The sequence below is a fragment of the Pedobacter insulae genome, from assembly GCF_900113525.1.
Classification (GTDB): Bacteria; Bacteroidota; Bacteroidia; order Sphingobacteriales; family Sphingobacteriaceae; genus Pedobacter; species Pedobacter insulae.
Map to the genome: position 1 here is coordinate 57,672 of NZ_FOPP01000012.1, position 57,671 is coordinate 115,342.

Below are 57,671 nucleotides of genomic sequence, written 5' to 3' on the forward strand. Positions count from 1 at the left end.
ATAGTCATCGACTTTTTGATCATTTGCGTAATCCCACCGTTGGCATTATCCTTTACATATAGCACCAATGTATAATCTGCTGGTAGGTCTACCACCTTGAATGAAAGGTTTTTAGTGGTACCTAAAACCTTATTTACGAAAGTACCTGTAGCTGGATTAGGTACAAAACTAACTTGAACAAGGCGCCATTCATAGCTTAACTTCTCGGCTGAAACGCCCGCTACAATCGTTGGATTGATATTTACTACATCATTTTGGCTCACTACAAATGTTGCGTTTATAGAGGTAGCGTCAACAAAATTAGTCGTTAAATGATCGTAGGTATAATTGCCTTCATCTTTGGCACAGCTAGTCAAAAAAAGCACCGTGGCGATTAAGGCTAGTAAAAATTTATTATATGTTCTCATCTCTGTTTAATTAAGTTTAAATAACAAACTACCCTGCACCACCAATTCCGGTGTACACAGGAAACCCTACAACTCCCATTTCGTCAGTTAGCTGGGTGTTCCCCGGGGTATTGTTATAATCGTTCAATGCTTTTCTAACTACGGCGTTGTAATAACCAAGCTGTACTAGGTTCATTGGGTCGGGTAGTTCAGTAATGTTACAAGCCTTAAGGATAAAAGCATATCGGGTTTCGGTGAACGTACCAAAGGCATTTCTGTAATTGGATGTATCCCAGATATCAGGCTTTAAGAACTTATCGCCCCAAATAAAAATTGCCTTATTATACCGGTTATATCCGATTTTGAAATCGTTGTTTTCCTGTACTTCTAACTGTAAACGAACTGATTTATCTTTTAACCCTGTTCTATAAACCACCACTGGTATCCGCACCTTAAATGCGTTAGCAGGCAATATTTTGCTTACTATTTTAAAGTTTACTCCCTCAATAGCGGTTGAGTTTTCGGTATTTACCTTAATTCCGACTATACGATCTACAGGAGCTGCATTTCCCATAATGCAAGCATTGAACCAAAGGGTATCTGTTGTTGTAACCTTTGGGTTAGCAGGAAAAGAGTAAATAACAGAATCACGTAAGGCTACGCTTCCAGTGCCTGGGATTTGGAAAAACAACCTAGGGTCGTTCTCGTAGATTTGGATATCTTTTTTAGAACAAGCGCTAAAAAGAAAGCCGAATGTAAGGGCTAATGCGCATACTTTAACTATTGCTTTCATGTGAATATTTTTTTTAAAAATTTAACTCCTAATTATCTTCCAAATTCAATTTCTACATCCGGTAAAGGAAGTATCAATTGTGTATCTGTTAAGTTTGTACTGTTATTTGGAAATCTAGCTGCTTTGGTCCTTTTGCAATAAGCAAATAATTGCCCCTCACCTTGGAACTCTTTCCTAAACTCGATTAAAATCTCTGCCTGAATTTGCACTTCCGTTAAGGTATTTGCTAAAGGAGTAACAATCCCTCTGTTAGTTCTTACTTCGTTCAGCAGATCAATTGCTGCTTGATTATTCACCCCAATATTGCATTCAGCTGCGATATAGTTCATTTCAGACCTACGCAATAATGGAATCATCGTAGCATATGCTGGGTTGTAATTATCAGGTTGATAAAATTTATTGACAATAAAGTTAGTTCCAAGCGCTTTTGTGGTATATAAGTAACGGATATCATTAGCACCTACACCAGCTACTGTTGTTTGAAACATGGTATTATAAGCAAAACTACTTTTCTGCAATTGATTTGCCGGAAGTGCGGCGAAAACCCATGTATTACCAATCGCTTTTAAATCAAATACATTTAGCGAAAAAAGATTTTCAGTAGAGAAAGTATAATCTCTATCCTTTTCTAAACTAGCAGCAATGTTCGAAGTTTGGATCCAAGGAAAAATCTGGTTCCCACTACTCATAACTTCCATCGCATTTGCCAAAGCATTTACTTTATCACCTTGCCATAAATAGGCTCTTGCAGCAAGACCTTTTACCGCAAAGTAGTTTAAACGTTGGTGACGATTGTTCATAAACTCACTTGTTGAGCGTTTCGTCCCATTTTTAATTGGATCGATACTAAGATTGGTCGCCGCATCTTGCAAATCCTGCAAGAGCAGTTTCATCACCTCATTTCCTGTTAAACGTGGGTTAACTTCGGTAGTTAACGATCTCATGTAAGGGATGGCAACTTTGGTTAAATCTGTTGATGCAAAAAGACGCATCAAGTCGAGATGGACATAAGCCCTGATAGCTAGTGCTTCGCCTTTAATAACCTGATAGTTGGTACCTGTAAAAAGTGCTTTATCCTGATCTATATGATCTAGAATATTATTCGCATTGGCAATTACATTATACATTGAGCTCCATATATTATCTACCTTAGGGCGTAATAATGTGGTTTTATAGGTAAAATTAAAGGTCGACAAATCTCGGTATGTCGCATTATTAAACAAGTCATATTGTGCGGCAGCCGCATCCATGAAGCCGAAAGTTAACTCGCGCCCATAAAGCTGTTCGGTTTTCATGATTGCATAACAACCCAATAGCGCATCTTTATAACCTTGTTCGGTTTCAAATAATACGTCTGATTTTATTTTTGTACTGGGTTGTACATCAAGCCATTTTTTACAAGAAGCACAAGAAACAATGACGATCAACGTCAATAAGCTTGCATATATTCTATTTCTCATTTCAAATTCTTTTAGGTTAGTAAAAATTGAATTATTAGAAGTTGGCATTTAACGTTAAGGTACTATAACGGGCAAATGGATAACTTGTACCACGTTCTACACGTACTGTACTAAACTGATAAACATCATTTAGGTTAAGCATTACATTCAAACTCTGTAAGCCTGCTTTTTTAATGAATGCAAAACGATAGAAATCGTATCCAACATTAACTGATGAAATGTTTAGTTCGCTTAAGTTTTGTACAAATCGAGAAGTTGCTAGGGTAATGGCGTTTGAGGTTCCAATGTTTTTAAACAGCACATTGTCGCCAGGCTTTTTCCAACTATCATAATAAGCGCGTTTATCAACGTTGTAGTTTAACAATGCGTTCTCTACTTTATCGACCAAGGTTTGATTATAAATTTGACCACCAATTCTGTAGCGACCAATGATGCCCACACTAAATCCTTTGTAATCGAAATTAGCACCAATGGTTCCTAATAATTTAGGCTGATTTACCCCTACTACTACTTTATCGGTAGCGTCCCAAGTATCAGTTACCGATCCATCTCTCTTCACGAAGATTTCTTTTCCAGTAGCCGGATCAATACCATTTGAACGAACTGCCCAAATAGCATCCAATGATTGACCTTCTTCGAATCTCACCAATGGTTTATTGCTAGTTCTAGAAAGTTGATCTTGTGCATTGGTTAAACTTTGTAGTGAATTAGAGATTTTAACAATCTTATTGGTATTAGCTGCTCCAGTAGCAAATAAATTTAGGGACTGTCTATGCTCACTATTCATCAACATTTTATAGTTCACTCTAAATTCAATCCCTTTATTTACGATCTGCCCTAAATTGGCTTTGTAAGTAGCGAATCCTAATGATGGAGGCGTTGTAATATCTGTTAATAAGTTATTAGTCGTGCCTTTGTAAACATCAACACGGAAACTTAAGCGCTTTAAAAGCTCCACATCCAATCCGATGTTGTAATCCATACGCTGTTGCCATTTTAAATCATTGTTAGCTAAGCCATTTAAAAAAGTACCTAACATGCCTTGATAGGAGTTGTCTACAAAGTAATTGTACAATAACATTGCTTGATAAGCATTGAAATTCTGGGAACCTGTATTTCCTACTGAACCTCTTAATTTTAAGAGGTTGATCACTTTATTGTCGCTCAAGAACTGTTCTTTATGGATATTCCATCCAGCACCTGCCGACCAAAAAGCTCCCCAGCGATTATTAGCACCAAACTGGGATGAAGTGCTGTAACGAAGAGAAAGATCTGCAAAATATCTTCCATCAAATGAGTAATTAACTGCAGCCAAAGTACCTAGCTCTCTAGTTAAGGCTTCGCTTCCGTTAGGTTTACCATTTACGGCAAATTGTTTTGCAAAAATGATGTTATCCATTCTGTCGTTAGGAAAACCAATTGCCGAGTACAAATAGCTATCTGTTTTATCCTCACGCATATTAGCCCCAATATTGGTATATAAAGCATGACGTCCCCATTCTTTGGAATAGTTCATGTTTAAATCGCCAGACAACATTGTGGCATGACCATTACCCTTATCGTAAGTTCCTTTTAAGAACAAGTTATCACCTGTAAAGCCCAAAAATTTAGTGTGGCTACCTGGGTAAAATAGTTCAGAACCATTTTCTGTGCTGCTTAAACCTACCCTTGCAATTACACGAATATTATCATTCGCTTTCCATTCTATATGGGTATTGTTGGTGAAGTTGGTATAGGTTGAAGTATTTTTGGTATTGATTGTCGCATTATACATTGGATTGTAAACACTTTCCGAAAAAATAGGACCAATACCCAGCAATTTGCGAATGCTACCATCTTCATTGTATGGCCTCCAATAAGAATTTAACTTAGCGTAATCGCCAAAACTACCATATGGTGAATTAACTGCATTTACTTTGTTTAATTGAAATTGGTTCCTGAATAGCACATTTTTCAAGCGATAAGTTAAAGAAAAAGCACCTCCAAAGTTCTTTCTTTCGCTTCCCTTCATTACCCCTTGGGTATTGTTGGTAAAGAACGAAAGTCCGGCTCTTAAGTTGTTATCACCAGCATCTAAGCTAATTGCATGTCTATTGCTGGTACCTAATTGAATAGGTTGTGCCAACCAATCGGTATTTACACCATTTTGAACCTCTTTTAGATTCGCGTAATATAAACTGTCGTATGTTAAACCAACAATAGGTTGAGGCCTGGTATAAGCGCCCAATTGCTTTTCTAAATCCAGCTTCTCGGCTGCATTCGCTAAATCATAACTACTTAAATCTGGACTTTCAATACCGAAAGTTCCGTTATAGCTAATTCTTAATTCTCCAGGTTTGGCTTTGATCAATTCGATTACGATTACCCCATTTGCCGCTCTAGAACCATAAAGAGCCTTTGCAGAAGCATCTTTCAAGATGGTAACAGATTCAATTCTAACCAAAGGTAAATCGGCTACTTTATCAATGGTCATTTCAAAACCATCAACAATAAAAAGAGGCTGATTAGGTTTAGTGGCATACTCACCTTTTAAGTCTGGAAAGGAAGATGAGCCCCTGATTTGCATATCGGGCAATTTGTTAGGATCAGAACCGTTCACAAAATCATCGATAATGTTTAAAGATGGTTCGATGTTCTTTAAGCTTTGAAAGATATTAAGTGATCCTGCGCTTTGCAATTCTTTAGCAGAAATTTTTGTAACTGCACCAGTAAAGCTATCTGCTTTACGGTTAAAGGGAATACCTGTTACAATGATTTCTTTAATCTCAGTATTGCTTGCCTTCATTTCAATTTTAAGTGAAGTCTTTCCGGCAACAGCAATACGCTGCGATTCCATACCAAGATAGGTCACTTCTAAAACCGCGTCTTCTGCCACATTTAACTCAAAGTGGCCTTTCTCGTTAGTAAGTGTTCCATTGTTGGTATTTAGCTCCTTTACGGCAGCTCTTTGCAAAGGTTCATTGCGCTCATCGGTAACATCGCCAACAATTAATCTTGTTTTTGAAGTGCTACCTTTTTCTTGCTTAGGGGCAACAACTATGGTATTACCACGCAAAACAAAAGATAAAGTTGAGTTAGCGAATAGCTGCTCAAGTACCTTATCTAACGGCTGATCTTTTACGTTTAAGGAAATTTTTGGCAATGAATTAACATACTCATTATTGTAAACGATATGTTGTTTTACTTGTTTTTGTAGGGCATCTAAAGCATCTGAAAGCTCAACATTTTTAACATTTAAGTTCACTTTCTGCATTGACTGCGCCATTACATTGATCGAAAAGGCGAAGAACAATAGGCTTAATCCTATCTTTCTGAAAACACCTTTTGTAATTTTTTTACTGGTAACTTCTTTGTAATTATTTTTCATTAATTTTGGTTTGGTTGGACATATTAAATCCGTGATGCTTGGTTGAAGCAATTGATTTATGAAAACTTACCTACGGGGGATGGTCTCAACATCGCCCGTTCTTTTTTACTTTTTAGTCGACTTTTCTACGATAATGCTCCTTTCTTTAATGGTAAACTTTAAATTTGATGTGATCTGGATCGCATCTAGTGTATTTTGTATAGGTTCTGATTGATCTGCCCTACCGGTGAAGTGCAAGTGTTTAAGCTTTTCGTCTTTAAAGACTATTTCATAGTCATACAGTCTTCCTAATTCTTCCATTAAGTTTGCCATTTCAGTATTCTGGAACACAACTAGTCCCTCTTTCCATGCTATGTAAGGAAAAACTTCAACATCCCTTTTTTCAAGGCTTTCTGTTGATTTATGAAAATCGGCCTGTTGGCCAGGCAACAAGGTCAATTGTTTACCTCCATCCACTAAACTTACATCCACTTTCCCCTCTACTAAGGTGGTTTGTACTATGTTTGAATAAGTGTTGACGTTAAAGGAAGTACCTAATACGGTAACATTTATGCCATTATAATGTACTATAAATGGTTTTTTGGGGTTTTTGGTTACCGTGAAATAAGCTTCGCCTTTTTCTAAATAAACCTCTCTTTTTGCTGTCGCATCAAAATTAACTTGAAACTTGATCCGAGAATCTGCATTAACCCAAACCTGAGTACCATCATCCAAAACCAATTTATAGGTTAATCCTCGTGGAATAATTAAGGTATTGAATATGGGCGACTCGGTTAAATTGTCAACATGGCTATAATCTAACTGGTTATCGCCTTTAATTACCTTTGCATTCAATTTAGTGCTGTTCAATGCCGCTAAATCAACCCGCTCCCCATTTTCTAAAATCAGCATGGGTTTTTTCGATCCTGAATTTATCTTTGAAACCTTCACTTGATTTAAATCAGTAGCTTTTTTATGAAGCAAGAGGTAAAAAGCAAATCCTATCATCATCAAAACTGCAGCATACTTCAATAAGCGGGCGCCAAAAGAAATTACCCGAACTTTATTCTCAATAGCCGGTTTCAAACGACTATCAATTAATTCCCTTGCCTCTATAGCGTTAAATACACCTTCATATTTTGCTCTTAGCTCAGGAGAAATCCCTTGATCGGTTTTATCCTCAAGAAGATCGTTCAAATTATGATCTAACGATTGATCATCTAACAAATCATGAATCCACTTTTTATCTTTCACGCGCTATATTTATTAGTCTACATCTTACCTTCAGATTGCTTTGCTTCATGCTTCGCAACTCCTCGCAATGACGATTTCCACGAACGACCCGTCACTGCGAGGAGTTGCGAAGCATGAAGCAAAGCAATCTCTTAGGTCCTCTAATAATAAGTAGCAAGAAAAACAAAAGAGGGTGACTGTTCTTAAAAAAAAAGTGAAATTATATCGCCCATGTTTGAACGCAGATAAGCATAAGCTTTTTTAATTTGCGTTTTAACCGTATTGATAGAAATATTATTCTTAGCAGCTATTTCTGCATAAGTTAGACCTAACACATTGCTCATTAAGAATAGCTTCTTCCGCTCAGGGGGTAACCCTTTAATGAGCTGCATCAATCTCGAAATTTTTGTGCTTTTAATCAATTCTTCTGAAAGCAAATATTCGGGGTCAAAATCAAGATCAGGCAACTCATCTTGATAAATTACATGATTTTTTTTCCTTTTAAGATAGGTAATGCTAACATTGGTTACCGCGCGAGTAGCATAGGCCTTGAAGGTGGATGTAACAACAATTGTTTCGCGTTTATTCCAGAAATACACAAAAAACTCTTGCACCAAGTCTTGTGCAAGAGCTGGATCTTTCACATATTTAACAGCCGTTAAACAGAGATCCTCATAGTTTTCATGAAAAAGTAGATCAAATTGAGCTGAGGATATATGACTATTCCGATCAATCGATTCGATTAAGTTCACGATCAATATATTTCTTAAATTTTTCTTTGTTCTCAGGAAGCGGACAACGTACCTCTGCCCAATTTCCCTTTTTATCAATAATCAAGAAGCGGGGAATAGCGACCATTTTATATTTCCTCCCAAAAGTTTTCCCAAAATCATCCAAGAGTTGAACTCCTTCAAGATGCTTCTCCTTGATCATATCAAGCCACTTTTGCTTATCTTTTTGCGCATCTAAAGAAATCCCTGCAAAAACAACATTGTCATTTCCTTTATACTGCTCCTCAATCTCTTTTAAGAAGGGCATCTGTGCCTTACATGGCCCGCACCAAGTAGCCCAAACATCAATTACCACTACCTTTCCCTTAAAATCATTCATGGATACCATTTTGTCATTTACATCTGGCAAAGTGAAATCATTTGCCGGCTTCCCAATAAAGGCAGTATCAGCAACGAATTGCTTTAATAGCAAATTATATTTTTGTTTAACAGATGGAAGTTTAACATATTGCTGGTAAGGCATAAAGGTGTCGCGAAACTCACTGTAATTTGCTATATCCAGCTCCAATTCCGCTAGTTGAGATTGTAACACAAAAGCCTTTAGGGTGTCATTACTGATTGCACTCATCATCAGTTTTACACGTTCCGCATTATCTAATTGTTTCCTTTTGGTTTCCTCCAAATTGCTTAAGTTAAACTTGGCAAATAAATTAAGGTAACTATGTCCTTCACCCAATTGAAGTATATTGGCCGACTTTACACGGTTTTCCTGTAAAAACTGTTTATAATAATCAGGAACACTCAAAAAATCCTTAGCAGGCATTAGGAATGCCCCCCTTTTCTCCATTGAAGACTTTAGCAAGATATTTAAAGCAAAGAGGTTATTATCAAGCTCAATAGCAGTTTTAAATAAGGAATTAAACTTTGCATTAGGTGTTTTAACTTGCTGAGAAAATAACGCTATTTTTGACTGTAAAGGTTGATAGGTGGCTGAAAATGCTGCTCGGTCTGGTTTTGTTGACATCGCCATTGAGGTTAAAGGACTAACCAATTGTTCCCATTGTGCAATCAATTCATTTTCGGCCGTTGATTTTGATGTACTTACCTCGATGCCGGTCTTCATGTCAAGCACCAATTTAAGCTGATCATTTGGTTTGAGGTACAAGCGCTTTTTAGACCTCAGCGTAGAAAGGTAGTAAAAACCTTCTTTTTCAATAGGCACTATAAAATTAAAATGCGCGCTGGTATCTCCTTTCGCAATAAAGCTAGTTTGGATATTTTGCAAATGCCCTTCCACAACCTTTTCGAAGGAAAGTTCGGCACCTAGTTTAGCGTCTTTTATATAACCAGAAACAGCAACTGTAGAGAATTTTGCAGGAACCTTCAAGATCGTTAAACCCTTTTGTGCTTGTTTAAATAACAGCGGATTAAGCGTTAAGTTCAAAGCCTGATTGGCAACCAATTTCAATGGAAAAGTCGCACCATAGTCAACCTCTAACCTCCTATGTCCCATTTTCATAACAGCCACTTGCATTTTATAACTCGTGTTTGCCAGTAGCGGCAAGGCAATAGCAAACTTTTTACTGGTAGTATCAATAACATATAGCGCTGCGCGGAATGACTTTTCGCCAGTTTTGCCAACTATCGTGATCTCATAGTTCTTTTGCTGCGTTACTGTTCCAGTAATTTTTGTCCACTGCTGCTGAGCGGAAACATTCACCATATTGATGAAGCAAAAAAACCCCAGTAATAATGTTTTTATATATGTTTTCATGTTATTAGTCATTCACTATAAACTTTATTTCCCAGCTAAAGCCGTCTCAATTAGCTTCTTAAATCCTGGGTTCGAAGGATAGGGTGCGTCAACAGTAATGATTTTACCTTCGCGATCAAAAATTAAGAACCTTGGGATAGTGGTTATTTTATAGAACTTGAAAAGTGATTCATCAAACTGCGTCAATAATTCAACGTGCTTAAAGCCATTCCTTTTAACAAAATCTTTCCAGTTTTTCTTTTGTACATGTCCGTCAACAGAGATTCCAATAAACTCAACCTCTTTACCTTTAAACTCTTCAGCAATTTTATCCATCACTGGCTTTTCATTCAGGCAGGGAGCACACCACATAGCCCAAACATCAATCACCACAATTTTACCTTTAAAGGAGGCTAAAGTATAGGTCCGATCATTTACATCTTTGAGCTCGAAATTATAACCTGGACTTCCTTTTGCAAACGGCCCTAAGGCGTTATAAAATTGCTCGTAGGCGATTTTCTGTTCTGCCGTAACAAAGACATTTTTATAAGGCTGTACATGCTTCACAAAAGTTTCAAACTCCTTAATACCTGGCATTTTATACAATAAGAAAGCAACTTTAACTAGGTTATTGTTAATCTTTGCTCCATTTTCAGGGGAGAATGTATTTTCTAGCACCTTTTGGGTGTTTTTTGCTTCATTATATTTCCAAAATCCAAAGATAAAATCAAGCAATTGCATGCCGTGTTCTGAGCGAAGGATGCGCACATCATTGATGATATTTTTGTCGAGCAACTGTTTGTAAAATGCCTCAGCACCGGTCTCTACATCGTAAATGGAATTCAACCTACCCAATCCAAAATAATTCCCTACCTTCAAGTACTTCAGATCTATCGCAACTTTGTCATTGAGCCAACCATTAAAATAAGGATTAGCGGTTTTGTTCTCCTCTAAAAATGAAGCGGCATACTTTTCAAATTCAGCATATTTACTGCGCCCTACACCGGGCTTATTTGCTACAGCATGCTTATAATCATTCATGGAATTTAACCAAGTCTGTAGGCGTTTAGTTTCTGCATTTGGCTTCGTTACAGTAAAACTGTCAAAATCAACTAAATTTTTGTCGTAGTAAAGATCTAATTGCTTTTGCTCTCCAGGCTTCATGTAAATGGTAATCTTAAATCCATTCCCCTTGCCTCCCGCTTTCTTCAAGAAATAAACACCTTCTTTTGCCTGAATGTCAAAATTGCAATTTCCATTTTCATCGGGACGTTTAAAACCCAAGCTTATCGCATTCCCATCCCTTAATTGATATAAAAATACCCCACTGTTATTTTTACCATGAACGGTGCAATTGATCTTGGTTTTAACGCCTTTTGCATGGACAGCAACAAAGCCTAAAGTAAGGCATAGCAACAACAATATTAATCTTCTCATTCTATTTAAATTAATGCCCCTTATTTACCAAAACGCTTACTCATTGCTTTTCTAATATATTCAGCTACATATTGTAGATGTGCTTTTGAATCTGCATCCGCTGTAGTTGGCGTTGCCGCCAATAAATCCTTGCGTAGATCTTCCAAATGAACGGCAATCAAGGCACCAATGTCTGAACCAGTAGTTAATGGAAGCATTTCTGCCGCTTGAGTCCCTCCAAATAATATCCCAACTGCATTGTTACCGATCTCTGCTTCCTTCATACTTCTTAACAAAGCGTTCACATACGCCTTTTGCACATCACGACGAAACTGATCAATGGGTTGTTTAGTAGTTAGTTCACTCCAAACACCAGCTTTCATATCTCCCAATAATGCATTGATAGCATAAGTATTCCCTTTGCCATAGCGTTCTTCCATCATGTATAAAGTATTGAATACACGATCGCTAAATACCGCATTTATTTGTCTTTCTTGAATAATCCTCACACTGCTGTAACGGATCGGATTGCCTATTTTATTTAGGATATTTTCATCCAATAGCCAAGTCGGTGTTTCAAATACCTGTTTATTCAAAAATGCTACCGCTTCCCTTTGTTTATCAACCGGAGCAGATGCATAACTGTCACCTTCATCTTGTGGGTACTTAATTGTTTCATAAACACTTCCGATGTTTTTAGTTACGTGGTTAACATATCGGTTGTATTGATTGACCAATTGCACAAACATCTGACTTAAATTTTTATACAAATCCCCTTCTTCTTTTGTCCACTCTGGTAGATTTTTGGCCACATACTTGAGGTTTTTGATACCATATTCACTTGCCTGCATGCTGTTATCACCTACATCCTCTGTTTGGCAACGGGCATCATTGTTCATCCCTTCACCACCAAACCACAACCTCGGATTAGCCTTTAAGCTATCTGTAACCCATTTTGAAACAATTTTGCGATCAGCTTCAACATCTTTCGCCCCTACATAGCTGTAGCCCCATTTAATAGCCCATTTATCGTAATCATTAATGCGCGGCATGATACCAGCAGCGCTGATATTATCTTCTGGTTGTGCTACATAGTTAAAACGAGCATAGTCCATGATAGAATTACTGTGCCCATTTTTTTCTACCCAGGCTTTATCCCTTAGTTTTTCAACAGGGGTTAAACTACTGCTACCCATGTTATGGCGAAGACCTAACGTATGGCCAACCTCATGAGAAGATACAAAACGGATCAATTCGCCCATTAACTCATCACTAAAGGTCATGGTGCGGGCTCTAGGATCACTAGGGCTAGCTTGTAACATGTACCAATCGTGCACTAGCGACATAACATTATGATACCAGCCAATATAACTTTGCAAAATTTCACCACTTCTAGGATCATGGATATTAGGTCCATAAGCGTTAGCAGTTTCCGATGGCAAATAACGTAAAATCTTATAACGAGCATCTTCTAAGCTCATAGTTGTGTCGTTTTCTGGCCATTCTTTACCAACGATCGCATTTTTAAAGCCTGCTGCTTTAAATGCTTCATTCCAGTCGTTAATTCCCTGGATCAAATAAGGACGCCATTGTTTTGGGGTCGCGGGATCAATGTAATATACAATAGGTTCTCTTGGCTCAACTAACTCGCCTTTTTTGTACTTCGCCATATCCTCAGCTTTTGGCATAAGGTTGTAACGAACAATATAACTCTTAAATTCAAAGTTTTGTTGGCCATCAGAAAGTGGAATATAACCATCTGCAAAATAACCAACACGTAAGTCAAATTCACGAGGTACCATCGGCGTTTTAGGCATTAACAAAATAGAAGTTGATACTTCAAGCGTAATGGCATTTCCTAATTTAGCGGCATCAATTACCGGCGATGCTGGGGTAGGTTTTGCAGGTGCCGTTGCCGAATAAGTACGTACCGATTTCATTTCGATATTGATAGGATAAACGCTTACCTTTTGTAGATAACTTCTGTCAGCAGCCATACCCCCTAAGTTCAGTCTCTTCTGTACTTCATCATTTATCTTGGTAAATGAATTTTCTTTTTGCAGAAAATCTGTTACGTCGATGAATGAACTTCTGTCACCCTCTCCCCTGGCCTTTAGCTCAAATACCATCGCAATAGCATCAATATTTGAATTTGCTACAGCTTTGTAAATTGTGCTGGTAGAATCGGCTTTGGTCCCTAAGGTCACCACGCGTAAGTTTATTTTTTTTCCAACCCCTCTGTCAAATAGCAGTGTTTTTTGTCCCATCTGTTCACCTCCGTATTTCGGGCTTCCACCTGGTACTTTAACCAACCAGTTGGTTAATAGCATTTCTCTTTTCAAAAGAGAATCTGGAATCTCGAAATAATACTTATCACCAGTTTGGTAAACATTAAATAAACCTTTTTTAATGATCGTATTTTTAGCAATAATCGCTTTTAACGGGTCTACCTTTTTGGCAGTATCAGCCTTTACAACCACAGGAGTAGCTGTTTTTTGCTGAGCTAGTACCGAAGTACTCCCTAATCCAAGCAATACTATATAAATATATTTTAATTTCATGATAATATTAATTAACTATTAGTTTTTCGGATTTAAAGCGTGATCTATTTTATCCGAAATATATTTGAGGTGCGCTACCATCACTGGGTCTGAGTAAGATGGAATAGCTGCTTTACATTGTGTCATTAAAGCACTCAATTGTGAACGCAATACCACCGGAACATCCGTGCCTGCAAGTTGAACATCTTTGGTTGGATCAGGAATTACATCACCCTCTGCTAAGCTCTTTAACATAAAGGCCACTGCCGATTTTTGTAGATAGCGTTTATTCCCATCAACCAATTGATGTGTTTTAATTTCCCCAAATAACCCAGCAATTACATCAGTTAACATTTCATCAACTGTATAAACCTTTTCTTTTCCAAATCTCATGGTAGCCGCGTTCATGCGGAATAAGCGATTAGTACCGAATAGATATAACAGTGCATTATCTTGCATTCTGGTTACTTCTTCTTTTTTAGCTGGTTTTCTGAATTTATTTAAAACACTCGGCTCAAAAAGCCACTGTGGTGTGTTAAATACCTCATCTCTTAAAAACGCGATAGCTTCTTTTTGAATATTTTTGGCAACTGGGGTATATACATCACCAACCTGCTCAATACTTTTTATATCTTCATTAACTCCACCAATCTGCGTGTAAGCAATACGCATTAAAAATGAATACTGACTCACCAAGGTTAAATAAAGATCAGAGGTATTATAATAAGTATTATCACCTGTAGTAGTCCATTTAACTAAATTGGCCATTACTACTTTTAAATTTTCAATCCCTAAAGACGCAGCTTTAACAGGATTATTACTTAGATCTTCCCACTGTGCCGCAGGATTGGTAATTTCATTTGGACTCGTTGTTGCAGCTTGAGAACCAAATATTAGGTTATTACCAACCTTTGCATTGTTGGCGATCCAAGCTAAACGGATCTTTTTATCTGCCTCAAAATCTTTTGCGCCAGTATAAGTATAGGCCCATTTGATTGCCCATTTATCATAATCGCCAATTCTAGGAATTAAACCTTTACGAGAAACCTGATCAGCAGGTTGTGCTACATAATTATAATGGTTGTAATCCATGATAGAATTGTTGAATGCATTTGATGCTAACCAGTTTTTATCTCTTAATTTTTCTAATGGAACAGCTGTGCTGCTTCTTAGGTTCTCGGTTAATCCCAAAGTAAATCCAACCGTCCGGGTAATTTCTGCTTGAATAAGTGCACCCATTAATTCATCACTAAACTGCATGGACCTTGCTCCAGCATCAACTGCTCCAGCTTGTACCATATACCAATCGTGCAATGTTTTAACCTGGCTATGTGACCATCCGATATAAGTTTGTATAATTTCGCCAGTGCGTGGGTCGGTTACTTGGTTATTATCAACGAATGGACTAAAAGCAGGCATATAGCGGATAACGCGCAAACGTCCGTCTTCCAAATCCATCGATTTATCGTTTTCCGGCCATTCTTTACCAATGATCGCATTTTTGAAACCAGCTCCTTTAAAAGCCTCATTCCAGCTATTGATACCAGCAATCATATATTTACGATACTGTTTCGGTGTTGCTGGATCTATATAGTATACCAATGGCACTTTTGGCTCAACCAGTTCGCCTGCTTGGTAACGTTTTAAATCTTCCGGTTTAACCTCCAATCTATTTTTAATGATGAAACGGCGTTCATCAACTTTCTGCTGCTTATCTGTGAAAATACTATAAGAATCAGATTTAAAGCCCATTCTTGGATCATAAGCCTGAAGCTGCATCGCATCCTTCGCTAATACCATTACCGAATTACTGATTTCGAAAGTTACCCCTGCATTTCCTGATACTGCAGGCGAAGCATCTGCCGGACCACCATCTCCGTCATTTGCAGCTGGACGTGGAGCAGCGCCTAAAGCATAAGTTTTCATTGATCTAATTTCAATGTTGCCTGGAAAAGCATTCATCGATAGCAATGCCGAACGATCTGCTGCAGCTGCGCCAGTTCCCAACTGCTTCTTCGCTGCCGGATGGAAACCCGAGATCAAGTTATCTTTTAAGTAAAAATCGGTCATGTCAACTACAGACGATTTACCATCTAAACCACGGGACTTCAGCTCAAGCACCATGATAATCGGATTAATCGTCGAGTTTCTTACTGCTTTAGACAATACGTTTATAGAATCACTCTGAGCTGCATTCGTAATCGCACGAACATATAACTTATCGCCTGATGCCTTTTCAAAAGAAACAATGATAGCGTTCATTAAATCACCTCCATAACGCGGACTTCCCGTAGGAACCTTACTTAAACGGGTGGTAAATAGAAATTCTCTTGACAATAATTCATCAGGAATTTCAAAATAATATCGGTCATCTATTTGATGAACACTAAACAATCCGGTTTTGGTAATTGCTTTCGCAGTAATAACCTGATTATAAGGTTTCAACTTAGCTACTACCGTTGGCTTTTTAATCGCCGTAGTATCTTGGGCATAACCTATTTCAACTGCTAATAATGCAAGTGTTAAAACAGGAATAAATTTTAATCTAATCATGATGATAATATCTATCGGTTTTATTTGTTGTGTTGTGTTGTTGATTTTTTGGTCAGTGGTCTATTTTCCCAATGCCTTCTTAAAAGTAATATCCGTTATTTTGTTAAATCCTGTATACACATCGGCTGGCGTTGAAGGTGTGCCAAGTATACTTCCCGTTGTACTTAAGTTAAAGAAATACACCTTGTTCCCCGCTCCACTTGCGGTTTCATCGGTTGCTACCACTAATACCTTACCTTCTGGAACGCCTTGCGACAAAATATTGGCAGCTGTGTAGCCCGAATTAAACGTCTTCATTGCTTTGATGATGGTTCCTGCCGGAAATGTTAGGCCTTCAATTGCCGTAGAAGTAGCTAAATTATTCACCGTACAGGTATAGATTTTATTGCCATTTACATAATAAAATACGCCCCTAGGTGGCAAAAGAGATGTATTATTAGCAAATATCGTTGCTGTGTTAATGCCCGGGCAATTAGCTTCCTTCAATTGAAAACGGCCTGTGGCAAAATTATTTAAATAGCCTGTAGATCGGGGAAATTGAATTAAGGTCGTATTGGTTCCTGCATCATTTCTAAAGAAACAGTTCCAATAGGTATTACCTATGGTATACGGTTGCGCATTTTCTGCATAGATCAGGTCATCCGGCATATTTTTCATATCAAAGCCGCTGCCAGTCGTAGCGTTTAAGTTGGCGGCACCACCCGCGTAAGCTGGAATATTTAGAAAAGCACCTGTAGAGGCATTAAATAATACAAATGCGCTATTCACCTTATCAAAAAGTGTATAAAATTGATCACTTGCCGCGCCGTTAAGTACATATGGTGCAATGGTAAGGCCGGCATAAGGAGGTAAAAAAACTGGCGTATTGGCTAAATGGGCCACACTTTGTAACTGGCGGTAGGCAATTTGATTGTTTACGATCACATACTCCCATCCAGCAGCAGAACCACCACCAGAACCATTTGCCTGAAAATTAGTTCCGGTTAACGAACCCGGTACAAACCAATTCTCTGCCCTAGTCGAGTCGGCGAAATCAATACTTCTCACCTGTATCCCACCATTAGGATAAAAGAAGCTTACTTTTTGAGCATTCAACGATGTGGCGTAATTGATCACATTCACCTTAGAAGTCCCTACAGGAAGTTTATGCCCGTTTGCAGTAAAGTAAACATCATGGAAAATTTTTCCTTTGCCGCCACCATCTCGAGTGGTAATTACCGAAACATCCGAACCGCCTGACTGCTCTTGTAACACCAGCCATCCTTCGCCGCCCCATTCTGAACCCGATACGTTTAAAATAAACGTTTTATAATACGATACGCCCGTCTTATTACTTGTTACCTTAACTACCAACTTATATAGATTCGGAGCCAAGGGTATTTTGGCATCAAAGTCTGCCGTATTAGCAAACGTCAATTTAGGCGGATTTGCCGCTGATTGCAAATATTGGGTAACCAACCAATGGTACGAAAGACTACCCGGGTCGCCTAGCGATGTGTCGACTTTTATTTTTATTTTCAAATTATCATTCTGACGAAGCGCTATTGAATCTGGTGTAATAAATACAGCCGGATCTGCATTGGTCATATCTGTAGAGATTTTTAAGGCATTAAGCTCCACATAATCGTAATTTCCTTTGTCTTTAGCACAGCCCACGATCAATGCTACCGCGGTTATTAAGCCAAAGAAAATACCTGATATCTTATTCCTGTCTTTCATTTCTTTATTTCTCAAATGGTAATTAATAATTTGCTGGTCCTACTTGAATTGGTAGATTGCTGTTGTCTGGATCAGTTAAAATAGGCCCCGGCAATCCATAATTCCCAGGATAGTTATTTTTGATGTAGTTTCTTACAATAGCTAGATATTGTGTATAAATTGTGGGGAATTGACCAACAAATCTACTTCCTGGAAATTCTGTTACCGTTTCTCCAGTTGTAGGATCATATAAGGCATCTAAAATAATCTTGTATTTTGTAGGGGTCCAGGTGCCATAATTTGTATTGAAGCCTGCCCAAAAACCCGTTACGGTACCATTCAGTTCTCCCCATGAGGCCGGCTTTTGTAGGTAGGCCAAATTGATGGTCAATTGCTGTTTAGCGGTTATCGCCTCTGCCGGAAAATGCTCATCTCTCTTTAACCTAATTGTGAATTTAACTGTTTTTCCAGCATCTAAATCCGCTGTCCGATACACCTCAACCTTCACTGCACCTGCAACCGCGTGAGCAGGTATACTGAGGTTTCCCAATATTTTGAAATGTGTACCATCCACGGCAATCCCATCACCAACTCGAGAAACTAACTCCACACCAAATGATCTACTTACATCAGATGAATTGCCTAGCACATTAACCGGTATTTCAATGATATCTTTTGCCTTGTTTGGATATTTAGCAAAAGAGTAAGAAAGTGTCGTATCTGCCGTACCAAAATAAAGACCATCAGATTCTTTGAATAAAGCAGGATCTTCTTCACAACCGAAAATACATCCGATGGTTAAAAAAGCGATTATATATTGAATTTTAAGTTTCATCTTTTTATGATTTGTATCAGTTAAGAATTATTTTCACCTTCCTTATCAGGAATAGGAAATACATAAACATTAGCCGGAACGGTAACTGTTGTACCTGTTTCTGCTTTTAAATCTTTATTCAGTCGTTTATAATAGAAATAGGTTTGTCCTTCCTGAATAAATTCCTTCTTATATTCTTTACCAATCTCCGCTGAAAGCGTAATGCCATCAGGAACATTGATTGCAGTTAAGGAAGTCAAGCCCCTAGCATTTCTTGCCATATTTAGATATGATAAGCCGGTGGATAGGTCGCCCAAGGCATTTGCACATTCTGAAACGATATAATACATTTCTGTGATGCGAATAACGGGAACATTATTTTGGAGGGCATAAGGTAAGTTCGCATCTTGGAAAAATTTAGAGGGTACGTTAAAAGATTTGGCCGAATTGTTATCAAACCATGACAATCGCCAATCAGTAGTTCCATAAATCGTTGTTTTAGTGGCTGCCGCTAGTTGCAGTGATACGCCAGTACCACCCAAATTAAATAACCCTTCATTAATGATCGTTACGTTAGTATTATAAACCGCAAAAACTAATTCTTTTGAAAATAAACGATCTCTATTATTAGCTGTCGAGACAGCAACATTACTCGTTGATAATGGAAATTTTTGGCTGCCTATAACTTCTTTCGCACTCACCATGGCATTCGCATAATCACCTTTATACAAATATATACGAGCTAAACATGCGTTAGTTGCCCAATAGTTCATTCGGTTTTGGGTAAATCCTGCAAATAAATCAGCGTGAGCTTGATTAATGGCAGTCGTATCAGTTTGTGCCAATAATGCTTTAGCATCCTTAAGGTCAACAATACAAGAATCTAATGCCGCCTTTAACGACACGAAAGGAGTAGCTTTAGCCTTGAAAGTGGTGATGTATGGAATCGCTCTATCATTTAGGCCTGTTGCTGGCGACTGACCGAATAAACGGGCTAAATCAAAATGAAATAGCGCTCGCAAGGCGAGTGCCTCACCTTTTACCCTATTATAATGGTCGCGAGAAAAAACATCCTTTTTAGCATCTATATGATTTAAAAGGTTATTTAAATTGGCAATGTTGTGATACAAACCACCCCAAATATAACCTATCTCCTGTTTTAATCCAGTTTGCTCATAATCATACTTATAAGCATTAGAATAAAGACCATCGCCTAAGGCAGACGTGGGTGCATTGGTATAATTATTTACCATTACCGAAAGCATCCCAATGGACAGATTGTGGGTATATAAGCCTTTCATGCTCGAAAAGGTCGATTGTGGCTTGTCCATTCCTATATATACACCCGTTAAAGCATCAATAAAACCCTGTTCATCGGCAAATAAAGTTGACTGAGGTATTTTATCTTTTAAAGGTATCTCTAAAAACTTTTTACATCCGCCTAGAGAAAATAGGAGCGCGATACCGCACAGCAAACAGGCGATCGTTGCTTTATTGATTTGTAGCGTATTTTTTTTGATTGTAGACATACGATTAAAAATTTGTAGAAATTCCAAAATTTAAGCTTCTAGCAAAAGGATAGCTCGTTCCTCTTTCCGTTTTAATAGTTGCAAAACGAACTAGATCATTTTGCGTAATCATGAATTTAGGCGCTGATAAATGTGCTGCCTTTACCCACTTTGCTGTCGACGGGACAGTATAACCAACTGTTAAACTGGCCAATTGCAAGAAATTATCCTTTTGAACAAAGCGAGAAGTTACATTTGTTTGTTGGAAACCCTGCGCACCGTTAGCCACTAGCGATTTAAAGGACGAATGATCGCCTGGCTGCTTCCAACGCTCTGTTAACACCCTTAGATCGGCATTTCCAGCCATCAAATTAACGTTCTCTACCCTATCAACCAAGGTTTGATTGTACATGTAACCGCCATACTGATAAGAGAAAATGACGTTGAGTATAAAATTCTTATAGGTTAAGTTAGAACTAGCACTGCCTTTAATCTTAGCAGTAGTTTCAGCAATAGGACGTTTATCTCTAGCATCCCAGGTAAATGTATAGCTACCATTTAATTTTACAAAAACTTCCTTTCCAGATGCTGGATCGATACCTAGTGAAGGTACTGCCCATATTCTGTTCATCGACTGTCCAACTTCGAATCTTGGAAGTGGCTTGGTTTGATATCTAGTATCCTCTAGGTTATTTGGGTCTAAATTACTGTTAAACCCGTTATTAATTGCCGTAACAGCTGGTGACAACCTGGTAATAGTGGTATTAAAATGACCAGCATTAACACTAACAGTCCAAAAAACATTTCTAGCCGAATTTCTAATAATTGGAGCTGTTATCCCAACTTCCCATCCTTCATTTTTAGTTCCTCCTAAATTGTCCTGATAATTCGCAAATCCTGTTGAAGGTGCAATATCTAATGGCAATATTAAATTATCAGTTGTTTCGCGAAAGAACTCAACATTGGCATTCAACTTTCCTTTAAAGAAGCCTAAATTTAAACCAATATTAGCTTTCAAGGTTTGCTGCCATTTCAAATCCGGATTGGCAAAAGACAATGTAGATGAACCTACCATTAAACGATAATTGTTTAAATAATTATAGGTGTAAACCTGCGATGCCATATCTGAAGAGAAATTTTGGTTACCGGTAGTACCAATACTTGCATTAAGTTTTGCCACCTGAATGATATCATTTGGTTTAAACCATTTTTCATTGGCTATATTCCATGCTAAACCTCCAGCATAGAAAGTCGCAAACTTACTGTTTGAACCAAATTGAGAAGATCCACTCTGGTTCACAGTAAATTCGGCAGTATAACGATTGTCGTAATTATAACTTACGCTAAAAAAGTTAGAAAGGTTCTTCGTCAAATTATTAGAGGAGCGCGGTTTTACAGATGTATAATCGAACCCATTAGCTAACCCCAATTCCCCTAAGTAATCATTAGGAATACCATATACCTGCACTGTCGTCGAATTACTAGAAGTTTTTTGAAGCGTAGCCCCTAAATTTGCTAAAATAGTACTTTTTCCGAGCGACAAATGATAGCTTGCATTCAATCGTCCGCTTAATGCACTATTTTTTCCTTTCAGTTGTTGATAGGAACCAATATTTGGTTGTTGCACAATTACATTGGCAAGAAATTTTGTATGATCTGCCGGATAGAATGCTTCTGCACCCGGTGAATTTGAACTCCAACCTAAACTACCAGTTAATTTTAACTCGTCCGTTAAAGACCACTCTACATTGGTATTATTGGTTAAACTTAAAATAGTCGAATAATCTTTGACATTCAAGGTCGAGTTATAAGCTGGATTGGCAAATGTGCCACCGGGAGCCTGAATAATAAAATCTAAGGCTGATGAACTTGGCTCTAAAACTTTAATTAGATTTCCATTGGCATCCTTATTCCTAAAATATGGAAATTGATTAACATATGATTCATAACTGCCCCATACTGAATTATTACCCTTAGTATAACCTACAGCCATTGAGTTACTGAATCTGATATTCTTCACCAAGTAAGAAACATTATAATTTAAGCTATAGCGATCACGGCCCGAATCTTTCATCACGCCTTCAGCTGTATTATAGTTTAACCCGAAAGAATAACGTAAAGGCCCAGCACCACCACCCAGTGAAAGACTTTGGTTTAAACCTAAACCGGTTTGAACAGGTTGAGAAAGCCAATAGGTATCTACCCCACTTCTAACTTGTCCTAATCGATAATCATACCATTGCTTTTTAGCAAGATCATTATATTGATTATTTGGATCACTAAAAATACCTGTTAATCGCTGCGCTTCTAACAATTGCTCTGCATTCATCAGGTTGTAAGAAGTAAGATCAACCAGATCTGCATTAGCATAAACGGAATAAGTTACTCTCAACTTACCGGGAACAGGCTGTTTCGTTTCAATTACAATTACCCCATTCGCCGCCTTTGAACCATAGGCAACCGTTGCAGCCGCATCTTTCAAAACCGTGATATTCGCAATTAAATTCACGTCCATATCAAATAACGTTTGCAAAGTTGTTTCGAAACCATCTAAAATAATCAATGGTTGATTGGGATTTGATAAATAATTAGACATGATATCACCATTTGACACCGGATTTGCAACTGCCGATCCACCTTGTAAGGAAACCGGAAGATTATTTGCGCCCCTAATCTGAAGATTTGGCAAACTATTTGGATCACTTCCCAGTACGTTGTTCTGTGCTATCCTCACCGAAGGATCTAATACAGCCAATGCCGAAATGACATTTCTAGGATTAACGGTTTTTAGTGCTTCGCCACTGTAAGTTTTCGCAGAGCCTGTAAAATTACCAACCGGACGTTTATATAAACCAGTATTAACAGTCACCTCTTTAAGGGTAAGGTTACTATTCTTTAAAGTAAACTTTACCTTGATTTCTCCTGGTTTTAAGATTAACTCAACTGTATTACGGCCAACATATGATGCTCTTAGTGTGGCACCGGGTGCGACGTTTTTTAACTCAAATGCACCATCCTTATCCGTTCTTGTAGTATTAGTCGTACCGACCTGCATCACCACTGCACCTGACAATGGTTCTCCAATTTCGTCTTTTACAATCCCTTTTACAGCTACATTCTGTGCAAAAAGCGCTGTCGCAAAGACATTTAGAAGCATCAGTAAAATTGCTTTACGATACCTTTTCTTATTTGATATGATTGTATTGCTGTTCATTTTAATTACGTCGCAATTGATTATTAATTTAAATATCATCTTATCTTGCTTATTCAGGTCTTACAAAAGTATAGCTTGGATTAGCTGCTATTGGCAATGCAAAAGGCAATGCGGTAAAAGCGGTATTCTTACGTTTATAATAAAAAAACATTTGTCCCTCACCTATAAATTCCTTCCTATACTCATTCGTAATCTCCGTGGTTAATGCTGCTGCATCTGGCACATTTACCGTAGTAAGTGGAGCAGATAAATTACGCGCTGCCCTAACCTGGTTAAGATAGTTTAACCCAGTAGCTACATCATTAGCGCATTCTGCTAAGATGTAATACTGCTCAGATAAGCGAAGCATAGGAAATGAATTGGCTGCTGTTGCATTAAATTTCTTAGGTAATATTGGTGTGCCTAAAGCGTTACCTGTATTTACATCAATAAAACTCTTACGATAATCTGTATTTGCCGTACCATAAATAGCAACTTGGCTCGTGGCAGCTAAACCTATCAATGAAGGAGCACCAAAAATAGACCTAAAATAAGCAAAATAGTTATTGGCGAAAATCTGAAGCTTAAACAAGCTCTCCTTTGCAAAAAACAGATCGGCATTAGAACTTACCGTCAAAGCAAAATTATTGCTGTTGATAACCGCTAATGCGTTTTCAGCCGCCTTAACTTTATCGCTTCTATACAGATATAAACGAGCTAACAAGCCTTTCACCCCCCATTTCGTCATACGTATATTTGTTAAATCGGTCGCACTCAACAAAGCCTCCGCAGCTGTTAAATCTGCAATACATTTATCGAGGGTATTTCCTACTGTGCCAGACTGAACCTGGCCCGGATTAACCGCAGTTACATAAGGAATACCGATAGCCCCTGCCTCAATAGGTGAAAACATACGTAGTAAATCAAAATGCAAGTAAGCCCTTAAAGCCAATACTTCCCCTTTAAAGGTGTTGTAATTCTGGCCGGTAAATAGCGCCTTTCTACGTTCGATGTTGTCCAGTAGGTTATTCAGATTAGCAATCGTTGCGTACATCTTATTCCATAACTTCGCTGTATAAGTCGTCATTTCCAGCGCGGTGAAATTATAGGTGGCCGCTTGGTAATGTAATTTAGTTGCCGTGTTAGCATTAACCACATCAAAATTCCTTCCTGCCAAAGAAAGTACGCCCATGGTCATCTCTTTTCCATACAAGGTCTCCGCTCCCATTTGAAGGTATACGCCGTTCAGCGTTTCCCGAAAGCCTTGTTCCGTAGAGAAAACTTTAGACTCGTCTACCTGCAAAGGTTGAGGAGTATTATCAACCCATTTTTTGCAGGCTGCCATGCTAAACAGGACTAAAAATCCCGTCATAACTAATATCTTATTGCTCACAATTCGCATTGGAAAGGTTTTAAAAGTTTGCATTTAAAATGAATGTATAATTACGCTGGAAAGGATAATAAATTCCGCGTTGTATATCGGCGCCACCAACCTCAAAAGCATTGTTCACCATTAGTTTAATGCCCAAATCTTTGGCATTGATCTTTTCAGCAAATGTTTTCGGGAATTTATAGCCCAACATGATCGATGAACATTGGATCTTATTGTCGCTCGCTACCAACCTGGTAGTAGCGAAAGTTGGAGAGCCAAATAAACGTTTAGCATCAAGCGCACGAGCATCCAGGTTTTCATTTACATTAGCATTTTCAATGGCGGCCATCGTTTGGTTATACACCTTAGCGCCATGCTGATAGTTGAAGTAGGCACCAAATGAGAATTTACGGAAGCTAATATCAGTACCTAATGAACCAACCCACTCAGGCATTAAGCTTCCTGCTACCACCTTATCATTGGCATCCCAAATCATTGTCGAAGAACCATCTTTCTTTAAGAATATCTCTTTACCAGTATTCGGATCAAGTCCTAAAGAAGGGACTGCCCAAATAGCATAAGGCGACTCACCCACTACATAACGGGGCTGAGCAGTATTTTGCGCCGCCGTGGTATTATTGAAGTTATTTACATCATTAAAATATGATCCGGCAGCAGTGATTTCATCAGTGGCATGAAGTGCGTTAGCAATGATGTTGATCTTAAAATTATTTTTAGGAGCCTGGTAAACCGTTGCCATAGCAGCTATTTCAAGGCCCTTATTTGCTATTTCCCCATAATTATCATAGTAAGCGAAGTCCTGATATCCCGTTGAACCAACTGTACTTACCGGTAGAATCAAGTTGTTATGTAATTGTTTGTATAGGTTAAGATTCAATACCAGTCGATTATTAAAGAAAGCCGCATCAACACCTACATCTTGTTTAAATGTCTCAGGAGCACGTAGATTTTTATTGCCATAGCTTGTTAAGTAATTGCCTAAGCCAAGCCCGATGGTACCAACACCTGTACCTGCAGGTACATATTGCTGGTTGGTATAATAATCATAGGTAGTTCTGGTTAAATAAGATAAGAAAGCCTGATTACCAGCAATACCAATACTACCTTTAATCTTTAATAGGTCAATCCACTTTACTGATTTCAGAAAAGCTTCATTGCTTACATTCCATGAAAGTCCTACCGCTCCAAATTTCGCAGCTTGGTTTAGTCCAGAATAATAGTCAACCGATCCCGAAACATCAACCTGGTAGCGATTATCGTAACTGTAACCAGCATTGGCAAAACTAGCAAGATAGCGGGTTACAATTTTACCGCTTACAGGTTTCGAAGTAGCATAGGAATTTCCGAAAGCGATATCGCCAATACGATCGGTAGCAAAACCAGCTACTACTATCCCTTCAGATTCACTCGATGTTTGTGCAATATGCTGACCGACATTAGCAAACAGTTGGTGTTTACCAAAACTATTTTGATGCTGCAAGCGAAGTCCACCTTGAACATCCAGTATTGAATTAGAAGTATAATTATATAAACCTCTGGTAAATATATTTTCAGGAGTAATATTGCCAAATACCGTATGGTTAGGTGGTAAAAAGTAATCTAGCTCATCAGTTTGATGAACGATGTTTACCATACCATTTAATTGAAATCCTGATCCAAGGATGTAATTCAGGTTAGTAAAATTACTATAGCGATTGTAATTCATCACATCTTTAGTAGAGATGCTTGCATTGTATGCAGGATTTAGAAAAGTTACTTCCCCGCTTGTTTCAACCGTACGCTGAGGTTTACCAGTATAAGGATCATTAAGTTCCCAATATGGATTCATTTTCGTGTAATTGATAAATGATCCGTACGACGAGTTTGACACGTCGGCACCTAAGTAAGAAAATTTATTGCTAAATGAGAAAGCACCAAAATGCCCTCCAAAATAAGCCCCTAGATCAAGGGTTTTTCTGGAAGAGCCCTTCATTGAGCCCTCCACATCATTGTATGAAGCATTTACCCCATAAACAACATCTTCATTGCCAGCACTTAAACCTAATGAGTGTTTTGCACCAACTCCATTTTGTAAAGGCACAGCTAACCAATCGGTATTGATATTATTTTGATAGGCCTTATTATATCTATTTTGATAGATTGGCGCTAAAACTCCATTGAACAATCCCGAATTTTTCTCTATGTCTACTTTCTGTTTAGCAGTAAGCGCTTTAAAGGAAGCAGTATTTGCTGTAGCAACCTGCACTTGTTCAGTAAAGGAAATTGCCAATTTACTTTGAGGCCTCACTGTTTGCACAGCAATCACACCATTTCCACCGCGCATACCGTAGCTGGCTGTAGCCGCAGCATCTTTTAAAACAGTTACACTAGTTACTCTGTTAAGGTCAATATCTAAAATTGTTTGAAGCGAAACCTGAACACCATCCAATAAAACTACTGGCGTACTATTTGAGATAATACCCGCCGCAATATAATCTCCCTGTGATGGAGCCGCGAGTACGCCTGATGTAGCATTAGCCGTAACCGTATAAGGTAAGTTACTCGCCCCGCGTAAGCTAATTTGAGGTAAGGTATTTGGATTTCCACCATTATTGTTATTGTTTACAACAATTAACGACGGCACAAAAAACTTTAAGCCATCAACTAAATTCAAGGCATTCACTTTACGTAACTCTTCGCTGGAAACTGTTATCGCCGAACCTGAGAACATAGATTTTGTATTTTGCGATAACCCCATACCTATCAAGTAACCTGCTTCCGCGTCTGCAGTTTTCATTAAACGAACAGTCATCACCGCGGTGTTAACTTTCTTTCCAATCCTGCCATAGCCAGATTTAGTGAGGATAACTACTGAATCCTCGTTATTTTCGAAAACTACAACACCTTTAGTGGTGTACTTAGCTTGCTTTCCTAAGGTAACCTGAACGCTGTCCAATAATTTGGAACTACCCAAATCTAATACGGTAATAGTTACCTTTTGCAACACGCGAGCGGTATCGGCCTGAGTAGAAGACAGCTGCATTGCATGACCAATTTGGCGATTCAAACAAATCAAGCACAGCAAACTAAATAAAAAGCACAATTTTCGTTTCATTGAAATCAATTAATTTAAATAAATAGTTAAATTCTGATTAAATAAAACTATCTCGTTAACAAAATTATGCTAAGGAAAAATCAAAAAAAATGGATAATCAGACTATTAACAGGACTATACTCTTAAAGAAGGGTAAACGGAACAAAAGCGACTTTAATTGAGTTGGGAAGATATCGTTCTTAACTAGCTAGCTATCAATATACAATTTTTAGGAATAGAAAACAACAGCAATATAATAGAATGGTACTCTATGGAAAAAGCTTTTCATAGTCTCCTTTTTAAACTGTTGTTAAGCGCTGCATGTTTCTCCCATTATTAACTTTTAAAAAAGATACTGAAATAAAGCAATTGATATTTAACAGCGTTATTCCAGTAAAGCCAATTATGGGCTCCAGGCCGTTCGATGTAATCGTGATTTAACTTTTGCGCAAGTAATTTCTGATGGAGGTTTCGGTTTACTTGAAGGAAAAAATCATCGACACCACAGTCAATGATCATTCGCTGCTCGTTATTTTCTACTTGTTCAACAAGATTAATAACGGTATGCTTATTCCAATTGTCTACGTTAGTGGAATAATCGCCGAGCGATTTTTTTATATCCCAGTTGTTTGGGAACGGCCTGATATCTACGCCACCGCTCATACTGCCAATAGCACCAAAAAAATCTTTATGCCGAATGCCTAAATAAAATGCTCCATGTCCGCCCATGCTCAGCCCTGTTATTGCCCGGGCTTTTCTATCGGCTATCGTTCGGTAATGCTTGTCTATATAATTCGGAACTTCTATAGCCACATTAGTTTCATATCTTTTAGTACTATCTGTTAGGCTATCGAAATACCAGCTACCATATGCCCCATCTGGGCAAACAATAATCATATCGTATTGATCGACCTCATTTAATAAATCAGGCACTTTTTTTACCCAACCACTGTAACTATCGCTATAGCCATGTAAAAGATAAACCACTGGAAAGCGTTTCGATTTGTCCTTATAGGAAGCTGGGGTTATTACGACCGCTTTTACGTATTTACTCATACTTTCACTAAAAATAGATACGGTATCTACTTTAGCGGAAAAAGCATTTAATGAAAAGTTAAAAAGAAAAATAAATATAATTAGCAACCGTTTTTCCATACGCGCATTAATAGCATCAGTTAAGGCGATTTTATCATTACTTACATGAAGGTAATACTTTATAGCGAAGAAACTATTTTGTTTTGAATTTAAATATTAGGGTAAAGGTTGTACCTTCGCCGATATCAGATTCAACAGCTATTTTAATCGCATGATAGGCAGCAATGCTTTTTACGATGGCTAATCCTAATCCATAGCCAACTTGCGAACTAAGATTAGTTTTCGTAAACCGATTGAAAATAAAGGGTAAGTCTTCTTTTGGTATGCCTATTCCTGTATCAGACACTTGAACCTGAAAACATCCATCAGCTGTCGTCACGCCGGTAATCGTGATCTGGCCATCCTGACGGTTAAACTTTATGGCATTATGGATCAGGTTAAAAAACAGCTGATAGATGAGATCTCGATTCACATGCTGAAATTCCATATCACCAGCGATATTTAATTTTATGCTAATATTTTTATCCTCAAGCCGATGTTTAATTTCTTCAATAATCTCTTCAAATAGCTGCAACGGAATAACATGCTCTTTCCTAATATATTGTTCGTTTTCAATCCGTGAGATAAGCAACAAGGAACTAGTAATTTTCTTCAGTCGATCTACCGTTTTCATCATCTCCACGATTGCAATGGCCGATTCGTCACTTAAACCTTCCTCGTCGAGCAGATTTTCCATTTTATTCTGAAGAATTGTAATAGGCGTCATTAACTCATGCGAAGCATTGGAAGTGAATTCCCGTTCCTTATAAAAAGCATCATTTATCTGGGTCATCAATAGCCGCAATGAATCATCGAGGTATTTAAAGTCGCTTGTACTCGTTGGTACCGGTAGCTGTTCAGCTCTAAATGGAAAGTCGTTGTTAACCAGCTTTGTTTTGATGATACTTGATAAGGGTTGAATAATAATCCTTATAAAGATAAGATCTATAAGCATAGTCATAGCGATTAATGTAATTAACCCATATAACGCAAAACGCTGAAGCGGTTTATGATATTGACTAATACTTGTGTTTTTTCCGATCTCTAAGAGATAGTTTTTATCCGCATACTTAAAAGTAGCACTTAAAATTCGGTAATTAAGTGTGTCACCTTCTATAAGTCGCTGAGAATCTTTAATGGTATCAATTTGCACATTCGCCGCTGAGGGGGAAAAAGCAATAAATTCTTCTTTTAACAAGGTGTAGCTTCCGTAACTACTTTCTCCTTGCAAATAATCGTCGAGGCCATTTTTATGTACAATAGCCATTACCTTCTTTTGTTGTTGCCGCAAGGTAAAGTTGGTATGTTGATTGGCAATTTCTTTTACTAAGTAAGGCAATACTAATATGAATAATAGTACGGTTACTAATTTAGATCCTGCTATAAAGAGGGTAAGTTTCGAAGAGAGTTTCATTTTTATTTTTTAATTCTGTACCCAACTCCTCTCACTGTTTCCAACCAATCTGTCGCAGCGAAGGCGTTTAGCTTTCTTCGTATATTTTTAATATGCGCATCAATGTAATTAGAGTCGTAATCATCATTTACAAAGGTTCCCCAAATATGTTCGCTTAGCTGTATCCTGGTAAGAACCCTGCCTTTATGGAGCAAAAGATAGCTAAGCAGGTCAAATTCTTTGCGAGATAATTCTATTTGTTCGTCTTTAAAACTCACTATCCGTTTTTGAATATCCACACCAAATTCGCCGAGCTCAATAAGCGATTCTGTAATATTGAATTTCCTTCTTGCGATAGCCTGCATTCGGGAGTGTAGTTCAAGCAAATAAAAAGGCTTTGCTAAATAGTCATCAGCACCTAGATCAAGTCCACTTATCCGATCTTTCAAGTTTGTTCTTGCTGTGATAATGATATAAGCAGCATCGGGATTGTTCTTCTTTGCATTTTTCAGAATTCCTAAACCATCGCCATCTGGCAAACCAAGGTCAATTAAAATAAAGTCGTACTGATTAAGTGCTAACTGTTGCACGCCATGATCAAAAGAATGGGCAAGGTCGCAATGGTAAAAATTCTTTTTCAGGAACTCCTCCATTTCATAGGCCAGGGTCTTTTCATCTTCTACAATCAAAACTTTCATACCTTTATTAAAACTGATAATAAAATGCCAACCCAAAAAAGGATTGTTGTTTTTTAAGCTCCTCACCTGCCTTAACACCAAGCACAGACAGTTGATAACTTATTTCCGCAATATAATTGGCTCTGCTAAAACTTAGTGGAAGTTTAAAATTGTATGACAGCAAATCAAATTCCTGTGATTCGGAAGTCACCGAAGTAGCTTCATTACCGCTGTTGCCTTTACCTTTGCCTGGATTTCTCTTTGCTTTTGCCACGGTGTAAGTTTCATAAAAATACCTTGTTCCTGCAATAAGCTCAATTGCAGGTTCCATATAGATTATGTTTTTTTCATTAAACACACTCCCTAAATTAATTTCCTTTGAATTGTTTAAACTTAGAAAAATGTCATTCTGGGTCCCAAAGGCATAATCGAGATCGAGTGAAGTTTTTAGCCAAGGCCAACTATAACTACTAGAAATGTTCAAGTTATTTTCATTTGAAGCTTGTAGCAGGGGTGAGTTAGCGGGAAAAAACGAGCGTATATAAGATACATCTATATTTAGCTTTTCATTAAAATCATGATCAAAGCCAACGCCAATATCGGTTTCTGAAATACCTGAACCGTAATTTAACAGCTTATAAGACCCAGCTGAAAGTCTCAGACCTACCGGAAACCTCAACGTCGCATTTACCAGCACATAGGGAAGTTTCTCCTTCGTTGCTTGTCCGTAATAACTCACGTCGCTATTATACAGTGTTGCTAGTGTGATTGTGGTCTTTTTTGAGCTATCTTGTTGTGCCATGGCCAGCATAGATAATAAGCAAAACATGCTAATCAGGAAAATGAGTTTCATTTATTAGGGTCGTTTTATTTTGGGCCTGATTATTTTAATTGGTTTTACCTTCACTTTGGGCTTTAATACGACACTTGGGCGCATTTTTTTCCTAGCTCTGGGCACCTCCTTAATTTCCGGCTTTACCTCTTGGGTATTCTCCTTAACAGTTTTCTTTGGATCTTGTTTTTTATAGTCCTCCTTTTTTTGCGTTTCTTTTTTATCCTTTGTCTGTGCATTTACTAGCACAGGACCTGTAAGAAACAACAGTGTAACAAAACACAGTCTGGAAATAAAAAACCTGTCCATATATGAAGATATAAAATAAAAGGGATTAAAACTGTCCTATTCCTCACAAAATTCTAAGGTCAAGATGAAATTAAGATGAAATTACTGGCAAAAATAAACGCGAGTTTTCATGTTCATTTCATCTTCAGCATGCACTTTTGGGTTATTATAAAAACTAAAACCTAATACTATGAAAAACAAAATCGTATGCTTCGCAATTGCCGCAATTTTTGGCGGGATTACTACATTTACCGCTTGTAAAAAAGACACCGACGATATCGCTTCTGGGACAGCGAACGTGCAAATCAGGATGACTGATGCACCTGGAGATTTTGAGGAAATCAATTTAAATGTCAAAGAAATTGTGCTGGTTTCAGGTGGTAAACCCTATGTATTTGCAGCCACTACTGCTCAATTCAATATCCTCGATTTTAGGATCGGAACAAACAATCCGGATATTCTTGTAGCCTCTGGCGACATGCCGAGCGGTGAAATCACTGAAATCAGATTAGTACTAAATGAAGGCAATACCATCGTAGTGGGGGGCGTTGAATCGGCATTAACAATTCCAAGTGGAAGTTCGTCAGGCATTAAGGTCAAGTTAACCGAAAATCCTGAATTAGTTGCTGGAGTTGGATATTCCTTGTTACTGGACTTTGACGCTGCAAAATCTATTGTAGCTACAGGCAATGGAAAATACTTATTAAAACCGGTAGTAAGAGGAATAACCGCGGCTACCACCGGACTCATTTCGGGCACAGTGTTACCCATATTAAGCCACCCAGAAATATTAGTTATTAAAGGAACAGATACAGTGGGAACTGTAGCAAACACCTTAACTGGCAAATTTACGGTTGGTGGATTAGCTGCCGGAACTTATGCTGTAAAATTTGCGCCAGTAGTTGGCTATAGAGATAGTACTATTACCAACGTTACGGTAAGTAGCGGTCAAACTACCGCCTTGGGAACCATTACTTTAAAACAATAAACTAAAGCGAACAGCCGGGCCGTATTATTTTTTGGCTCGGCGTTTGCATATAGTTAAACTTACTATAAATATTTCATCATGAAAAAGTTATTTCTTTCCCTAGCATTGGCATTTACTGCCTTTTTATCTTCTCCGGCCTCCGCCCAGGTAAGCCTGAATATCAATATTGGATCTCAGCCGCTCTGGGGACCAACGGGATATGATCATGTTGATTATTACTACCTTCCGGACATTGAAAGTTACTATTATGTACCAACAAGGCAATTCATTTATTTAAATAATGGAGGATGGGTATTCAGTTCCGCACTTCCTGCAAGGTATAACAGCTATAATTTGTACAATGGCTATAAAGTGGTGATTAACTCACCAAAGCCATACCTAAACTTTAAAACACAAAAAGTTAAATATGCAAAATATAAAGGTAACCGCGGACAAGCCGTTATTTCAAGGAGCACTAATCCTAAATATTTTGTTATCAAGGGCCATCCTAAACATGGTACTAAAGTTAATAAGGGTCAGGTGACTGTGAGAAAGCAACATGTTCAAGGAGGAGGATCAAAAGGAAATGGGGGTTCTAAAGGGAACGCTAAGGGAAAGGGTAACGGAAAACATTAATATAATATAAAGGCCTCTATCGAGGCCTTTATATTGCTAACTAAATTCCAAAAACGACTTCTCGATAATGTTTAAGCAATCTTTTATTTGGTCTTCTGTTATGACCAACGGCGGGGCTAAGCGAATCTTATTACCATGTGTGGGCTTCGCTAATAAGCCATTTTCTTTAAATTTCAAACAAATATCCCATGCTAAATCCGATTCCTCCGAGCTATCAATCACTATTGCATTGAGCAACCCCTTGCCTCTCACTATCTTAATCAGCTTTATTCTTTTCGCCATATCATCCAGTCCGGCACGGAAGATTTTTCCCAGCCGCTGCGCATTCTCTGCTAATTTTTCATCAATTACAACCTGCAAGGCTTCCTGAGCCACGGCGCACGCAAGCGGGTTGCCTCCATAGGTTGAACCATGTTCGCCCGCTTTAATAGTGAGCATAATCTCATTGCTGGCCAATACGGCAGATACGGGTAATACCCCCCCAGAAATTGCCTTTCCTAAAATCAGCATATCCGGTTGGTTGGTTTTATCGTTAGCATTTACCTCATAAGAAGCAAGCATACTTCCTGTTCGTGCAATGCCTGTTTGGATTTCATCAACAATAAGCAAGACATTATAAGCATTGCATAGCGTTTTAATTCGGGATAGGTAATCATTATCTGGCACCACTACTCCTGCTTCGCCCTGAATGGGTTCTACAATAAAACCTGCAATATTTTCATCCGTTTTTAAAAGATTTTCAAAAGCTGAAACATCATTATAGGGTACATGCGTTATGCCAGTTACGAAAGGACCAAAATCTTTTGTGGCACTCTCATCATCGGACGCGGAGATAACCGAAATGGTTCGGCCGTGAAAGTTTCCGTGGGCAAAAACAATTTTGGCTTGATTAGTAGCAATCCCTTTTACTTGATAAGCCCATTTCCTGCACAATTTCATAGCACTTTCTACGGCCTCAACACCCGAATTCATCACCATTGCCTTATCGTAACCAAAAAGTTTACAGATAAACTCCTCGAAGTCGCCCAGTTTATTATTATAAAAAGCCCTAGAAGTTAGTGTTAATTTTTCGGCCTGGGTCTTCAATGCATTTATAATGCGTGGATGACAGTGTCCTTGGTTAACAGCAGAATAAGCTGAAAGAAAATCGTAATACCTCTTTCCCTCTACATCCCAAACAAACACGCCCTCCCCTCTTTCTAACACTACAGGCAGCGGATGATAATTATGCGCTCCATAATGCTCTTCGTTTGCCATGAACTGTTCACTTTTACTTAACTTCGCGATAGCTTCCATTTTTGAAATATTAAATTACCCTATCAACCAAAGATAGATATTTAACTTATTTAATCAAAAAAATTAGCATATTTAACTTTTTACTGAATAAATAAATTAAATTTAACTTAAAAATGGTAAATGGACATAATAGATGATTTTGATATCCAGATTTTAAAGCAACTTGAAAAAGATGGGCGTATGGCCTATTCTGCTATTGCAACAACCTTGGGCATCTCTAATACAATGGTTCATCAAAGAATTTCGAGATTAACGGAACAAGGTATTTTAACGGGGATTAAACCGGTTTTAGATGAAAAAAAAATAGGTTACGACTGGGGTGCTTTTACTGGTATCACACTTGAAAAAGACCATGACTCAGACCGGATTATTGAAGAGTTGAAAAAAATCCCAGAAGTTACGGAGTGCTATTATATTTCGGGCACCTATACTTTATACCTAAAGATTATCGCGAAGAACCACGAACACATGAGAAAAGTGCTTTACGACAAAATTGACAACATCTCAGGGATCGCAAAAACGGATTCTATCATGGAATTAGGTTGTGCATTTAAACGAAATATTATCCTGTAATAATCAACGATTCTTTGCTTAGATTATCGTTCAACTAATAGTTATCTCCCTGCAATTTGCATTTAAAAATAAAATGCAATAGCTTTACAAAAACTTTAGGGGTGCCTTGCGCTGAGAAATACCCTTTGAACCTGATGCAGTTAGTACTGCCGAAGGGAAAAGTAGCAGCTATCTAATGCTGTCTTTTTCGGTCCGTTCGGACTGTCTCCTATTGTTTTCATGAATTTGATCATTATGGAGATAAAAATTAACCAACACCCGTACCTACTTGAACAAAGCTGTTCCCTTCAAAAACTGTTTACTTCTGTGCATCCTATAGAAACTAAAGGAATAGCTGTAGCAGTTAATGAAATCATCATCTTTAAATCCCAATGGGATTCGCATCGCCTGAAACATGGCGACGAGATAATGGTTATCAAAGCCACCCAAGGAGGTTAACAATTTTTCGAAAACGATTTTTACTTAGCGCTAAAACCTTATAGATGAAAAAAGAAAAAACACCCGATCAACAGGCCATCAGCCGCGCTCCTTTTCCTGCGTCGCACAAAGTATATGTAAAAGGCAATTTACACAACATTGAAGTTGCTATGCGCGAAGTTCGTCTCAGTGAAACAAAAATCCACAATGGATTTGGACTTACGAGTCCTAACCCACCAGTAACAATTTATGACACCAGTGGCGCCTATACTGATCCTGCGATCGATATCGACATTAAAATAGGACTACCAAAACTTCGGGAACATTGGATCACAACGCGAAAAGATGTACAACAGTTACCAAATATTTCTTCAGTATATGGACAAAGTCGTCTCGCCGACAAATCCCTTGATGTGTTACGTTTTGCCCATATCGCTAAACCTTACCGAGCAATGAATGGCGCTAACGTTTCTCAGATGCACTATGCAAAAAAAGGGATCATTACTGCTGAAATGGAATACATCGCTATCAGGGAAAACCAACGGATAGACCTTCTCAATAATCAAGAACAAGACCCTATGCTGCAACAGCACGAAGGACAGAATTTTGGAGCCAGCATCCCAAAAGGCTATATTACTCCGGAGTTTGTACGTTCGGAAGTGGCAGCAGGACGCGCCGTTATTCCCTGCAACATTAATCACCCCGAACTGGAACCTATGATCATAGGCCGAAATTTCCTGGTAAAAATCAATGCAAATATCGGCAATTCGGCAGTTACCTCTTCTATTGAAGAAGAAGTAGAAAAAGCAGTTTGGGCCTGTAGATGGGGTGCCGACACCGTTATGGATCTATCAACCGGAAAAAATATTCATGAAACAAGAGAATGGATTATCAGAAATTCTCCTGTTCCGATTGGTACGGTGCCAATTTACCAAGCGCTTGAAAAAGTAAACGGCAAAGCAGAAAACCTCACTTGGGAACTTTTCAGAGATACCTTGATAGAGCAGGCTGAACAAGGGGTTGATTATTTCACCATTCACGCCGGCGTGCTGCTCCGTTATATTCCACTCACAGCAAAAAGAGTCACCGGGATCGTTTCCCGCGGAGGTTCAATTATGGCCAAATGGTGTTTGGCTCATCACCGAGAAAACTTCCTTTATACCCATTTTGAAGAGATTTGCGAAATTATGAAAGTATATGATGTGTCATTTTCTTTGGGCGATGGATTAAGACCGGGCTGTATTGCAGATGCCAATGATGCGGCACAATTTGCAGAATTGGAAACATTGGGTGAGCTTACAAAAATTGCATGGAAACATGATGTTCAAACGATTATTGAAGGCCCGGGCCATGTACCCATGCACCTTATCAAAGAAAACATGGAGAAACAGTTGGAACATTGTGCGGAGGCCCCTTTTTATACCTTAGGTCCGCTCACCACTGATATTGCACCGGGATACGACCACATTACTTCTGCTATCGGGGCTGCCATGATTGGCTGGTATGGAACAGCCATGCTTTGCTACGTAACACCCAAAGAGCATCTGGGTTTACCCAACAAAAAAGATGTTAAAGACGGAGTAATTACCTATAAAATAGCTGCCCATGCGGCAGATTTGGCTAAAGGGCATCCCGGAGCACAATACCGAGACAATGCACTGAGCAAAGCGCGGTTTGAATTCAGATGGGAAGATCAGTTCAACTTATCGCTAGATCCAGACACAGCAAAAGAGTTTCATGATGAAACCCTTCCAGCGGAGGGTGCTAAGATTGCGCATTTTTGCTCGATGTGCGGACCGAACTTCTGCTCGATGAAAATTACGCAGGACGTTCGTGACTATGCAGCAAAACAAGGTCTCGAGGAAGATCATGCAATTGCAAAAGGGATGCAGGATAAATCAAAAGAATTTGCGGATAAGGGTAATGAAATTTATTTGTAGGTGAAGATTGCGGTAATTACAAGTGCGAATTGCTTTAATGGTGAAGCTAAACTAATTAACCAACTGTTTGAGATGGGGATGGAATTGCTCCACCTTAGGAAGCCTGGATTGGAAAAGGTAAAGTACGCCGGTTTGTTACAACAAATAAATGCAGAGTACCATAGTCGGATTGCGTTGCATCATTACCATGAATTGGCAGGAAACTTTGAAATCAAACGACTACATTACCCAGTTATGCTGCGAAAAGATAAGAGTGCGAATGCATTGCGCAAGCAACATACAGGTAAAGTACTAAGCACTTCTATTCATAGCCTGGAGGAGATAAACCTGGTGCAAGATTTTGACTATACATTTTTGGGGCCAGTATTCGATAGTTATTCTAAATCTGACTACCCAGGCATGGGCATAGTTAATTTGCAACTGCCTCAAAAGATAAATTTACAAATATTCGGCCTTGGTGGTATTGCTGCACATAACATCATCAACTTAAAATTACTCGGTTTTGATGGCGCCGCGTTATTGGGCTGGTTATGGAACGACCCTACTAAAACGTTAGCTAACTTTAAACAAATCACATGTCTGTTCAAAGAAAATATGTAGCAAGTATAGCGGGTTTTGACCCTACTGCAGGTGCAGGAATACTGGCTGATTTGAAATGCTTTGAGCAGCACCAGGTGTATGGTTTCGGGATATGTACTGCTTTAACTGTACAAACTGATAATAACTTCATTTCCGTTGAATGGCAAAGTGCCAATCAAATTATTAGCCAATTAGCTCCTTTACTGGAGAAATTTGAAACTACGGCTATTAAAATCGGGCTGATAAAAGAACTAAGCATACTGGAAGAGGTGGTAGCTTTCATTAAGCTCAATAATAGTGACATAGCCTTGATCCTGGATCCAATTCTAAGCAGCAGTTCTGGTTTCGGATTTCATAACTGGAATACGACCGAATTAACCAGAATACTTACACAACTAACCCTGATTACTCCTAATTACGAAGAAATGAAAAGCATGGGAAATAGAAAATCTGTGGAAAAGGCTGCCTCAGGATGGGCTGCCTATTGTCCGGTATTACTTAAAGGCGGGCACCATCCCTTGTTACCTGGCAGGGATTTGCTATTTGAAACGCCAGATAAGGTTCATGTGCTTGATCCAATTCCGGAAAATATCTTTCCAAAACACGGTTCGGGCTGTATACTTTCCGCAGCTATTACCGCAAATATCGCCCATGGATATAGTTTAAATGAAGCCTGCCATCGCGCAAAAAACTATATCACAAACTTTTTAAACAGTAACACCAGTCTACTGGGATACCATCATCATTAGCCAATGAAACAGACCATGATAGAAAAACTTCATTATATCTCTCAAACACCAAAAACAGGGACGCACATTGATGCCATTAAAGCGGTATTGGCGGCAGGCAGTAAATGGATCCAGCTCAGAATTAAAGACATGGAGCCCCATACAGTCCTAAACTTTGCCAAACAGGCGACTCATCTGTGCGCAGCTGCGGGTGCTAAACTCATTGTAAATGATTACCCAGAAATTGCCCTTCAGGCGGGTGCCGATGGAGTTCACTTAGGGCTAAATGACATGCCTATTCGTGAGGCAAGAGCCATAGTGGGACCTCATATGATTATTGGAGGAACAGCCAATACTTTCGAGCACATTATGCAAAGAGTTGAGGAGGGTGTCGATTATATCGGTCTTGGGCCCTATCGTTTCACCAATACGAAACAGAACCTAAGTCCGATTATTGGACTTGCTGGTTATACCCGTATTTTACAGAGCGTTCGGGAAGCTGGCCTACAAATGCCCCTTATTGCCATTGGTGGAATTGTAGCCAGCGACATTCCCGCACTTCTCCGGACTGGCCTATATGGTATCGCCGTATCGGGTGCGCTGACCGACCAAAAAAACCCGGTTACTATATTCAGCGATATGCACACAGCTATTAACTTACATTCAAACCATAATCAAATTCCATGTTAACTATCGCAAATCGCTCCTTTCAATCTAGGTTGTTTACCGGAACTGGAAAGTTCAGCTCCCCTAAAGAAATGGAACAGGCATTACTGGCATCTGGGACAGAGCTGGTTACTGTTGCCTTAAAACGTGTTGATTTAACCAATGATCAAGACGATATTTTGCAGCACTTAAAACACCCGCAATTTCATCTGTTACCCAACACTTCAGGCGTACGCAATGCGAAAGAAGCTATATTTGCCGCACAAATGGCAAGGGAAGCCTTAGAAACCGATTGGATTAAATTAGAGATCCACCCCGACCCCAAATACCTGATGCCTGACCCGATAGAGACTTTAAAAGCTACAGAAGAGCTCGCCAAATTAGGTTTTGTGGTGCTGCCATACATTCATGCCGACCCAGTGCTTTGCAAGCGACTGGAAGAGGTTGGAACAGCTGCTGTGATGCCGCTGGGATCGCCTATTGGAAGTAATAAAGGATTGAAAACAATCGATTTTCTAGAAATCATTATTGACCAGTCTCGTGTACCAGTAGTGATAGATGCAGGGATCGGTTCACCTGCAGCTGCCGCACGTGCAATAGAAATCGGCGCAGATGCCGTACTTGTGAACACCGCTATCGCCGTTGCTGGCGATCCAATTAAAATGGCTACTGCTTTTAAACTTGCCGTAGAGGCTGGAAGAATGGCTTTTGAAGCAAAACTTGCAGCTGTTGGAAATTTTGCGGAAGCTAGTAGTCCGCTGACTACTTTTTTAACTTAAACTTTATGGTATTAAAGAAGGAAAACACTTTTACTGAACTATTTGCAACGCACGATTGGCAAACTGTAAAAAGCAGTATTTACAGTAAAACCAGTCGAGATGTTGAACGTGCTTTATCAGCTAGCAATAGAAGCTTGGAGGACTTTAAGGCCCTCATCTCACCCGCAGCAGCTCCATACTTGGAGCAGATGGCCAATTTGAGCCAACAGCTAACCCAAAAACGCTTCGGTAAAGTGATTCAGATGTATGTCCCTTTATATCTTTCTAACGAGTGCAACAATATTTGTACCTACTGCGGCTTTAGTTATGACAATAAGGTACGGCGTAAAACATTATCATCTATAGAAATAATGGAAGAAGTAGCCGTGATTAAGAAGATGGGCTATGACCATGTGCTATTGGTAACTGGCGAAGCAAACCAGTCTGTACATATCGATTATTTTCGTAAAGTTCTAAAGCTTCTCAAACCTCATTTCTCGCAAATCTCGATGGAAGTGCAGCCTTTGGAACTAGCCGAGTATGTTGAATTAAGAACCTTGGGACTGAACACTGTTTTAGTGTATCAGGAAACCTATCATCAGGATTACTACAAAAAGCATCATCCAAAAGGGAAGAAGGCAAATTTCCAGTACCGCTTAACAACACCCGACAGACTGGGAAGGGCTGGCATCCATAAAATGGGTTTAGGTGTGTTGATTGGACTAGAAGATTGGCGAACAGATTCATTTTTTACTGCCCTACACCTCTCCTATCTTGAAAAACACTACTGGCAAAGTAAATACAGTGTTTCCTTCCCCAGATTACGCCCCTTTAGTGGTGGCCTGGCACCTAAAGTTACGATGAGCGATCGCGAACTGGTGCAATTAATCTGCGCCTACCGGATTTTTAATGAAGAGGTCGAGCTATCTATCTCTACCCGTGAAACGCAGATTTTTAGAGATCATATCATCAAGCTCGGTATTACTTCAATGAGCGCAGGTTCCAAAACCAATCCAGGAGGCTATGCCGTAGAACCGCAGTCGCTCGAGCAGTTTGAAATCTCTGACGAGCGAACTGCGGCAGAAATCGCACAGATGATCACCAATCAAGGCTACGAAGCGGTATGGAAGGATTGGGATGTAAACTTAGCCACAACCCATTAAACACAAATAATGAATAGTTCAGAACTTCGAAGATATGACCGTCAGCTCATACTTGCTGACCTGGGTTTAGAAGGCCAGCAAAAACTAAAGAGCTCAAATGTGTTGATTGTTGGTGCTGGCGGATTAGGCTCTCCTGCACTTCTTTATCTCGCAGCTGCTGGTGTTGGACGGATTGGGGTAATAGATTATGATGTGGTAGAGGAAAGCAATCTTCAACGCCAGGTTTTATTTAACAATCATGATTTAGGAAAAAACAAAGCAGAGGCGGCCGTTGAAAAACTCATGTTACTAAACCCTTATTTGGTGTTCGATACTTACCCGTTTAAACTTGAACCAGAGAATGCCTTCAAAATATTTAGCAATTATACGCTAATGCTCGATTGCTCAGACAATTTCTCCACCCGCTATTTGGTTAATGATACCTGTGTTGAACTTAAAAAACCCTTTGTATTTGGATCGATACTCAGATTTGAAGGCCAGGTTTCGGTTTTTAACCTGCAAGGCGGACCAAATTACAGGATGCTTTATCCTGAAGCGCCCTCCGATGAATTAGCCCTCAATTGTAGCGAAGCAGGTGTAATAGGAACTTTACCCGGAATAGTGGGCACTTATATGGCTAATGAGTCCATCAAAATACTAGCCGGTTTTGGAGAAACCTTAAGCGGCAAACTGTTAACAATTGATGTATTGCACAACCAGACACAGATTTTCAGCTTTGCCACTAGCGACATAAAAAACACTAAACAATACGATAGCTCGATCCCCTTGATCAATCAATCCATACTAAGCGAATGGAAGGAGAACGGGGAAGATTTTATGCTGATTGATGTTCGAGAAGCCTATGAATATGACGAACACAACATCGGCGGAACAAATATTCCAGTTCATGAACTTCCGGAAAGAATATCCGAAATACTGGCATATAAAAAAGTTGTTTTTGCCTGTACTACCGGAACACGTAGTAAACTAGCCACAGCTATCTTAGCCGAGCATCATAAAGAAATTTTAGTGTTTAATATAAATGTTTGATAAAATTATATCCAATTTACCCTTACATTTGCAAAAAAGAACGATTATGAGCGAAATAGAAAAATACCCGGTTTTAGATTATATTGTTGACACATTAAAAAATGCTATTGCTGATACAAAAATTGAAAATCCATCGGCTAATGAATATAGAGTTAAAGACGGCAACGATGAGATTCATCTGAAACAAAATGGCCAAACCGTTACAATTACTGATAAGAGAAATATCATTTTCAGTGAAGATTTGCTGGAGACTTTACAAAATATACATGAGGGCGTTAAAAGAAATGACGCACTGAAAGCTGAGTTGCAAGCAGCCACTATCATCATTAATGGGTTAGATATTGAGACCGAACTCATACTACAAGCCATCAAAGATTCTTTAGACCAGTTGAGTAATAGCTACGAGTTTTTACAAGTAGTAGATAGCGATATCAATAAAATTGGGGTTGGTTTTAAGTTTGGGAAGCATGCATTTAGGTTAAATATTACTAATGAATCAAATGAAGTTTTAATCGAAACAAGATTTACCCCAACTTTCGACACTACTGTAAAGCAAACTATCACAAGTGATCTTACAAAAGTACAGAACGCGGTCAATAAGTTATTCAAAAGTAGTTAATCCGCATATAAAAGATATTTCTTTCGTATTGCTTTAAACTTTTGTAAACCTGGTTCCCAGCTTTTCCTGATCTCGGCTTCCGATACTCCAGCTATGATCTGTTTTCTAAGTTGATCTGTACCGATTCGCAGATCGAATGGAGATACGCCGTTATTGGCTCGTTCCTTACCGAAAAAATGTTCCTTATCAGGATAGGCATTATATAATTCAATTAACCATGCTAAATTTAGCTGGCGGCTTTTTCGTAGTTTACTTATGTCATAATTGCGAAGATCGATACCATAACAAACACTGTCTTTGTGATTTGGTCTTTCACTCATTCCCTGAATACTTACGGGCTTGTAGGAAAACGAATATTTATCTTTCAATGCGGGTGCTCCCAAAATTGTAAACGGCATATAAGTTCCCCGGCCCTCGTTAATAGCAGTGCCTTCGAACATACATAGGCTCGGAAAAAGCATCACAGCTTGCTGGGTATTCAAATTAGGTGAGGGATTTGTGGGCAGTACATAAGACATCTCATGATTGTAATTTGCAACTTTAATAATCTTTAGTTTACATTTCTCTTTAAGATAAGCTTCGCCATTCAGGTATTGTGCGAATTCCCCTATCGTCATGCCATGGGTCATAGGCGTATAATGTATTCCAATGGCCGATTTAAATTTATCATCAGTCATTACCGGTCCATCTACAACATATGCGTTCGGATTTGGTCTATCCAGAATAAGTAGTTCTTTATTGTTTTCTGCACATGCCTCCATTACATACTCAAGCGTATTAATATTTGTGTAGTAACGACAACCCACATCTTGAATATCAAAAACCATTAGGTCTACATCTGCCAACTGTTCTTTCGTCGGTTTTTCATTTTTCCCATACAAAGAAATGATTGGAATGCCAGTTTTAGCATCTACTTCATTCCCTACCACAGCGCCATTACTGGCATTGCCTCTAAAGCCATGTTCAGGACCAAACACTTTTACAATTTTAATTCCAAGGCTCAGTAAACTGTCTACACTGCTTTTATTGCCGATGATAGAGCTTTGATTTGCCACTAACCCAACCCGCTTTCCTTTTAAATAAGGTAAATATTTTGCAGTTTGATCGGCACCGGTAATAATGTCAGCAGCACTTACAATTTTACTTTCTGCTGCCGGATTTAGGTGCTTGATAAACATTGGAGCGCAATAGGCAGCGATTAATCCGAGGGACCAAAACAATAATTTCATTTTCATATTCTTAATAGCATTATTAATAAGGACACGGAAAATTAAAGATATACTTACGCTGTAGCAAATTTATTTACGTTTCATGATAAGGAATTTTTAAACCGCAGTTAAAGAGATCTATTCCAAACAAAAAGATTAGTACGCCCTTCCCGTTTATTTACCAGCACAAAGTCAATTTCCAGCTCCATTTCATCATCAATCTTTCCAACTTCATATGCGGGGATTTTAAACCCGAAGGCACTAAGGCTCACGACTTGTTTACCCCATATTCTTAACGAACGATCCTCATTGAGCTCATAATGCAACTGCATTGGAATGTTGTAAGCTCCGTTGAACATGGAAAAACCGCCAATAACATGCGCCATTTTCATAATCGGAAGAATCATTACGTGTTCCTGTTTAAAAGCCAACTTGGTACAATTGTTTTGGATAAGAATCTCTTGTAGCATAGATTCTTGCTGATGGTTGCTACACTTCAGCTGCTGAATAGGAATGGTAAAAGTAAGTTCAGAAATATTCAGAAGTTCTTGGTCTCTAAACTCAAATTCTCCAGTGCTGGCAACGGAATTGGCTGCTAGCACCCATTTGTTTCCACTTGAAGAGCCTGAAAGTGTAAATTTTGAGGATAGCACTTCGAACTTCGCTTGTTGTCTACCGATTTCTATGGTAGAAAGCAGAAATAGCCCTATACCAATGGAGCTTATCGAAATTAAGCCCACCCTGTTGATTGCAAATTTTTTGAAATTTTTCATAATTTAAAGTTAAGTTGATTACTCAAACTTAAAAAACTGAATACCTGAAAGTTATGATTTCGCACAAGTTAAATTATGACATTCATTACTTATGTGGATTGTCATCTGCACTCTACTACATTAGCACTTGAGCGGATTTGATTGTTCGGGGATAGGAAAGGGATTCCCAAGTTTACACTCCTAAGTATAAAGAGCGCCCCAATAAACAACGTAAACCAGGGGATCATCTTGTTTGGGCTAAAACGGATATAACGTTTCAGGTAAATGCCCCCCAAAGAAATCGCTAACATTAATGGCGTAGTACCGAGGCCAAAGAGGAGCATAAAACTGGCACCTCCAGTTATAGAGCCTGAATTGAGTGAAGTTACCAAAGCAAGATATACCATTCCACAGGGAATTAGCCCATTTAACATTCCGGCAAAAAAACCCCAAAAACGGAGCTTATGCACTTTGCCCATCAGGGTACTAATGGGTTCAATGAGTTTACGCTGTAAAGTATTAATTTGATTAACATATCTTCCTGTAAAATATATCAATGTAAAAACCACCATTAAACCCCCAATTAATAAACTCAATGTTTGTTGATTGGTAAATAATTTAATACTATTACCTATCAACCCGGCTAACAGCCCGAAAACAGTATATACCACTATCCTTCCGGCCTGATACATCCCCAACTGCATGGCAGATACCAAATAATTATTTTTGGAAAGTGGCAAGCTGAGCATCAATGGGCCGCACATAATAGCACAGTGCATACTCCCTAAAAAGCCAAGCAGAAATGCTATCGAGAGATTACTCATAAAACAATGTCATTTTTAAACAGGTAGTTCTTACTTCCATTTTTCCAGCTTAGCTCCATAAACCATACACCACGATGCATTTTCTTGGTATCAATAAGAATTAGGTTGGAATCACCAATTGTGGAGCCCTTCATTAAAACATCTTCTTTTTTACTAGAGGGTCTCATCATTTTTAACTCATAGGTTGAATGATCTTTTAATTGAACAATAACCTGGAACTTACTAATTGTTATTTTCGGTTGAGCGCGATCTATCGATACATTCTGGATCGCATTAAACTCTTGGTTGTAATTGATACCTTTCTCGTAATAATCTTCTGCTACCAGCGGATCATTCCCATGCACAGTGAACATATAAACTACCATTCCTATGATAAAAAGCATAAAAGCGATCATGCCTGATACTATTTTTGTTCCCCAATTCATTTTATTTGTTTTTGTTATTGTTTTTCGTTGTGAGATGTTAACCAATTAGGGTTGCGAAAAGAAGGAAGTGGAAGTCCTGCTAACTACTTTACCCCCTGACAATATCTCGAAAACCACATTACTTTTAAAACTCTTTAGATTAGCCTGTTTTTTAATCAAAAAGAAAGTCAGGTGAGTCGACCCATCTTTTGGAAGAATTTCAGGCATTTGTATAAATTTTATCCGGTCAGTACTGTCATTTGTTCTAACACTGAACTTAATGTCTCTATTTGTTTTATTGATTAACTCTGCATTATAAAGATTGCTTACTGTTTTATCTTTATTGAGCTGATACAATGTACCACTCGCTCTTAGCACAGTGGTTTCGACATCCTGCCTTTTGTAGATCAGACTTGAAAACGCTATTAATAGAACTAGCAGAACGGTACTGTATCCATAGGCTTTCAAACCAATTTTGAACGGGCTTTGCGATTTAATAAAATCATTGGTGTGAAAGCCGATCAGGTTTGAAGGCCTATTGATCTTCACCATCACTTCATTACAACTATCTATACATGCTGTACAATTTACACATTCCAATTGTGTGCCATTGCGGATGTCAATTCCCGTTGGGCAAACCTGCACACATAATCCGCAATCAATACAATCGCCCTTAGCTAGGTCGACTGTATTTTTTTGGAGATGTGCCCTAGGTTCGCCGCGATTTTCGTTGTAAGCAACGATTAAGCTCTGATTATCTAGCAATACTCCCTGTAATCTTCCATAAGGACAAATAACAGTACAAACTATTTCCCGTACGTAGGCAAAAACACCATAAAATATAAAAGTAAAGAGCCAAATGGATAGAAACCCAGTTAAATGACCAGCTATTGGCTCCGTTATAATCCTATATAAAGTAGCCGAGCTAATGATATAAGCTAAAAAAGTATTAGCTATTGCGAACGAAATCAGCAAGAATAAAAAATGTTTACTTCCTTTCTTAATAACCTTCTCGATTGTCCAGGGCTGAGCATCTAATTTTCGCTGTTGATTGGCATCTCCCTCAATCCAATATTCTATCCTTCTAAAAACCAGCTCCATGAAAATTGTCTGCGGACAAGCCCAGCCGCACCACAACCTACCGAGGATTACTGTAAAGCATACGATGAATATGATAAAGATGAGCATCGCCAATGCAAACAGATAAAAATCCTGTGGTGTAAAAATCAATCCAAAGAATACAAATTTCCGTTCTAGAAAATTAAGCAATACCAGCTGTTCATCATTCAATCTTAGAAATGGGAAAGAAAATAAGCACCCTAACAGCACATAACTTACCCATTTTCTATAGTTGTATAATTTGCCAGCTGGTTTTTTCGGATATAGAAATTCCCGGCCATAGCTTTTTGGCTTAGTTTTTTGCGATGCTTTCATTCGTCACGGTATCCTTCACGCTTTTATCTTCATATTTCTCACCCTGAGGCGCCTTCGGATTGGCAGGCTTGCTACCTTTCAGCGACATGATGTAATTAACCACTTCAGCAATGTTTTTTGAGCTTAAGTTTTTCTCCCAACTTGCCATTCCTTTAGCTGAAACGCCGTATTTTACAGTTTTAAATATATCAGAGATACTTCCACCATGCAGCCAAAATTCGTCTGTCAAATTCGGACCAACTGTTCCTTGTCCCTGGTCTCCGTGGCAGGCGACACAATTCGTCATAAATACAGCTTTACCGTTTGCAATCATTGAGCCATCTAATTTGATTGAGTTCTCGTCAAATTTTTCAGCTGCATTTGCTAAGAAAGCTCTTTTATCTTTAGCAGCCTTTTCTATTTCGGCAACGTATTCCTGATCTTGCATCGGTCCATTGCCAATATGGTAATAGTAAAGGTAACCTCCTGCAAAAATGATCGTAGCATAAAAAAGAATACTGAACCATTTCGGAACAGGATTATTCAGTTCATGAATGCCGTCGTATGCATGGGGAATCAGCAGCGTTTGCTCTTCTTCTATAGGTTTAAGGCTCAGTAGCTTGCTCCAAACATTTGGTTTCGCTTTTTTCAATTTAGCCCATTCTAAGTAGTCAAGGGGCCCCGGTTGGTGCTCCTTTACCAATGGCATGGGCTTATCACCTTCCTTGATCATCACTTTAAGTGCTTTAAGCATGATGAATGTGGCTAGCAATGCTACTAAGGCAAAAACGAACAATGCTGCAATTAAAAGTTCCGTTGAAGTTAATCCAATAGTTGGAGCATCGGCTAATGGAGTTGCGGAAATAAGGCTAATCTTCTTCATATTCTTTTAAGGGTTGGTCGTCTATTGGCAAATTGCTCATCAATGAAACATGTTGTTTACTGAGTTTGAACAGATAAACTGCTACGATGATAAAAAACACCATAAATAAGAGCAACGAAGTTATGAGGTAAAACTCTCCTCCAGCTAAGTCTTTAATTTGTTTGAACATGATTATTGGTTTGAGGGAATAGTAAACTGGTTTGCTTTTATATCTGTACCCAAACGTTGCAGGTATGCAATGATGGCAATGATTTCTTTATCACTTTTAACTTGGATATTATCCTTTTTAAGATCACGGGCAATTGAGTCGGCTTGTAAGCTTAGATCAGCATTGGCGATTTTATCGAAATCTTTTTCATAGGGCACGCCTAATGTTTGCATTGCCCTAATTTTTGCCGCCGTTGTTGCTGTATCCAATTTTTGGTTAATCAACCATTCATAATTCGGCATAATACTACCTGGAGACATTGAGGTTGGATCAAGCAAATGGTTAAAATGCCAAGCATTGCTATATTTCCCTCCTAGCCGATGTAAATCTGGACCTGTGCGTTTGCTTCCCCACAAAAACGGGTGATCGTAAACAAACTCACCAGCTTTGCTATACTCCCCGTAGCGCTCCGTTTCTGAACGAAATGGACGGACGGTTTGCGAGTGACAGTTCACGCAGCCTTCTCGGATGTAAAGATCCCTTCCTTGTAGTTCGAGTGGTGTGTAGGGCTTTACACTTGCAATTGTTGGCACGTTAGATTGAATAGTGAAAGTTGGCATCATTTCTACCATACCACCTATAAGGATAATGATTAATGCATATATCATAAACTTAATTGGTTTACGCTCTAACCTTCTATGCCATTTTTTATCAGCAGGATCTTCTGCAGCAACCTCTGTTAGAGGCATAGCTTCTGCGGGTTCGTTAGCTACGAGTTTGGCAGCCAACATCGTCTTGGCCAAATTAACCGTCATTACAATTACCCCAATAAGATATAGTGCTCCACCAATGGCTCTTAATACATGCATTGGTATAATCTGCAAAGTAGTTGATAAAAAATTCGGGTATTTGAGTAAGCCTTCTTGTGTAAACTCTTTCCACATAAGTCCTTGGGTAAAACCTGCCCAATACATTGGCACAGCATAGAACAAAATTCCTAGTGAGCCAATCCAAAAATGAAAGGCTGCCATCTTTTTTGAGTAGAGTTCAGTTCTATATAAACGTGGGATGAGCCAGTAAAGAATACCGAAAGTTAAAAACCCATTCCATCCCAATGCGCCAACATGTACGTGGGCAACGATCCAGTCGGTAAAATGGGCAACACCATTAATCTGTTTTAAAGAAAGTAGCGGACCTTCGAAAGTTGCCATACCATAAGCGGTTAACGCAACTACCATAAACTTTAAAGTCACATCTTCACGTACTTTGTCCCATGCCCCACGAAGCGTGAGTAGCCCATTGATCATTCCACCCCAGCTTGGGGCAATTAGCATGATAGAAAACGCAACGCCCAATGATTGTGCCCAACCTGGTAGAGAGCTATATAATAAATGGTGAGGCCCTGCCCAGATATAGATGAATATTAAGGACCAAAAATGCAGGATACTTAACTTGTAAGAATACACTGGTCTGTTCGCCATTTTTGGCAAGAAATAGTACATCATCCCCAAATAAGGCGTAGTTAAGAAAAAAGCAACCGCATTGTGCCCATACCACCACTGTACCAATGCGTCTTGAACTCCAGCGTATACGTAGTAGCTTTTAAGAAACGAAATCGGAAGCTCGAAGGAATTTACGATATGCAACACAGCAATTGTAACGAATGTAGCAATGTAAAACCAAATGGCTACATATAAATGGCGCTCCCTTCTTTTGAAGATTGTGCCGAACATATTCACACCAAAAACCACCCAAATCAACGTAATGGCGATATCAATTGGCCATTCCAGCTCTGCATATTCGTGTGATGTGGTAAAGCCTAGCGGTAGCGTAATTACTGCTGAAATGATGATTAATTGCCAACCCCAAAAGTGAATTTTGCTCAATACATCACTAAACATTCTGGCTTTTAAGAGGCGTTGCAAGGAGTAGTAAACTCCCATAAAGATGGCATTGCCTACAAAAGCAAAAATAACGGCATTTGTATGCAAGGGTCTTATCCGGCCGAAGGTCGTGTATTGATTGCCCATGTTCATTGAAGGCTTAAATAGCTGCATGGCAACCAACAGTCCAACAGTCATCCCGATAATGCCCCAAACTATCGTGGCAAGTCCAAAATTGCGGACAATCTTGTTATCGTAGGTAAATTTTTCTAGCTGCATATATATAGAAATTGTTTGTTTTTGATGAACAAAAGTATTTATTGTGGTATTGAGCGAACGTGATGATACTTAGTCGAAAAAGTGATCTTTGTCACAAAAGTGATTTCTTACGACTCAACCTGCTCTTCGTCTACGGGCTCCTCATCAAACAAAACCCTCATTCCAGGGGTGACCACATCATCATGTTGCCCATTTTTGAGCGACCAGTAGAATGCACCTAAAAAAATCAATGCCATCAGCACACTGCAGCCTACCAAAAAATAAAGAATGTTCATAAAAGATTATTTTTTCGCGCAAAAAACCTGGTTGCTATCGAAGTAAAACTGATGATGGTAATGGTACTGATTGGCATCAAAACCGCAGCAACAAGCGGATAAAGCGTACCCTGTATGGCAAAGTATAAGCCAACACAGTTATAAGCACTGGCTATGACAAAACTGATTTTAATAGTTTTCAGGCCATCTTTACTCATTTGGAAAAAATTAGGCAGCAGATCAAGCGAACTTCCTTTCAAGATAGCATCACAGCCTGGGGTAAAGTTGTTTACATCATCTGTAACCGCAATTCCGAAATCACTCTGTTTTAGTGCTCCAGCATCATTAAGTCCATCACCTAACATCATTACTTGTTCTCCTTTTTGTTGTTGATGTTTAATCTCTTCCAGTTTTTGAAGAGGGCTCTGCTCAAATTTCAGGTCTGCCGATAACGGAAAAAAAGTTTTTAATGCTTTTTCATCTTTGTTGTTATCTCCAGATAAAACCTTTAAAGTAAAATATTTATTCAAGCTACTCAATAACACTCCCAATTTCGGCCTCCATTGTTGTTCTACTATAAATGTACCTTTGTATGCGCTATTGATCACGATGTGAACTCCGTGGTGTTGATTAGGTTGGATATCAAATGGTAAGATAGCGGGACTACCTGCATAAACCATTTGTTGGTTAACCAGTCCTCTTATCCCTTTTCCAGGAATTTCTTTGTATCTGGAGATCGGGTAAAATTGTTCAATAGCCAGGCTTTTTAAGATTTGTCTACTAAGCGGATGTGACGAATGGTTCAACAAAGAGACGATCAGCATTTTTTCCATTGGATTAAGCGTCCCCTTAAAAAGGATTTTGGCGTTTTCTGTAGTCGTTAAGGTTCCTGTTTTATCAAATACTATGGAAGTACATTTTGCGAGTGCTTCTAACGAATCCGTATTTTTTACATAAAAGTCCTTTTTATCGAATACTGCTAAAATAGCAGATAGCGTAAATGGTGTACTTAACGCTAAAACACACGGACAAGCTACAATAATAACGGCTGTAAAAGCTAACCAGGCTTTGGACGCATCATTCATTAAGTACCAGTACCCCATTGCTGAAAACGCAATTACAAAAACGGCCATGCTAAAATATTTCGCTACGCTATCATTAAAATTCTGTTTAAAATGATTCACGTAATGATCCTTATTCCACAAACTGGTCAAGTAGCTTTGAGAAGCATTTTTTACGACCTCTATCTCAATTCCCTCTCCCATTTGTTTGCCTCCCGCGTAGATAATTTCCCCCAAAACCTTTTGTTGAGGTTCGGTTTCCCCTGTCACGAAACTCATATCCATCCATGCATCTCCCCTCATCAAAATAGAATCTGCAGGGACTAGCTCTCCATTACGGATCCATAACCGGTCGCCAATAGTCAATTCACTGATCGCTTTTGGTTGTTCTTTTCCATCAACTAGCGTAGTAACTGCAATGGGGAAATAAGAGCGATAATCGCGATCAAACGAAATATGGTGATAAGTGCGTTGTTTCACCCATTTGCCCATCAAAAGTAAAAATACCAGTCCCGTTAAGGTATCGGCAAATCCGGGTTCATTAGTAAATAACACTGAAACAATTGTCCTTAAAAACAGGACTGAAATAATCAACGCCAATGGCGTGTCTAGATTTACATGCCCATGCTTTAAACTTGTAATTGCAGATGTGAAATAATCTTTCGCGCAATAAAAAACTACCGGCATACAAAAGGCAAGATTAAGCCAACCAAATAATGCCTGAAATTGCCGCTCTAAACCAGAAAGTCCAAAATATTCGGGGAAGCTGAATAGCATGACATTCCCCATGCAAAAGCCTGCAACTGCAATTTTTAGAATGAGGCTTTTATTAACTGAATGACTATTTTCCCTCACTACGTCCTGCAAGCTGATAGATGGCTCATAGCCAATTTGTGCTAAGATTTCTACCACTCCTTTTAAACTTACGGCTTTATGCTTATAACTAACAGTTACCTCTTTCTTTAAAAAATCTATTCTAGACGAGTAAATCGCTGAATTTATTTTATAAAGGTGTTCCAGTAGCCAGATGCAGGAGCTACAGTGTATTGCCGGAATATAAAAAGTAACGATTGCATTAGTTTCATCTTTATAGTCGACCAGTTTTTTCTCAATAGTTGGTTCGTCTAGATATTCAAAATGGCTAGTACTATTTAGTCGTTTTCCGGGATTTTCGTTATAGGCATAATAACTACACATTTTATTTGCAGAAAGAATCTGGTAAACGCCCATACATCCTGCACAGCAAAAATGCTTTTGGTCGACTGAAAAGTCTACCCCCCTCACATCTTCACCACAATGGTAGCATGAAATCGCACTAAAAGTTGTTTGTTGTTTCATCATCTTATCAATTTAAACAGCAGCACTAAATAGCGAGGTTTGGGGCTGCTTTAACCATAGTCGTTCATCAAAGGCCATACAGATGTTTCGCAAAAAAGACTTGCCGATTTTATTGATACGTATCTCTTGTGTGTCCATTTCTAGCAGTTCATCTTCCAGAAAAGGTTTGAGTCTTTGCTTAATCATTGAAGGGATTTCAGTTGTAAATCTTGTAGCTCCTTTACACATTAGGTTTAAAATGTGCTGTCTAATATCAAGGTCTTTTTCATTCAGTAAGTGACCTTTTTCTATCGCAAGTTGCCCACTGTTAATTTGCGATAGGTAAGACTCCACTGTTTTAGCATTTTGCGCAAATGCTGTTTGGCAATCACTGATGGAGGAAACACCTAAGCCAATTAATATTTTTGTATACCGGTCAGTATAACCCATGAAATTTCGGTGTAGCTGATGGTTTTCACTGGCTTGATATAAACTATCTTTCACAAGTGCAAAATGATCCATTCCAATTTCCTTGTAACCTGCTTCAAGTAGCAATTTTCTTCCCATCTGATATAATGAGAATTTTTCGTCGTCCTGCGGAATGTCTTTTTCTGCGTAATGACGTTGTCCAGGTTTCAGCCATGGAACATGGGCATAGCTATAAAATGCGATGCGATCCGGCCTCATGTTTATTACTTCTGTTATAGTGTGGGACAGGCCGGTTAAAGTTTGCCCCGGCAAACCATATATCAGGTCAAAATTAACCGAGCCATAACCAATTGCCCTAGCTTCGGAGGTAATCCTAAAAACTTGTTCTGGTGTTTGAAAACGATTAATCATTAACTGCACCTTTGCATCAAAATCCTGAATACCCAAACTCAATCGTTTAAACCCGAGTTGATGAAGAGTTTGTAAATGAGCAATCGTAGTGTTATTTGGATGCCCTTCAAATGAACATATTACCTCTTTGTTGTCTTCGCCCAGTATGGCTACCATTAACCTTTGCAGGTTTTCTGGACTGAAAAAAGTAGGCGTTCCCCCACCAAGGTGCAGTTCGGCAATCTTTGGCCTTCCGCCTAATATAGTTGCATATAACTCCCATTCCTTTATTACTGCCTCAATATATGGCTTTTCGACCCCATGATTTTTAGTAATCCGAGTATTGCAACCACAATAAGTACAAAGACTTTCGCAGAAAGGGAGGTGGATATAGACACTAATTCCCTGTTCCTTGACACTGGAGTAGGTTTTTATTAGTGACGTTAACCAAGCTTCTTTACTAAAACTTTCACTATCCCAATAGGGAACTGTGGGATAACTCGTATAGCGAGGTGCTGCAATGTTATACTTTTTAAGCAGAGTTACAGTATCCATCTCATTTCAGCACTTTAGTGTTTACCGCGCAATCCCTTTGACAACAGCATGCATCTCCTACGCATTTGCCTGCCGCCCAATTGTCGAGGTTGGCAATAACCTGATGCATATTTTCTAATGCCCCTCCATCCTTAAATGGAATGTTAGCAATTTTTAAACCAACAGCATTTGCAGTTAATAAGTCGACATGACCATAATCAAATGAAGATATGGCGATATATTTAATGCCCTGCGCCTTTAATCCAGTAATAATAGGTGCATTCAAAGGATCCTTGTTAAATACAATAAGTGCTTCCTTGCCTGCCGCAAAATTTAATGTATCAAGCGTTAGGCTATTGGCAATAATTGTAATGTCATGCTTTTTATAATTAGCTAAAATCAGCCATTCTTTTTCTTTCGGGTTGATATTATAAGCGATAGCTTTCATATGAGTATTTTTCTATATACAAAACTACTTTAGCTGTCTTTCCTAGCTGATGAGCATCGTTATATTAAAAAATGATATTAATCAGATTTGATTTGTGGCCGTAATACGATCTTTAGGCTATGAAATACAAAGACTCACTAGTAAAAACCGACATTGAAAACCTGCAGCATATCCAACAATTAGTGAATTCCTTTTATGCTACGGTACAAAAAGATCCGCTTATTGGCGATATATTTACGAACAGGATAAAAGACTGGCCAGCGCATTTAGCCAAAATGTACCGCTTTTGGCAAACCGTGTTACTGGAAGAGCATACTTATAGTGGAAGCCCTTTCCCACCTCATGCAAAAATGCCATTAACCGCTGCTCATTTTAATCGTTGGGTAGAAATCTGGGCGGAAACCATAACTTTGTTCTTTGGAGGAGAGAAAGCAAGCGAGGCAAAGAGACGTGGAGAAGCAATGGCAACAATGTTTCTTGCTAAAATTGAATTCTACAAAGACAGCAACTTAAAACCGCTTTTATGAGAAAGAATATTGGAATTGCCGCCCTTTTCACATGGATAGGCTTCGTAGCTGCAATATCTTTTATGGAAGCTTGGCTAAAATTCAGGGCTCCAGGTGTTACCCTTCCAATTGGTCTGGGCATTGGCCGCTTAGTATTTGCCGCATTAAATAAAATAGAGTGGATACTATTGCTCGGTATAATTTTTTCCCTTTTCCCTTTCAAAAAAATAGTAAAAAGTGTAAGAATAACATTAATCACTGCTTGCGCTATACTCATCACACAAACAATTTGGTTACTACCTCAACTGGATGCTCGTGCTGAATTATACATCACTGGGTCCCCCGTTATGCCGAGTAATCTACACCTATATTATGTTGTAGCGGAAGGTATAAAGATGATTTCTTTGTTCTTCTTAGGTATATCTTTATTTCGAAAACATTAACTATTGTTTAACGTTTCTTAATTTTTCAATAGAAAGGATTTGTATAGCATTACCATTTTTCTCGATCAGCTTTTCATCCTTAAAATCTGCTAGCATACGGCTAACTGTTTCGCTCGCTGTACCTACAAGTGCTGCAAGGTCATCTCTAGATACCCTTAGGGTACAACTATCATTCCCTGGTTCACCAAATTTATCAGCTACCTGTACAAGCGCATCTGCCACGCGTTTACGAACAGAAAAATAAGCTAAGCGCAACATTTGTTCTTCCTTTTCCTGAACACTACCTGAAAGCATATCAATAAATGCGCTGGCAATTTCTTGATGGTTAAGCAAATATTCCATAAAATCTGCCTTTGTGATCAGGATAATTTCCGCATCGTTTAACGTTGCTGCGTTATCAGCATATACGGTTGATTTGCATAGGCTTTCGTAACCGAAAAAATCACCATCCCTATACAAAGTAGAAGATAGTTCCCGGCCGTCTTTTGCTCTTTTATAGGTTTTAACCTGACCTGTTTTAAGAAAATATAAATAGGACGGTTCATCATTTTCAACGTAAATAATCTGTTTGTTTGAAAATTGACGAGTTTTTCCCTTAGCTTTCAACGACTCAAACAAAGCCTCACGATTGCCTCCAACCGATTTGAAACCTGCAGGTTTGTTCTTTTTTTTCAATCGGCTTTCGATAGCGTTAAAGAGTTCCATGTCATCGAAGGGTTTAGTAAGGTAATCATCCGCCCCCATTTCCATACCCTTTCTCATATCTGCCCGTTCTGCCTTAGCGGTCATGAAAATAAATGGGATATTGGCAGTTTGCTGATTCTTTTGCAACAAGTACAGCACACCATATCCATCCAATTCGGGCATCATGATGTCACATAGGATGATATCTGGCAGGTGTTTTATAGCC

The 57,671-nt window shown here is 38.7% G+C and carries 49 protein-coding genes and 1 riboswitch (2 of these 50 cut by a window edge); of the genes, 14 read left to right on the forward strand and 35 right to left on the reverse strand.

Translation table 11 applies throughout. The features are described 5' to 3' along the window. From BM207_RS17005 to BM207_RS17105, 21 genes are all read right to left on the reverse strand, one after another. A protein-coding gene (locus BM207_RS17005) for a PKD-like family lipoprotein (RefSeq protein WP_090997221.1) crosses the window boundary here: on the reverse strand, positions 1 to 407 show its start. Its footprint begins 1,129 nt before the window's first position; 407 of the gene's 1,536 nt are visible here — the first part of the coding sequence; the start codon lies at positions 405 to 407; its stop codon lies off the left edge, out of view. Between the two features lie 28 nt (positions 408 to 435). After that, the gene (locus BM207_RS17010; RefSeq protein WP_090997224.1) at positions 436 to 1,179 is read right to left on the reverse strand and encodes a DUF4843 domain-containing protein; all 744 of its coding nucleotides are present in this window, start codon (positions 1,177 to 1,179) and stop codon (positions 436 to 438) included. Positions 1,180 to 1,211: 32 nt separating this feature from the next. Beyond that, on the reverse strand, positions 1,212 to 2,639 hold the full coding sequence (locus BM207_RS17015; RefSeq protein WP_177217160.1) for a RagB/SusD family nutrient uptake outer membrane protein: 1,428 nt from the start codon (positions 2,637 to 2,639) through the stop codon (positions 1,212 to 1,214). Between the two features lie 34 nt (positions 2,640 to 2,673). Then, the gene (locus BM207_RS17020) at positions 2,674 to 6,006 is read right to left on the reverse strand and encodes a SusC/RagA family TonB-linked outer membrane protein (protein ID WP_090997229.1); all 3,333 of its coding nucleotides are present in this window, start codon (positions 6,004 to 6,006) and stop codon (positions 2,674 to 2,676) included. A gap of 105 nt (positions 6,007 to 6,111) precedes the next feature. Continuing rightward, on the reverse strand, positions 6,112 to 7,239 hold the full coding sequence (locus BM207_RS17025; RefSeq protein WP_090997232.1) for a FecR family protein: 1,128 nt from the start codon (positions 7,237 to 7,239) through the stop codon (positions 6,112 to 6,114). Positions 7,240 to 7,421: 182 nt separating this feature from the next. Beyond that, positions 7,422 to 7,970 (reverse strand): sigma-70 family RNA polymerase sigma factor, encoded by a 549-nt coding sequence (locus tag BM207_RS17030; RefSeq protein ID WP_177217161.1) that lies wholly within the window; start codon positions 7,968 to 7,970, stop codon positions 7,422 to 7,424. After that, complete coding sequence (locus tag BM207_RS17035; RefSeq protein ID WP_177217162.1) at positions 7,948 to 9,723, reverse strand: redoxin domain-containing protein; 1,776 nt, start codon at positions 9,721 to 9,723, stop codon at positions 7,948 to 7,950. Before BM207_RS17035 ends, BM207_RS17030 begins: the two co-directional genes overlap by 23 nt. 24 nt (positions 9,724 to 9,747) lie before the next feature. Then, positions 9,748 to 11,139, reverse strand: a complete 1,392-nt coding sequence (locus BM207_RS17040) for a TlpA family protein disulfide reductase (protein WP_090997241.1) — start codon at positions 11,137 to 11,139, stop codon at positions 9,748 to 9,750. 20 nt (positions 11,140 to 11,159) lie between these two features. Continuing rightward, the gene (locus tag BM207_RS17045) at positions 11,160 to 13,679 is read right to left on the reverse strand and encodes a zinc-dependent metalloprotease (RefSeq protein WP_090997244.1); all 2,520 of its coding nucleotides are present in this window, start codon (positions 13,677 to 13,679) and stop codon (positions 11,160 to 11,162) included. Positions 13,680 to 13,697: 18 nt separating this feature from the next. Continuing rightward, positions 13,698 to 16,211 carry a zinc-dependent metalloprotease gene (locus BM207_RS17050; RefSeq protein WP_090997248.1) on the reverse strand — a complete coding sequence of 838 codons (2,514 nt, stop codon included), beginning with the start codon at positions 16,209 to 16,211 and terminating at the stop codon, positions 13,698 to 13,700. A 60-nt stretch (positions 16,212 to 16,271) separates the two neighbouring features. Continuing rightward, positions 16,272 to 17,945, reverse strand: coding sequence for a PKD-like family lipoprotein (locus BM207_RS17055; RefSeq protein WP_143095990.1), 1,674 nt, complete (start codon positions 17,943 to 17,945; stop codon positions 16,272 to 16,274). Positions 17,946 to 17,952: 7 nt separating this feature from the next. Then, positions 17,953 to 18,744 carry a DUF4843 domain-containing protein gene (locus tag BM207_RS17060; RefSeq protein ID WP_090997253.1) on the reverse strand — a complete coding sequence of 264 codons (792 nt, stop codon included), beginning with the start codon at positions 18,742 to 18,744 and terminating at the stop codon, positions 17,953 to 17,955. Between the two features lie 20 nt (positions 18,745 to 18,764). After that, entirely contained in the window at positions 18,765 to 20,252 is a 1,488-nt protein-coding gene (locus tag BM207_RS17065; protein ID WP_143095991.1) for a RagB/SusD family nutrient uptake outer membrane protein, read from the reverse strand. 4 nt (positions 20,253 to 20,256) lie between these two features. Then, positions 20,257 to 23,484 carry a SusC/RagA family TonB-linked outer membrane protein gene (locus BM207_RS17070; protein ID WP_090997259.1) on the reverse strand — a complete coding sequence of 1,076 codons (3,228 nt, stop codon included), beginning with the start codon at positions 23,482 to 23,484 and terminating at the stop codon, positions 20,257 to 20,259. A 10-nt stretch (positions 23,485 to 23,494) separates the two neighbouring features. Then, positions 23,495 to 24,796, reverse strand: coding sequence for a RagB/SusD family nutrient uptake outer membrane protein (locus BM207_RS17075; RefSeq protein WP_177217164.1), 1,302 nt, complete (start codon positions 24,794 to 24,796; stop codon positions 23,495 to 23,497). Positions 24,797 to 24,836: 40 nt separating this feature from the next. Beyond that, entirely contained in the window at positions 24,837 to 27,839 is a 3,003-nt protein-coding gene (locus BM207_RS17080; protein WP_177217165.1) for a TonB-dependent receptor plug domain-containing protein, read from the reverse strand. 387 nt (positions 27,840 to 28,226) lie between these two features. After that, positions 28,227 to 28,946: an alpha/beta hydrolase gene (locus tag BM207_RS17085; RefSeq protein ID WP_245768150.1), complete on the reverse strand. Its 720-nt coding sequence runs from the start codon at positions 28,944 to 28,946 to the stop codon at positions 28,227 to 28,229. A gap of 172 nt (positions 28,947 to 29,118) precedes the next feature. Continuing rightward, a complete protein-coding gene (locus tag BM207_RS17090; RefSeq protein WP_090997272.1) occupies positions 29,119 to 30,438 on the reverse strand; it encodes a sensor histidine kinase in 1,320 nt (439 codons plus the stop codon). Positions 30,439 to 30,440: 2 nt separating this feature from the next. Beyond that, entirely contained in the window at positions 30,441 to 31,115 is a 675-nt protein-coding gene (locus BM207_RS17095; RefSeq protein WP_090997275.1) for a response regulator transcription factor, read from the reverse strand. Positions 31,116 to 31,122: 7 nt separating this feature from the next. Beyond that, positions 31,123 to 31,947 (reverse strand): hypothetical protein, encoded by an 825-nt coding sequence (locus tag BM207_RS17100; RefSeq protein ID WP_143095992.1) that lies wholly within the window; start codon positions 31,945 to 31,947, stop codon positions 31,123 to 31,125. A gap of 3 nt (positions 31,948 to 31,950) precedes the next feature. Further along, positions 31,951 to 32,235 (reverse strand): hypothetical protein, encoded by a 285-nt coding sequence (locus BM207_RS17105; protein WP_090997280.1) that lies wholly within the window; start codon positions 32,233 to 32,235, stop codon positions 31,951 to 31,953. Between the two features lie 169 nt (positions 32,236 to 32,404). On the opposite strand from BM207_RS17105, the gene BM207_RS17110 reads away from it, so the two are divergent. Continuing rightward, positions 32,405 to 33,202 carry a DUF4382 domain-containing protein gene (locus BM207_RS17110; RefSeq protein ID WP_090997282.1) on the forward strand — a complete coding sequence of 266 codons (798 nt, stop codon included), beginning with the start codon at positions 32,405 to 32,407 and terminating at the stop codon, positions 33,200 to 33,202. A 78-nt stretch (positions 33,203 to 33,280) separates the two neighbouring features. Next, complete coding sequence (locus tag BM207_RS17115) at positions 33,281 to 33,817, forward strand: hypothetical protein (RefSeq protein ID WP_090997285.1); 537 nt, start codon at positions 33,281 to 33,283, stop codon at positions 33,815 to 33,817. A gap of 36 nt (positions 33,818 to 33,853) precedes the next feature. Here the strand turns inward: BM207_RS17115 and rocD are convergent, their stop codons facing one another. Then, positions 33,854 to 35,113, reverse strand: a complete 1,260-nt coding sequence (gene rocD / locus BM207_RS17120) for an ornithine--oxo-acid transaminase (protein ID WP_090997287.1) — start codon at positions 35,111 to 35,113, stop codon at positions 33,854 to 33,856. Positions 35,114 to 35,233: 120 nt separating this feature from the next. Here rocD and BM207_RS17125 point away from each other — a divergent pair, with 120 nt between their 5' ends. The 10 genes from BM207_RS17125 (at position 35,234) to BM207_RS17170 (ending at position 43,585) form a co-directional block, all read left to right on the forward strand. After that, a complete protein-coding gene (locus BM207_RS17125) occupies positions 35,234 to 35,686 on the forward strand; it encodes an Lrp/AsnC family transcriptional regulator (protein ID WP_090997290.1) in 453 nt (150 codons plus the stop codon). Between the two features lie 87 nt (positions 35,687 to 35,773). Next, positions 35,774 to 35,861: riboswitch (TPP riboswitch) on the forward strand. 44 nt (positions 35,862 to 35,905) lie between these two features. Beyond that, positions 35,906 to 36,124 carry a sulfur carrier protein ThiS gene (gene thiS, locus BM207_RS17130; protein ID WP_245768151.1) on the forward strand — a complete coding sequence of 73 codons (219 nt, stop codon included), beginning with the start codon at positions 35,906 to 35,908 and terminating at the stop codon, positions 36,122 to 36,124. A 44-nt stretch (positions 36,125 to 36,168) separates the two neighbouring features. Next, the gene (thiC, locus tag BM207_RS17135) at positions 36,169 to 38,043 is read left to right on the forward strand and encodes a phosphomethylpyrimidine synthase ThiC (protein ID WP_090997296.1); all 1,875 of its coding nucleotides are present in this window, start codon (positions 36,169 to 36,171) and stop codon (positions 38,041 to 38,043) included. Then, positions 38,044 to 38,643 carry a thiamine phosphate synthase gene (locus tag BM207_RS17140; protein ID WP_090997302.1) on the forward strand — a complete coding sequence of 200 codons (600 nt, stop codon included), beginning with the start codon at positions 38,044 to 38,046 and terminating at the stop codon, positions 38,641 to 38,643. Further along, on the forward strand, positions 38,619 to 39,371 hold the full coding sequence (locus BM207_RS17145) for a hydroxymethylpyrimidine/phosphomethylpyrimidine kinase (protein ID WP_090997305.1): 753 nt from the start codon (positions 38,619 to 38,621) through the stop codon (positions 39,369 to 39,371). Before BM207_RS17140 ends, BM207_RS17145 begins: the two co-directional genes overlap by 25 nt. A gap of 3 nt (positions 39,372 to 39,374) precedes the next feature. Next, a complete protein-coding gene (locus BM207_RS17150) occupies positions 39,375 to 40,040 on the forward strand; it encodes a thiamine phosphate synthase (RefSeq protein ID WP_245768152.1) in 666 nt (221 codons plus the stop codon). Then, entirely contained in the window at positions 40,034 to 40,795 is a 762-nt protein-coding gene (locus BM207_RS17155) for a thiazole synthase (protein ID WP_090997308.1), read from the forward strand. The genes BM207_RS17150 and BM207_RS17155 overlap by 7 nt, the downstream gene beginning before the upstream one ends. A 5-nt stretch (positions 40,796 to 40,800) precedes the next feature. Further along, entirely contained in the window at positions 40,801 to 41,937 is a 1,137-nt protein-coding gene (thiH, locus tag BM207_RS17160) for a 2-iminoacetate synthase ThiH (protein ID WP_090997311.1), read from the forward strand. Between the two features lie 9 nt (positions 41,938 to 41,946). After that, positions 41,947 to 42,966, forward strand: coding sequence for a HesA/MoeB/ThiF family protein (moeB, locus tag BM207_RS17165; protein WP_090997314.1), 1,020 nt, complete (start codon positions 41,947 to 41,949; stop codon positions 42,964 to 42,966). Between the two features lie 46 nt (positions 42,967 to 43,012). After that, complete coding sequence (locus tag BM207_RS17170) at positions 43,013 to 43,585, forward strand: hypothetical protein (protein WP_143095993.1); 573 nt, start codon at positions 43,013 to 43,015, stop codon at positions 43,583 to 43,585. On the opposite strand, the gene BM207_RS17175 is transcribed toward BM207_RS17170, so the two are convergent. From BM207_RS17175 to BM207_RS17230, 12 genes are all read right to left on the reverse strand, one after another. Next, positions 43,582 to 44,763, reverse strand: coding sequence for an exo-beta-N-acetylmuramidase NamZ family protein (locus tag BM207_RS17175; RefSeq protein WP_218155072.1), 1,182 nt, complete (start codon positions 44,761 to 44,763; stop codon positions 43,582 to 43,584). The genes BM207_RS17170 and BM207_RS17175 overlap by 4 nt on opposite strands. 158 nt (positions 44,764 to 44,921) lie before the next feature. Next, positions 44,922 to 45,566, reverse strand: coding sequence for a hypothetical protein (locus BM207_RS17180; protein ID WP_090997320.1), 645 nt, complete (start codon positions 45,564 to 45,566; stop codon positions 44,922 to 44,924). Between the two features lie 101 nt (positions 45,567 to 45,667). Continuing rightward, on the reverse strand, positions 45,668 to 46,369 hold the full coding sequence (locus BM207_RS17185; protein WP_090997323.1) for a sulfite exporter TauE/SafE family protein: 702 nt from the start codon (positions 46,367 to 46,369) through the stop codon (positions 45,668 to 45,670). After that, positions 46,366 to 46,794, reverse strand: a complete 429-nt coding sequence (locus BM207_RS17190) for a FixH family protein (protein ID WP_143095994.1) — start codon at positions 46,792 to 46,794, stop codon at positions 46,366 to 46,368. The genes BM207_RS17185 and BM207_RS17190 overlap by 4 nt, the downstream gene beginning before the upstream one ends. Before the next feature lie 45 nt (positions 46,795 to 46,839). Further along, positions 46,840 to 48,207, reverse strand: coding sequence for a cytochrome c oxidase accessory protein CcoG (gene ccoG / locus BM207_RS17195; RefSeq protein WP_090997329.1), 1,368 nt, complete (start codon positions 48,205 to 48,207; stop codon positions 46,840 to 46,842). Beyond that, entirely contained in the window at positions 48,185 to 49,069 is an 885-nt protein-coding gene (locus BM207_RS17200; protein ID WP_245768153.1) for a cbb3-type cytochrome c oxidase N-terminal domain-containing protein, read from the reverse strand. The genes ccoG and BM207_RS17200 overlap by 23 nt, the downstream gene beginning before the upstream one ends. Further along, on the reverse strand, positions 49,056 to 49,238 hold the full coding sequence (locus tag BM207_RS17205) for a hypothetical protein (RefSeq protein ID WP_090997332.1): 183 nt from the start codon (positions 49,236 to 49,238) through the stop codon (positions 49,056 to 49,058). Before BM207_RS17205 ends, BM207_RS17200 begins: the two co-directional genes overlap by 14 nt. A 2-nt stretch (positions 49,239 to 49,240) precedes the next feature. Beyond that, complete coding sequence (gene ccoN / locus BM207_RS17210; RefSeq protein ID WP_090997335.1) at positions 49,241 to 51,379, reverse strand: cytochrome-c oxidase, cbb3-type subunit I; 2,139 nt, start codon at positions 51,377 to 51,379, stop codon at positions 49,241 to 49,243. A 107-nt stretch (positions 51,380 to 51,486) separates the two neighbouring features. Then, positions 51,487 to 51,654 (reverse strand): cbb3-type cytochrome oxidase assembly protein CcoS, encoded by a 168-nt coding sequence (ccoS, locus tag BM207_RS17215; RefSeq protein ID WP_090997338.1) that lies wholly within the window; start codon positions 51,652 to 51,654, stop codon positions 51,487 to 51,489. Continuing rightward, positions 51,651 to 54,035 (reverse strand): heavy metal translocating P-type ATPase, encoded by a 2,385-nt coding sequence (locus BM207_RS17220; protein ID WP_090997341.1) that lies wholly within the window; start codon positions 54,033 to 54,035, stop codon positions 51,651 to 51,653. The genes ccoS and BM207_RS17220 overlap by 4 nt, the downstream gene beginning before the upstream one ends. Positions 54,036 to 54,044: 9 nt before the next feature. Further along, a complete protein-coding gene (hemN, locus tag BM207_RS17225) occupies positions 54,045 to 55,385 on the reverse strand; it encodes an oxygen-independent coproporphyrinogen III oxidase (protein ID WP_090997344.1) in 1,341 nt (446 codons plus the stop codon). A 1-nt stretch (position 55,386) separates the two neighbouring features. After that, positions 55,387 to 55,812: a Rossmann-fold NAD(P)-binding domain-containing protein gene (locus BM207_RS17230; protein ID WP_090997346.1), complete on the reverse strand. Its 426-nt coding sequence runs from the start codon at positions 55,810 to 55,812 to the stop codon at positions 55,387 to 55,389. Positions 55,813 to 55,931: 119 nt separating this feature from the next. Here BM207_RS17230 and BM207_RS17235 point away from each other — a divergent pair, with 119 nt between their 5' ends. Further along, positions 55,932 to 56,339 carry a group III truncated hemoglobin gene (locus BM207_RS17235; protein ID WP_090997349.1) on the forward strand — a complete coding sequence of 136 codons (408 nt, stop codon included), beginning with the start codon at positions 55,932 to 55,934 and terminating at the stop codon, positions 56,337 to 56,339. Then, entirely contained in the window at positions 56,336 to 56,761 is a 426-nt protein-coding gene (locus BM207_RS17240) for a hypothetical protein (RefSeq protein ID WP_090997352.1), read from the forward strand. Before BM207_RS17235 ends, BM207_RS17240 begins: the two co-directional genes overlap by 4 nt. Here BM207_RS17240 and BM207_RS17245 read toward each other — a convergent pair whose 3' ends face one another. Beyond that, positions 56,762 to 57,671, reverse strand: partial view of a response regulator gene (locus BM207_RS17245; RefSeq protein ID WP_090997355.1) — the 3' portion only. 119 nt of this gene lie beyond the right edge of the window; 910 of the gene's 1,029 nt are visible here — the last part of the coding sequence; its start codon lies off the right edge, out of view; the stop codon is at positions 56,762 to 56,764.

Coding starts and splice junctions, on each gene's coding strand:
- BM207_RS17010 (WP_090997224.1), bottom strand. CDS start 1,179: ATGAAAGCAATAGTTAAAGTATGCGCATTAGCCCTTACATTCGGCTTT.
- BM207_RS17015 (WP_177217160.1), bottom strand. CDS start 2,639: ATGAGAAATAGAATATATGCAAGCTTATTGACGTTGATCGTCATTGTT.
- BM207_RS17020 (WP_090997229.1), bottom strand. CDS start 6,006: ATGAAAAATAATTACAAAGAAGTTACCAGTAAAAAAATTACAAAAGGT.
- BM207_RS17035 (WP_177217162.1), bottom strand. CDS start 9,723: ATGAAAACATATATAAAAACATTATTACTGGGGTTTTTTTGCTTCATC.
- BM207_RS17040 (WP_090997241.1), bottom strand. CDS start 11,139: ATGAGAAGATTAATATTGTTGTTGCTATGCCTTACTTTAGGCTTTGTT.
- BM207_RS17045 (WP_090997244.1), bottom strand. CDS start 13,679: ATGAAATTAAAATATATTTATATAGTATTGCTTGGATTAGGGAGTACT.
- BM207_RS17050 (WP_090997248.1), bottom strand. CDS start 16,211: ATGATTAGATTAAAATTTATTCCTGTTTTAACACTTGCATTATTAGCA.
- BM207_RS17060 (WP_090997253.1), bottom strand. CDS start 18,744: ATGAAACTTAAAATTCAATATATAATCGCTTTTTTAACCATCGGATGT.
- BM207_RS17065 (WP_143095991.1), bottom strand. CDS start 20,252: ATGTCTACAATCAAAAAAAATACGCTACAAATCAATAAAGCAACGATC.
- BM207_RS17070 (WP_090997259.1), bottom strand. CDS start 23,484: ATGATATTTAAATTAATAATCAATTGCGACGTAATTAAAATGAACAGC.
- BM207_RS17075 (WP_177217164.1), bottom strand. CDS start 24,796: ATGACGGGATTTTTAGTCCTGTTTAGCATGGCAGCCTGCAAAAAATGG.
- BM207_RS17080 (WP_177217165.1), bottom strand. CDS start 27,839: ATGCAGCTGTCTTCTACTCAGGCCGATACCGCTCGCGTGTTGCAAAAG.
- BM207_RS17085 (WP_245768150.1), bottom strand. CDS start 28,946: ATGAGTAAATACGTAAAAGCGGTCGTAATAACCCCAGCTTCCTATAAG.
- BM207_RS17090 (WP_090997272.1), bottom strand. CDS start 30,438: ATGAAACTCTCTTCGAAACTTACCCTCTTTATAGCAGGATCTAAATTA.
- BM207_RS17095 (WP_090997275.1), bottom strand. CDS start 31,115: ATGAAAGTTTTGATTGTAGAAGATGAAAAGACCCTGGCCTATGAAATG.
- BM207_RS17100 (WP_143095992.1), bottom strand. CDS start 31,947: ATGAAACTCATTTTCCTGATTAGCATGTTTTGCTTATTATCTATGCTG.
- BM207_RS17105 (WP_090997280.1), bottom strand. CDS start 32,235: ATGGACAGGTTTTTTATTTCCAGACTGTGTTTTGTTACACTGTTGTTT.
- BM207_RS17110 (WP_090997282.1), top strand. CDS start 32,405: ATGAAAAACAAAATCGTATGCTTCGCAATTGCCGCAATTTTTGGCGGG.
- BM207_RS17115 (WP_090997285.1), top strand. CDS start 33,281: ATGAAAAAGTTATTTCTTTCCCTAGCATTGGCATTTACTGCCTTTTTA.
- rocD (WP_090997287.1), bottom strand. CDS start 35,113: ATGGAAGCTATCGCGAAGTTAAGTAAAAGTGAACAGTTCATGGCAAAC.
- BM207_RS17125 (WP_090997290.1), top strand. CDS start 35,234: ATGGACATAATAGATGATTTTGATATCCAGATTTTAAAGCAACTTGAA.
- thiS (WP_245768151.1), top strand. CDS start 35,906: ATGAATTTGATCATTATGGAGATAAAAATTAACCAACACCCGTACCTA.
- thiC (WP_090997296.1), top strand. CDS start 36,169: ATGAAAAAAGAAAAAACACCCGATCAACAGGCCATCAGCCGCGCTCCT.
- BM207_RS17145 (WP_090997305.1), top strand. CDS start 38,619: ATGTCTGTTCAAAGAAAATATGTAGCAAGTATAGCGGGTTTTGACCCT.
- BM207_RS17150 (WP_245768152.1), top strand. CDS start 39,375: ATGAAACAGACCATGATAGAAAAACTTCATTATATCTCTCAAACACCA.
- BM207_RS17155 (WP_090997308.1), top strand. CDS start 40,034: ATGTTAACTATCGCAAATCGCTCCTTTCAATCTAGGTTGTTTACCGGA.
- thiH (WP_090997311.1), top strand. CDS start 40,801: ATGGTATTAAAGAAGGAAAACACTTTTACTGAACTATTTGCAACGCAC.
- moeB (WP_090997314.1), top strand. CDS start 41,947: ATGAATAGTTCAGAACTTCGAAGATATGACCGTCAGCTCATACTTGCT.
- BM207_RS17170 (WP_143095993.1), top strand. CDS start 43,013: ATGAGCGAAATAGAAAAATACCCGGTTTTAGATTATATTGTTGACACA.
- BM207_RS17175 (WP_218155072.1), bottom strand. CDS start 44,763: ATGTTTATCAAGCACCTAAATCCGGCAGCAGAAAGTAAAATTGTAAGT.
- BM207_RS17180 (WP_090997320.1), bottom strand. CDS start 45,566: ATGAAAAATTTCAAAAAATTTGCAATCAACAGGGTGGGCTTAATTTCG.
- BM207_RS17185 (WP_090997323.1), bottom strand. CDS start 46,369: ATGAGTAATCTCTCGATAGCATTTCTGCTTGGCTTTTTAGGGAGTATG.
- BM207_RS17190 (WP_143095994.1), bottom strand. CDS start 46,794: ATGAATTGGGGAACAAAAATAGTATCAGGCATGATCGCTTTTATGCTT.
- ccoG (WP_090997329.1), bottom strand. CDS start 48,207: ATGAAAGCATCGCAAAAAACTAAGCCAAAAAGCTATGGCCGGGAATTT.
- BM207_RS17200 (WP_245768153.1), bottom strand. CDS start 49,069: ATGAAGAAGATTAGCCTTATTTCCGCAACTCCATTAGCCGATGCTCCA.
- BM207_RS17205 (WP_090997332.1), bottom strand. CDS start 49,238: ATGTTCAAACAAATTAAAGACTTAGCTGGAGGAGAGTTTTACCTCATA.
- ccoN (WP_090997335.1), bottom strand. CDS start 51,379: ATGCAGCTAGAAAAATTTACCTACGATAACAAGATTGTCCGCAATTTT.
- ccoS (WP_090997338.1), bottom strand. CDS start 51,654: ATGAACATTCTTTATTTTTTGGTAGGCTGCAGTGTGCTGATGGCATTG.
- BM207_RS17220 (WP_090997341.1), bottom strand. CDS start 54,035: ATGATGAAACAACAAACAACTTTTAGTGCGATTTCATGCTACCATTGT.
- hemN (WP_090997344.1), bottom strand. CDS start 55,385: ATGGATACTGTAACTCTGCTTAAAAAGTATAACATTGCAGCACCTCGC.
- BM207_RS17230 (WP_090997346.1), bottom strand. CDS start 55,812: ATGAAAGCTATCGCTTATAATATCAACCCGAAAGAAAAAGAATGGCTG.
- BM207_RS17235 (WP_090997349.1), top strand. CDS start 55,932: ATGAAATACAAAGACTCACTAGTAAAAACCGACATTGAAAACCTGCAG.
- BM207_RS17240 (WP_090997352.1), top strand. CDS start 56,336: ATGAGAAAGAATATTGGAATTGCCGCCCTTTTCACATGGATAGGCTTC.